The 56,300-nt window shown below is 62.0% G+C and carries 55 protein-coding genes and 1 tRNA gene (2 of these 56 cut by a window edge); 15 read left to right on the top strand and 41 right to left on the bottom strand.

Translation table 11 applies throughout. The features are described 5' to 3' along the window. Window positions 1-1,391: the 3' portion of a bifunctional phosphoribosylaminoimidazolecarboxamide formyltransferase/IMP cyclohydrolase gene (purH, locus tag Q376_RS0103385; RefSeq protein WP_027349108.1), read on the top strand. It extends 196 nt beyond the left edge of the window; only the last 1,391 of its 1,587 coding nucleotides appear in the window; its start codon lies off the left edge, out of view; it ends in the stop codon at window positions 1,389-1,391. 196 nt (window positions 1,392-1,587) lie between these two features. Here the strand turns inward: purH and Q376_RS21295 are convergent, their stop codons facing one another. The 7 genes from Q376_RS21295 to Q376_RS0103350 all read right to left on the bottom strand — a co-directional run bounded on the left by Q376_RS21295 (window position 1,588) and on the right by Q376_RS0103350 (window position 6,178). Further along, a complete protein-coding gene (locus tag Q376_RS21295; protein ID WP_043446013.1) occupies window positions 1,588-1,824 on the bottom strand; it encodes a DUF2061 domain-containing protein in 237 nt (78 codons plus the stop codon). Between the two features lie 178 nt (window positions 1,825-2,002). Then, window positions 2,003-3,475, bottom strand: coding sequence for an NAD-dependent succinate-semialdehyde dehydrogenase (locus Q376_RS0103375; RefSeq protein WP_027349107.1), 1,473 nt, complete (start codon window positions 3,473-3,475; stop codon window positions 2,003-2,005). Window positions 3,476-3,548: 73 nt separating this feature from the next. Continuing rightward, window positions 3,549-4,106, bottom strand: a complete 558-nt coding sequence (gene folE, locus Q376_RS0103370; protein ID WP_027349106.1) for a GTP cyclohydrolase I FolE — start codon at window positions 4,104-4,106, stop codon at window positions 3,549-3,551. Window positions 4,107-4,191: 85 nt separating this feature from the next. Then, complete coding sequence (locus Q376_RS0103365) at window positions 4,192-5,181, bottom strand: serine/threonine protein kinase (protein WP_027349105.1); 990 nt, start codon at window positions 5,179-5,181, stop codon at window positions 4,192-4,194. 46 nt (window positions 5,182-5,227) lie between these two features. Then, window positions 5,228-5,437, bottom strand: coding sequence for a hypothetical protein (locus tag Q376_RS0103360; protein WP_027349104.1), 210 nt, complete (start codon window positions 5,435-5,437; stop codon window positions 5,228-5,230). A gap of 75 nt (window positions 5,438-5,512) precedes the next feature. After that, on the bottom strand, window positions 5,513-5,674 hold the full coding sequence (locus Q376_RS23910; protein WP_027349103.1) for a YqaE/Pmp3 family membrane protein: 162 nt from the start codon (window positions 5,672-5,674) through the stop codon (window positions 5,513-5,515). Between the two features lie 279 nt (window positions 5,675-5,953). After that, window positions 5,954-6,178, bottom strand: coding sequence for a hypothetical protein (locus tag Q376_RS0103350; protein ID WP_155834127.1), 225 nt, complete (start codon window positions 6,176-6,178; stop codon window positions 5,954-5,956). Between the two features lie 15 nt (window positions 6,179-6,193). Between Q376_RS0103350 and Q376_RS0103345 the strand changes: the two genes are divergently transcribed. Continuing rightward, entirely contained in the window at window positions 6,194-6,379 is a 186-nt protein-coding gene (locus Q376_RS0103345) for a hypothetical protein (RefSeq protein ID WP_027349101.1), read from the top strand. 313 nt (window positions 6,380-6,692) lie between these two features. Next, window positions 6,693-6,866, top strand: coding sequence for a hypothetical protein (locus tag Q376_RS24645; protein WP_155834125.1), 174 nt, complete (start codon window positions 6,693-6,695; stop codon window positions 6,864-6,866). Window positions 6,867-6,949: 83 nt separating this feature from the next. On the opposite strand, the gene Q376_RS0103330 is transcribed toward Q376_RS24645, so the two are convergent. Then, a complete protein-coding gene (locus Q376_RS0103330; RefSeq protein ID WP_052364912.1) occupies window positions 6,950-7,465 on the bottom strand; it encodes a ComF family protein in 516 nt (171 codons plus the stop codon). Window positions 7,466-8,653: 1,188 nt separating this feature from the next. On the opposite strand from Q376_RS0103330, the gene Q376_RS0103320 reads away from it, so the two are divergent. Further along, a tRNA-Leu gene (locus Q376_RS0103320) sits at window positions 8,654-8,738 on the top strand. A 172-nt stretch (window positions 8,739-8,910) separates the two neighbouring features. On the opposite strand, the gene Q376_RS0103315 is transcribed toward Q376_RS0103320, so the two are convergent. The 12 genes from Q376_RS0103315 to Q376_RS0103250 all read right to left on the bottom strand — a co-directional run bounded on the left by Q376_RS0103315 (window position 8,911) and on the right by Q376_RS0103250 (window position 24,823). Continuing rightward, window positions 8,911-10,527 (bottom strand): dipeptide ABC transporter ATP-binding protein, encoded by a 1,617-nt coding sequence (locus Q376_RS0103315; RefSeq protein ID WP_027349099.1) that lies wholly within the window; start codon window positions 10,525-10,527, stop codon window positions 8,911-8,913. Further along, the gene (locus Q376_RS0103310) at window positions 10,524-11,912 is read right to left on the bottom strand and encodes a M20 family metallopeptidase (protein ID WP_027349098.1); all 1,389 of its coding nucleotides are present in this window, start codon (window positions 11,910-11,912) and stop codon (window positions 10,524-10,526) included. Before Q376_RS0103310 ends, Q376_RS0103315 begins: the two co-directional genes overlap by 4 nt. A gap of 9 nt (window positions 11,913-11,921) precedes the next feature. Next, the gene (locus tag Q376_RS0103305; protein ID WP_052364911.1) at window positions 11,922-12,806 is read right to left on the bottom strand and encodes an ABC transporter permease; all 885 of its coding nucleotides are present in this window, start codon (window positions 12,804-12,806) and stop codon (window positions 11,922-11,924) included. Then, window positions 12,803-13,720 carry an ABC transporter permease gene (locus tag Q376_RS25310; RefSeq protein ID WP_027349096.1) on the bottom strand — a complete coding sequence of 306 codons (918 nt, stop codon included), beginning with the start codon at window positions 13,718-13,720 and terminating at the stop codon, window positions 12,803-12,805. The genes Q376_RS0103305 and Q376_RS25310 overlap by 4 nt, the downstream gene beginning before the upstream one ends. 59 nt (window positions 13,721-13,779) lie before the next feature. Continuing rightward, complete coding sequence (locus Q376_RS0103295; RefSeq protein ID WP_162177877.1) at window positions 13,780-15,282, bottom strand: ABC transporter substrate-binding protein; 1,503 nt, start codon at window positions 15,280-15,282, stop codon at window positions 13,780-13,782. A 497-nt stretch (window positions 15,283-15,779) separates the two neighbouring features. After that, complete coding sequence (locus Q376_RS21290) at window positions 15,780-16,307, bottom strand: flavin reductase family protein (protein WP_052364909.1); 528 nt, start codon at window positions 16,305-16,307, stop codon at window positions 15,780-15,782. A 34-nt stretch (window positions 16,308-16,341) separates the two neighbouring features. Then, window positions 16,342-17,700 carry an LLM class flavin-dependent oxidoreductase gene (locus Q376_RS0103280; RefSeq protein WP_027349094.1) on the bottom strand — a complete coding sequence of 453 codons (1,359 nt, stop codon included), beginning with the start codon at window positions 17,698-17,700 and terminating at the stop codon, window positions 16,342-16,344. Window positions 17,701-17,828: 128 nt separating this feature from the next. Beyond that, window positions 17,829-19,175 (bottom strand): LLM class flavin-dependent oxidoreductase, encoded by a 1,347-nt coding sequence (locus tag Q376_RS25305; protein WP_245598897.1) that lies wholly within the window; start codon window positions 19,173-19,175, stop codon window positions 17,829-17,831. A gap of 50 nt (window positions 19,176-19,225) precedes the next feature. Next, window positions 19,226-20,347, bottom strand: coding sequence for an oligopeptide/dipeptide ABC transporter ATP-binding protein (locus Q376_RS21280; protein ID WP_052364907.1), 1,122 nt, complete (start codon window positions 20,345-20,347; stop codon window positions 19,226-19,228). Between the two features lies 1 nt (window position 20,348). Further along, a complete protein-coding gene (locus Q376_RS21275; RefSeq protein WP_052364906.1) occupies window positions 20,349-22,319 on the bottom strand; it encodes a dipeptide/oligopeptide/nickel ABC transporter permease/ATP-binding protein in 1,971 nt (656 codons plus the stop codon). Next, window positions 22,316-23,257, bottom strand: coding sequence for an ABC transporter permease (locus tag Q376_RS21270; RefSeq protein WP_043446010.1), 942 nt, complete (start codon window positions 23,255-23,257; stop codon window positions 22,316-22,318). Before Q376_RS21270 ends, Q376_RS21275 begins: the two co-directional genes overlap by 4 nt. A gap of 12 nt (window positions 23,258-23,269) precedes the next feature. Next, on the bottom strand, window positions 23,270-24,823 hold the full coding sequence (locus Q376_RS0103250) for an ABC transporter substrate-binding protein (protein ID WP_162177876.1): 1,554 nt from the start codon (window positions 24,821-24,823) through the stop codon (window positions 23,270-23,272). A 186-nt stretch (window positions 24,824-25,009) separates the two neighbouring features. On the opposite strand from Q376_RS0103250, the gene Q376_RS0103245 reads away from it, so the two are divergent. Further along, window positions 25,010-25,903 carry a LysR family transcriptional regulator gene (locus Q376_RS0103245; RefSeq protein WP_027349092.1) on the top strand — a complete coding sequence of 298 codons (894 nt, stop codon included), beginning with the start codon at window positions 25,010-25,012 and terminating at the stop codon, window positions 25,901-25,903. A gap of 62 nt (window positions 25,904-25,965) precedes the next feature. Here Q376_RS0103245 and Q376_RS21265 read toward each other — a convergent pair whose 3' ends face one another. Beyond that, window positions 25,966-26,856, bottom strand: coding sequence for a LysR substrate-binding domain-containing protein (locus Q376_RS21265; protein ID WP_052364905.1), 891 nt, complete (start codon window positions 26,854-26,856; stop codon window positions 25,966-25,968). A gap of 130 nt (window positions 26,857-26,986) precedes the next feature. On the opposite strand from Q376_RS21265, the gene Q376_RS0103235 reads away from it, so the two are divergent. The 3 genes from Q376_RS0103235 (at window position 26,987) to Q376_RS24640 (ending at window position 29,781) form a co-directional block, all read left to right on the top strand. Beyond that, the gene (locus Q376_RS0103235) at window positions 26,987-27,910 is read left to right on the top strand and encodes a hypothetical protein (RefSeq protein ID WP_052364904.1); all 924 of its coding nucleotides are present in this window, start codon (window positions 26,987-26,989) and stop codon (window positions 27,908-27,910) included. 103 nt (window positions 27,911-28,013) lie between these two features. Next, window positions 28,014-29,456, top strand: a complete 1,443-nt coding sequence (locus Q376_RS0103230; protein ID WP_043446008.1) for an LVIVD repeat-containing protein — start codon at window positions 28,014-28,016, stop codon at window positions 29,454-29,456. A 151-nt stretch (window positions 29,457-29,607) separates the two neighbouring features. After that, entirely contained in the window at window positions 29,608-29,781 is a 174-nt protein-coding gene (locus tag Q376_RS24640; protein ID WP_211266594.1) for an aldo/keto reductase, read from the top strand. Window positions 29,782-29,837: 56 nt separating this feature from the next. Here the strand turns inward: Q376_RS24640 and Q376_RS0103220 are convergent, their stop codons facing one another. The 11 genes from Q376_RS0103220 to Q376_RS0103170 form a co-directional block, all read right to left on the bottom strand. Further along, on the bottom strand, window positions 29,838-30,749 hold the full coding sequence (locus tag Q376_RS0103220) for a helix-turn-helix domain-containing protein (RefSeq protein WP_027349089.1): 912 nt from the start codon (window positions 30,747-30,749) through the stop codon (window positions 29,838-29,840). A gap of 188 nt (window positions 30,750-30,937) precedes the next feature. After that, entirely contained in the window at window positions 30,938-31,714 is a 777-nt protein-coding gene (locus Q376_RS0103215; protein ID WP_027349088.1) for an SDR family NAD(P)-dependent oxidoreductase, read from the bottom strand. 48 nt (window positions 31,715-31,762) lie between these two features. Next, a complete protein-coding gene (locus Q376_RS0103210; RefSeq protein ID WP_027349087.1) occupies window positions 31,763-33,190 on the bottom strand; it encodes an NAD-dependent succinate-semialdehyde dehydrogenase in 1,428 nt (475 codons plus the stop codon). Window positions 33,191-33,266: 76 nt separating this feature from the next. Further along, window positions 33,267-34,892 (bottom strand): flavin-containing monooxygenase, encoded by a 1,626-nt coding sequence (locus Q376_RS0103205; RefSeq protein WP_027349086.1) that lies wholly within the window; start codon window positions 34,890-34,892, stop codon window positions 33,267-33,269. Between the two features lie 520 nt (window positions 34,893-35,412). Beyond that, window positions 35,413-36,615 (bottom strand): 3-oxoadipyl-CoA thiolase, encoded by a 1,203-nt coding sequence (pcaF, locus tag Q376_RS0103200; RefSeq protein ID WP_027349085.1) that lies wholly within the window; start codon window positions 36,613-36,615, stop codon window positions 35,413-35,415. 30 nt (window positions 36,616-36,645) lie between these two features. Then, complete coding sequence (locus tag Q376_RS0103195) at window positions 36,646-38,310, bottom strand: electron transfer flavoprotein-ubiquinone oxidoreductase (protein ID WP_027349084.1); 1,665 nt, start codon at window positions 38,308-38,310, stop codon at window positions 36,646-36,648. A 25-nt stretch (window positions 38,311-38,335) separates the two neighbouring features. Continuing rightward, entirely contained in the window at window positions 38,336-39,271 is a 936-nt protein-coding gene (locus Q376_RS0103190; protein ID WP_027349083.1) for an electron transfer flavoprotein subunit alpha/FixB family protein, read from the bottom strand. Then, window positions 39,268-40,020 carry an electron transfer flavoprotein subunit beta/FixA family protein gene (locus Q376_RS0103185; protein WP_027349082.1) on the bottom strand — a complete coding sequence of 251 codons (753 nt, stop codon included), beginning with the start codon at window positions 40,018-40,020 and terminating at the stop codon, window positions 39,268-39,270. The genes Q376_RS0103190 and Q376_RS0103185 overlap by 4 nt, the downstream gene beginning before the upstream one ends. A 55-nt stretch (window positions 40,021-40,075) precedes the next feature. Beyond that, on the bottom strand, window positions 40,076-41,299 hold the full coding sequence (locus Q376_RS0103180; protein WP_027349081.1) for a CaiB/BaiF CoA transferase family protein: 1,224 nt from the start codon (window positions 41,297-41,299) through the stop codon (window positions 40,076-40,078). Window positions 41,300-41,348: 49 nt separating this feature from the next. Further along, entirely contained in the window at window positions 41,349-42,875 is a 1,527-nt protein-coding gene (locus Q376_RS0103175; RefSeq protein ID WP_027349080.1) for a 3-hydroxyacyl-CoA dehydrogenase, read from the bottom strand. Next, complete coding sequence (locus Q376_RS0103170) at window positions 42,875-43,663, bottom strand: enoyl-CoA hydratase (RefSeq protein WP_027349079.1); 789 nt, start codon at window positions 43,661-43,663, stop codon at window positions 42,875-42,877. The genes Q376_RS0103175 and Q376_RS0103170 overlap by 1 nt, the downstream gene beginning before the upstream one ends. Window positions 43,664-43,956: 293 nt before the next feature. On the opposite strand from Q376_RS0103170, the gene Q376_RS0103165 reads away from it, so the two are divergent. Further along, window positions 43,957-44,778: an IclR family transcriptional regulator gene (locus tag Q376_RS0103165; RefSeq protein ID WP_211266593.1), complete on the top strand. Its 822-nt coding sequence runs from the start codon at window positions 43,957-43,959 to the stop codon at window positions 44,776-44,778. A gap of 47 nt (window positions 44,779-44,825) precedes the next feature. Next, window positions 44,826-45,980 carry an acyl-CoA dehydrogenase family protein gene (locus tag Q376_RS0103160; RefSeq protein WP_027349077.1) on the top strand — a complete coding sequence of 385 codons (1,155 nt, stop codon included), beginning with the start codon at window positions 44,826-44,828 and terminating at the stop codon, window positions 45,978-45,980. Between the two features lie 450 nt (window positions 45,981-46,430). Here Q376_RS0103160 and Q376_RS0103150 read toward each other — a convergent pair whose 3' ends face one another. The 7 genes from Q376_RS0103150 to Q376_RS0103120 form a co-directional block, all read right to left on the bottom strand. Beyond that, a complete protein-coding gene (locus tag Q376_RS0103150; protein WP_027349076.1) occupies window positions 46,431-47,201 on the bottom strand; it encodes a 1,6-dihydroxycyclohexa-2,4-diene-1-carboxylate dehydrogenase in 771 nt (256 codons plus the stop codon). Between the two features lie 88 nt (window positions 47,202-47,289). Further along, window positions 47,290-48,330 carry a benzoate 1,2-dioxygenase electron transfer component BenC gene (gene benC / locus Q376_RS0103145; RefSeq protein WP_027349075.1) on the bottom strand — a complete coding sequence of 347 codons (1,041 nt, stop codon included), beginning with the start codon at window positions 48,328-48,330 and terminating at the stop codon, window positions 47,290-47,292. A 48-nt stretch (window positions 48,331-48,378) separates the two neighbouring features. Next, window positions 48,379-48,867: a benzoate 1,2-dioxygenase small subunit gene (benB, locus tag Q376_RS0103140; protein ID WP_027349074.1), complete on the bottom strand. Its 489-nt coding sequence runs from the start codon at window positions 48,865-48,867 to the stop codon at window positions 48,379-48,381. Next, a complete protein-coding gene (locus Q376_RS0103135; RefSeq protein ID WP_027349073.1) occupies window positions 48,864-50,240 on the bottom strand; it encodes a Rieske 2Fe-2S domain-containing protein in 1,377 nt (458 codons plus the stop codon). Before Q376_RS0103135 ends, benB begins: the two co-directional genes overlap by 4 nt. Before the next feature lie 92 nt (window positions 50,241-50,332). Next, the gene (gene catA, locus Q376_RS0103130; protein WP_081803369.1) at window positions 50,333-51,298 is read right to left on the bottom strand and encodes a catechol 1,2-dioxygenase; all 966 of its coding nucleotides are present in this window, start codon (window positions 51,296-51,298) and stop codon (window positions 50,333-50,335) included. Window positions 51,299-51,352: 54 nt separating this feature from the next. Beyond that, window positions 51,353-51,643 (bottom strand): muconolactone Delta-isomerase, encoded by a 291-nt coding sequence (catC, locus tag Q376_RS0103125; protein WP_027349071.1) that lies wholly within the window; start codon window positions 51,641-51,643, stop codon window positions 51,353-51,355. A 32-nt stretch (window positions 51,644-51,675) separates the two neighbouring features. Beyond that, on the bottom strand, window positions 51,676-52,800 hold the full coding sequence (locus Q376_RS0103120; protein ID WP_245598893.1) for a muconate/chloromuconate family cycloisomerase: 1,125 nt from the start codon (window positions 52,798-52,800) through the stop codon (window positions 51,676-51,678). A 342-nt stretch (window positions 52,801-53,142) separates the two neighbouring features. On the opposite strand from Q376_RS0103120, the gene Q376_RS0103115 reads away from it, so the two are divergent. Continuing rightward, window positions 53,143-54,042, top strand: coding sequence for a LysR family transcriptional regulator (locus Q376_RS0103115; RefSeq protein WP_027349069.1), 900 nt, complete (start codon window positions 53,143-53,145; stop codon window positions 54,040-54,042). 125 nt (window positions 54,043-54,167) lie between these two features. Further along, a complete protein-coding gene (locus tag Q376_RS25490) occupies window positions 54,168-54,290 on the top strand; it encodes a hypothetical protein (protein ID WP_281173339.1) in 123 nt (40 codons plus the stop codon). A 265-nt stretch (window positions 54,291-54,555) separates the two neighbouring features. Here the strand turns inward: Q376_RS25490 and Q376_RS0103110 are convergent, their stop codons facing one another. Then, window positions 54,556-54,753: a hypothetical protein gene (locus Q376_RS0103110; RefSeq protein ID WP_027349068.1), complete on the bottom strand. Its 198-nt coding sequence runs from the start codon at window positions 54,751-54,753 to the stop codon at window positions 54,556-54,558. A gap of 340 nt (window positions 54,754-55,093) precedes the next feature. Here Q376_RS0103110 and Q376_RS24635 point away from each other — a divergent pair, with 340 nt between their 5' ends. Continuing rightward, complete coding sequence (locus Q376_RS24635; RefSeq protein ID WP_043446004.1) at window positions 55,094-55,348, top strand: hypothetical protein; 255 nt, start codon at window positions 55,094-55,096, stop codon at window positions 55,346-55,348. Between the two features lie 205 nt (window positions 55,349-55,553). Here Q376_RS24635 and Q376_RS25300 read toward each other — a convergent pair whose 3' ends face one another. Then, window positions 55,554-55,832 carry a hypothetical protein gene (locus tag Q376_RS25300; RefSeq protein WP_027349066.1) on the bottom strand — a complete coding sequence of 93 codons (279 nt, stop codon included), beginning with the start codon at window positions 55,830-55,832 and terminating at the stop codon, window positions 55,554-55,556. On the opposite strand from Q376_RS25300, the gene Q376_RS24175 reads away from it, so the two are divergent. Next, window positions 55,722-56,045, top strand: a complete 324-nt coding sequence (locus Q376_RS24175; RefSeq protein WP_342665950.1) for an SDR family NAD(P)-dependent oxidoreductase — start codon at window positions 55,722-55,724, stop codon at window positions 56,043-56,045. The genes Q376_RS25300 and Q376_RS24175 overlap by 111 nt on opposite strands. Beyond that, a protein-coding gene (locus Q376_RS0103090) for an amino acid ABC transporter substrate-binding protein (RefSeq protein WP_027349065.1) crosses the window boundary here: on the top strand, window positions 56,027-56,300 show its 5' portion. It continues 755 nt past the right edge of the window; 274 of the gene's 1,029 nt are visible here — the first part of the coding sequence; it begins with the start codon at window positions 56,027-56,029; the stop codon falls past the right edge of the window. The genes Q376_RS24175 and Q376_RS0103090 overlap by 19 nt, the downstream gene beginning before the upstream one ends.

Here is a 56,300-nt window from a genome sequence, read left to right as displayed (position 1 = left end):
ACGGCCGGGTCAAGACCCTGCATCCGAAGATCCATGGCGGCATCCTCGGCCGGCGTGGCCAGGACGATGCAGTGATGGCGGCCCACGACATCGCGGCGATCGACATGGTGGTGGTCAACCTCTATCCGTTCGAGCGCACCGTCGCCAATCCCGACTGCACCCTCGAGGATGCGATCGAGAACATCGACATCGGCGGCCCGACCATGGTCCGCGCCTGCGCCAAGAACCATGCCCATACCACCATCGTGGTCTCGAGCAGCGACTACCCTCGCATCCTCGACGCGCTCGAGCGCAACGACGGCGGCATCGAGCAGGCGCTGCGCTTCGATCTGGCGGTCAAGGCATTCGAGCATACCGCCGCCTACGACGCGGCGATCGCCAACTACCTCGGCCTGCGCGTCGAGGGCGAGCAGGCCAACTTCCCTCGCACCTGGGGTGAGCGCTTCGTCAAGCGCCAGGAGATGCGCTACGGCGAGAACCCCCACCAGCGCGCCGCGTTCTATACCGAACCCGAACCTGCCGAGGCCTCGGTCTCGACCGCAAAGCAGTTGCAGGGCAAGGCGCTGTCGTTCAACAACGTCGCCGATACCGATGCCGCGCTCGAGTGCGTCAAGGCGTTCAGCAAGCCGGCCTGCGTGATCGTCAAGCATGCCAATCCCTGCGGCGTGGCGGTGGTACCGGATGACGAGGGCGGTATCCTCGCGGCCTATGAGCGCGCCTTCGCCACCGATACCGAATCGGCCTTCGGCGGAATCATCGCCTTCAACCGCGAACTCGATGGCGATACCGCCAAGGCGATCGTCGAGCGCCAGTTCGTCGAGGTGATCATCGCCCCGAGGATCAGCCAGGCCGCGCGCGATGCGGTGGCCGCAAAGGCTAACGTGCGCCTGCTCGAGTGCGGAGAATGGGGTGCCGAGCGGCTTCCCGCCTGGGACTACAAGCGAGTCACCGGAGGCCTGCTGGTGCAAAGCCGGGATACCGGGATGATCGATGCCGGGGAGCTCAAGGTGGTGACCCAGCGCGCACCGAGCGAGCGAGAGCTGCATGACCTGATCTTCGCCTGGAAAGTCGCCAAGTTCGTCAAGTCCAATGCGATCGTCTACGCCAAGTCCCGCCAGACTATAGGCGTCGGCGCCGGCCAGATGAGCCGGGTCAACTCGGCGCGGATCGCGGCGATCAAGGCCGAGCACGCCGGTCTCGAAGTGCCTGGCTCGGTGATGGCCAGCGACGCCTTCTTCCCCTTCCGCGATGGCATCGACAACGCCGCCCAGGCGGGGATCACCGCGGTGATCCAGCCAGGCGGCTCGATGCGTGACGCGGAAGTGATCGAGGCCGCTGACGAGGCGGGTATCGCCATGGTCTTCACCGGCATGCGCCACTTCCGCCATTGAGCCAGACGCGGCCCGCTCCGGCAGGGCCGCGCGCGCAACCGTAGAGAACAGAGCCCTGGGGAGCATTCTACTGATCCCCAGGGCTCTTCTTTTCTTCACCGCCCGATTCTTCACCGCCCGATTCTTCACCGCCCGATTCTTCGCCGCCCGATGCGAGCGGCGCGTTCACCGCGAGGTCATTGACCCCGGACAGAGGTCAGTGCGCATGGTCACGCGGGCGGCGCTCTTGATCCCTCGAGCGAATCCGGCAGGGCTTCAGTTCGGGACGGAAAAGCCGCTGGTTCAATGCACCGGCGGCCCCACCCGCGACCAGATTGAGCACTGGGGCGATGAGGGACGCCAGACCGCTGAGCCATGGATCGCGCGTCAGGGCGAAGAACACCGCGAAGGTGACGGCGAAATGCAGCATGCCGAAGTTCATTTGCTTGATCATCGCAGCTACCTCCGGTCGCGTATCGCCTCGCAAGGCGAGTCGATCAAGTTGATCCTATGACGTAAAGATAGCCCAGGATGGCTTTTTTCATCAAGCGACTCTTGATCAACCCAGGTTAATTAACAGGATGAAAAAAACGCCCGGCAGCTTTTTTCGCTCGCCGGGCGCTCCGATGCCGTCAGCTACCGATGTTGATGCACAGGTACTTGGTCTCCTGGTACTCATCGAGGCCGTACTTCGACCCCTCGCGCCCCAGCCCGGAGGCCTTGACGCCGCCGAAAGGAGCGGCTGCGTTGGAGATCAGCCCTTCGTTGATCCCCACCATGCCGTAGTCGAGCGCCTCGGCGACGCGCCAGACCCGGCCCAGGTCGCGGGAATAGAAGTAGGCGGCCAGGCCGAACTCGGTATCGTTGGCCATCGCGATCGCCTGCTCTTCGCTTTCGAAGGAGAACACTGCCGCCAGCGGACCGAAGGTCTCTTCTCTCGCCACCTTCATCTCGGCGGTGGCACCGTTGATCAGGGTCGGGGTGAAGAAACGTCCGCCGAGGCTGTGCGGCTGACCGCCGAGCAGCAGTTCGGCGCCCTTGTCGAGCGCATCCTGGACGTGCTCGCCGACCTTCTCCACCGCGTTCTGGTCGATCATCGGGCCGATACTGATCCCCTCCTGCGTACCGGGCCCTACCTTGAGCTCATGGTGCATCGCCGCGGCGAGCTTTTCGCTGAAGGCGTTGATCACGCCGCTCTGGACCAGGAAGCGATTGGTGCAAACGCAGGTCTGGCCCGCGTTGCGGAACTTCGACGCCATCGCCCCCTGCACCGCGGCATCGAGATCGGCATCGTCGAAGACGATGAAGGGCGCGTTGCCGCCGAGCTCGAGCGAAATCTTCTGCACATGGGCCGCGGCCTGGCTCATCAGCCGACTGCCCACCTCGGTGGAGCCGGTGAAGGTGATCTTGCGCACCAGCGGCGACTCGGTCAGCGCGGCGGCGATCTCCGCGGCCGAGCCGGGCAGTACGTTGAACACCCCGCGTGGCACCCCGGCGCGCTCGGCCAGCGCTGCCAGCGCCGTGGCCGAAAGCGGCGTCTGGCTCGCCGGCTTGATCACGATCGGACATCCCGCGGCCAGCGCCGCCGCAGCCTTGCGGGTGATCATCGAGGAAGGGAAGTTCCATGGCGTGATCGCACCGACCACGCCAACCGGCTGCTTGAGCACCAGGATCCGCTGGCCGGTCTTGGCACCGGGGATGGTGTCGCCGTAGCTACGCCGCGCCTCCTCGGCGAACCAGCGCATGAAGCTCGCCGCGTAGACGATCTCGCCTTCGGCCTCGGCCAGCGGCTTGCCCTGCTCGAGGGTCATGATCATGGCGAGGTCGCGCTTGTGCTCGAGCATCAGCTCGTACCAGCGCATCAGGATGTCCGCGCGCTCGAGCGCGGTCCTGGCCCGCCAGGCGGGGAAAGCTGCATGGGCCGCGGCGATCGCCCGTTCGGCCTCTTCACGGCCTAGCTTCGGCACCTGGGCGATGATCTCGCCGCTCGCTGGATCATCGACATCGATCTGCGCGCCGCTGTCGGCGGCGACCCAGCTGCCATCGATGAACGCATGGGGACGAAAGAGCGCCTCGTCATTCAGCCTTGAACTCAACGCTTGCATGGCCTTGCTCCTCGTATCGGATCCGGCCGCGCGGCACGGTGCAGGCGGACGGACCAGGGCGTGACGACACGCCCTAGCGTGTGCCCACCAGGGTCAGGAACTCCTGGCGGGTATTGAGATTCTCGCGCATCTCCCCGAGCATCACCGAGGTCTTCATGCTCGAGTTCTGCTTCTGCACGCCGCGCATCATCATGCACATGTGGCGCGCTTCGATGATCACCCCCACCCCTGCGGCACCGGTGACTTCGGCCACCGCCGAGGCGATCTGATGGGTCAGCTCCTCCTGGATCTGCAGCCTGCGGGCGTACATGTCGACGATACGGGCGAACTTCGACAGCCCCAGCACCTTGCCGCTGGGAAGGTAGCCAATGTGGCAACGTCCGATGAACGGCAGCATGTGGTGCTCGCAGAGCGAATAGAGTTCGATGTCCTTGATCAGCACCAGCTCATCGGTCGATGAGCTGAACACTGCGCCATTGACGATCTCCTCCAGCGTCTGCTGGTAGCCATAGGTGAGAAACTGCATGGCCTTGGCGGCGCGCTCGGGCGTATCGCGCAGGCCCTCGCGGGTGGGATCTTCGCCGAGCTCACTGATAACGGCGCGATAGTGGCGAGCGAGTTGGTCTGTCATCGTTGGGGGTCCGGAAGGTACGTGAAGCGGCGGCCCGCGCCGCTCGAAGAGGGCTCATTCTAGCCATTCCGCGCTGGCATCGCACTCATGCCAGCCAAGGTTTGCGCGCGATGGCCACCCGCTGGAGCTCGAGCGCGCGCAGCTGGTCATGCCAGAAACCATCGCCCTCGACCCAAGGGAAAGCGCGGGGGAATGCAGGATCGTCCCAGCGCGCCAGCAGCCAGGCAGCGTGGCGCATCAGCCTGACGCTGCGCAGCAGTTCGATCCACTGGATCTCGGCGCGATCGAACGAGCGGTACTGCTCGTAGCCCTCCACCAGCTCTTCGAGCTGCGAACGCCAGCCCTGCTCGTGATCGTCACCGAGCAGCATCCATAGGTCCTGCACCGCCGGTGCGTACATGCAGTCGTCGAAATCGACCAGGGCGAAGTGCTCACCGTCACCGAGCAGATTGCCGACATGGCAGTCGCCATGCACCAGGATCGAGGCGGCATCGGGCAGGCGCAGGGATTCGATCGACTCGATCAGCCGTGCGGAGATATCGGCGTAGTCGGCGGCGAGCCGCCCACGCAGTCGACCACTGGCCAGCACCGTTTCGCGACTGGCGCTGCAGCTGGACACCGCATCGAAATGCGGACGGTGGAGAAGCTCCAGCGACTGCGCGCTGGCGTGCATCCTGCCGATCACCTCCCCCAGCGCGAACAGCTGGGCGGGGTCGTCCAGCGACGGTGCCCGCCCGGGGACCTGGGCGAAGATCGCCAGGCGCTGATCGGCAAACTCGAACAGGCTTCTGCCACCGGCATCGCGCCATAGCGGCCCAACCGGCACCCCGTCGGTCTCGAGGTGCCCTAACAGCGCGTGCTCATCGAGGATCGCGGCATTCGACCAGCGCGCGGGGCGATAGAACTTCGCCACCCAGCGTCCGCCATCGTCGTCGCGAAACGAGACCACTCGGTTTTCGTAGCTGTTGAGCGCGAACGGCTCCGAGCCGAGCGAAAAACCCAGCGACTCGATCGCGTCGGCGATCGTCATCGGATCGAGATTCGAAAATGGTGGGGAGCGGGTATCGGGTGGCATCGGGTCTCCGAAGCTAGGAGGGAATCTCGCCGCCGGGCGAACGGTCTCAGCGGTAATGGAGCATCAGCATGGCAAGCACGGCAAGGCTCAGCGAGGCGAACAGCGGCCCTTTCACCTCGCGCGCGAACGCGCGCCGCTGTGGCTCATCGTCGCGCCGCGGCCACCAGGCGCCTCCCCGCCGGCGCCACTGCCACCAGCGCCACAGCACCGGCAGCGAGGCCAGCGCCAGTATCGACAGATTCAGTAGTGTGGGCATCGACATCTTCGAACTCAGCGGCGCATCGGGAGCCCGACAGTATAAAAGCTCGAGCGCCCCGCGGCGACGCCTTGCTCAACACAGCTCGCCAGTGACCATCAGCGCGTGGATGATTCCCGGCACCCAGCCCAGCAGGGTCAGCGCCAGATTGAGCAGCAGCGTGCCGCTCAGGCCAGTCTGAAAATAGACGCTCAGCGGAGGCAGGATCACATCGAGCACGTAGAAGAAAAAACACATGGAGCATCCATCCAGCGGCGCGGGGGCGTGAAACTCAAGCGACGACCAACACCGCCATAGAATGCCCCATATCCGGGGCGATGGACGAAAAAAACCCACCTCAACGAACGAAGTGGGTCGGAAGAAGAGTAAAAACGTCAGGAACCTCGATCTTCGACTCGCATCCTGCGCTTGCAGCGCTCCTTGCTCTTGCTTAGCCTCTCACCTGCCATCGACGCTGTCAGTGCACCTAGGTACACTCGCGCGACCTGGAACCGACCAATCGACCGGCCACCACGATCACAGCGTGAACACTTGCAATACGGCGCGAGTGATCTCTGCGGTGCCCTGGATCGCTTCGTTGGTCTGCTGGGAGGCGCATCCGGAAAGCAGCAGTACGGCGCCGGATGCCATCGCGAGCAGCGCATGGCGCGCACCTGCGTTTGTGATCATGAAATCAGGCCCTTCGTCATCGCTGCCACCGCCTGTAATCATCGGCAGCGGCGTCCATTCGGCTTTCGTCATCAAGGAGTCCATGCAATGCAAACCGCTGATTCGGAAGCGCCGCTCCTATGGCTGGCCGGCATTCTTCCCTATCTCGGTCTAGCCCTGGCGATCCTCATACTGCTCGTCTTCATCATCGCCAAGGTCTGGGTCTTCCCTTCGCCCGAGGTACGCCTGTCTCGCAACCGCCGTCGCGCCAAACGCAAGCGCGGACGCGGCTGACCCCCGCTCGAGGATTCAATACATCCTGACGTAGAGGGTCAGGCCAAGCGCCAGGATGAACATCAGCGCCACTAGCCAGGTAAATTTGTCCATCGTCACCTGCCTGGAGGAAATGTCCTACAAGCATGAACGCACCACCCGCCTGGCGGAATTAACCCTATCTGAGCGCAGGTAGCACCCTGGCATTCGGGCACCAAGACGTCATCACGCCAATCTGGGACGTACCACCCCACCTGCACGTTGGCCTGAGCGGTCCAGCACGACTAAGGTAGTAAGGTGTGTCGCCGATAACGAATAACTAGAGGGCTCCGCCATGCACCACGCCGTCATTCCCTATTATCTCCAAGACGCAGATCCCGCCCCGGCCTACTGGCTGGTGGTTCGCCGTACGCCTCGTGACGACGCCGCGCTCAGCCGCCACGAATCCCGGGAGAGCGCCATTGCCGTCGCCGAATCGCTCAACCGTGCGGTCACCACTGCCGCCTGAGCCGGTCGGCTTCCCGGCGACGGCCCGCCATCGCCGGGAAGCACAGTTCCCGTATCGACTTCCTGCTGCGTTTTCTCTGCCACTCATCGTCTGATCGGCAGACTCCGGGGCGTGCGTGCCAGTGCTAAGGCCGCTACCTCGAGACACCCCGCATCGAAACAGCACAGCGCCAGCGCCTCGAACGTTGCGCCGGTGGTCATCACATCGTCGAACAGCAGCACACGAGCCGGTGGTGGGGTGGACAAGCTAAAGACATCGGTGAGATTGCGCTGCCTCGCCCGGCGCCCGAGCCCACGCTGACTGCCGGCTGCCCGCAGGCGTCGTGCGCGCAGCAGCGGCATGCCGACCCGCCTGGCAAAGCGTCGGGCCAGCCAGTCGGCATGGTCGAATCCGCGCTCACGGACGCGCACCGCGTCCGAAGGCACCGCCAGCAGTCCGTCGAATCGCAGGCTCCAATCACGCTCATCGGACTCGATCAGCACCGCCAGCGCCAGCTCCACCAGCAGACGTCCGGCACGCAAATCACCCTCGAACTTGAAGCGCCTCACCAGCCACGCGATCTCATCGCAAAACACCAGCGGCGCGCTACTCGAGCTCATCAACAGCGGCGCGCTCGAACAGCGTGAGCAGTGCAAGCCACGCGCACCGTCCGGGAGCGGCTCGGCGCAACCAAGACACGCCGCCCGGTTTCGCGGCAGCGCCGCGAAACACGCAGCGCACCATGGCATCCCGTACCGTGGCCGCCCCAGACACAAGGGGCAATGTCCGGGAAGCAGGTGCAACAGCGCCCTCTCCCACCAAGGAAATACCCCCATCCCACCTCTCCATTCGCGCCGACTCAATCGTTCTATCGCCGCGCGAATGGCTCGCTTGAGGACCATCCAGCCGGCGTTCCCGACTCGCAGCGAAAGGCTTGGCGAACAGGCCGTATCTATTGCGGCATCTTCGGCCACGCAAGTTCAGGTTGCCACGCCGACTGGATGCGCTCGCCCCTCGAACCCCGGCTTTTCAATAGGCGACTTGCCGCAAGGCAATATTTTAATTTCCGTGAAGATGATGACAGCGTTGGACAAAACATCATTTCTCCGACTATCGACCGTACGATTATTTCACCCGACAGCGCCAATGTTAACCCACCTTATTCACTCATTTTGTTCCATCAACCATCATTTCATCCATCGCCAATTCATTTTACATAAATACCCAAAAAACATAATTTAAATGACCTATCCAGCTGAAAATCCTGTGATATACCGTATGGCTCTCAATCAGAAAAGAGAGATAATCGTGTACGATCAAACGTCGCCTTTCCATATTGGACAGAAAAAAACCATAGGAGAACTGCGCAAAGCTCTGGATTCTTATGGGTCACGGTGCAAAGGATCCATCTATGTGCACACTTACCTATATGACCGAACCACCTTGAGGAAAAAACTTCAGTCCAAACCGGGAATATTCATCATCAATCAACTGGCCGACTGCGTGGAGATCACGGTCAAAACGGACAGGAAAAGCGTAAAAGAACTCTTCGAATCCTTGAACAGCGCATGAAAACGTATTCTGTCATTAGATCGAAGCCTATCAGCGTATCACCAGGCCTTTTTCACATACCTCGCTCCCAGGATATCGGGTGCGCTATCCGCTCTGTCTCTGTGCAGAGGCGGCGCGCATCTCTCTGACTTGCGATGTAAACACCAAGAGAGCGTCCGAAGCACACAGCCCCTGTGCGCCGGGCGTTGGCGGCTCTTTACTCGCCGAGCCTCGGCAGGCATAATGTCGCCCGCCGTGCCGGCTTGGTGGAATTGGTAGACACGCAGGATTTAGGTTCCTGTGCCGAAAGGTGTGTGGGTTCGAGTCCCATGGCCGGCACCACTTCTAAATGATCGTTCTTTCCGCTATTCGCCTTCCCTCCAGCAAATCTCCAAGCGCTCAGGTTTTGCCTGTGAATGGAACGTGAATCGAGCTTCTCGACCGCATTCCGGAGATGAGCAGGCGCAAGGTCGATGTACGGCGTCGCCCTCTGTTCCGTTCCGTCAGGTCATCGTCACGCCACATCCGGCGCCTCCCACTTGCGTCCCGGCATGGCCGACAGAAGCTGGCGGGTATAGGGCTGCTGCGGATTGCCGAAAACCTCGGCCACGGTTCCACGCTCCACGATGCGGCCCTTGCTCATCACGATCAGGTTGTCGCAGATCTGCGCGGCGACACGCAGGTCGTGGGTGATGAATAGAATCGTCAGCCCCATGTTGCGCTTGATGTCGGCCAGGAGCAGCAGCACCTCTTTTTGCACCGACACGTCCAGTGCGGACACCGCTTCGTCCGCGATCAGGATCTTGGGCTCGACCATCAACGCGCGTGCGATACAGATACGTTGACGCTGCCCACCCGAGAACTGTGACGGATAACGGTAGAGCGCCTCCTCCTCCAGCCTCACGATCTTCATCAGCCGCTTTGCGCGCCCCCAGGCAACGCTGCGCGAGACGCCGAAGTTCATCGGTGCGCCGATCAGCTGCTCGCCGATCGAGCGCCGGGGGTTGAGCGATCCATAGGGGTCCTGAAAGACGATTTGGATGTCCTTCCTCGCAGCGCGCAGGCTCGCACGCGAACCTTGGGCGAAGTTGCGGCTGCCGATCCAGATCGCACCGTCGTCCGGGTCCAGCAGGCGGATCAGGCAGCGCACCAGCGTGGTCTTACCCGAGCCGCTCTCGCCGACGATGCCCAGCGTCTCGCCCTTGCGGACGGTGAAATCCGTCGGGTGCAGCGCGTGAACCGTGCGTGCCTTCCGCGTCAGCGTGCCGGCGACGTGATAGGTCTTCTTCAGCCCTTGCACACGCAGCGCGACCTCGTCACTCAGCGGTTCGGGCGCATCCTCGCGCTTACGAGGGACGGCGGCGATCAGCTGGCGGGTGTAAGGGTGCTGGGGATCGTTCAGCACCTCGTCCGCAGTGCCCTGCTCGACGACGAGACCCTTTTGCATCACCACGACACGATCGGCGATTTCCGCCACCACATCGAAATCGTGGGTGACGAACAGGATTCCGGCACTGTGCGAGGATTTCAAAGTCTTGAACATCGACAAAATCTGCGCCTGCGTGGTCACGTCCAGCGCGGTCGTCGGTTCGTCCGCGATCAGCAACGTCGGGTCCATCGCAAGCGCGATGGCGATCACGATACGCTGGCGCTGCCCGCCCGAAAGCTGATGCGGAAAGCTTGAATAGACGCGAGGCGGATCAGGCAGGCGAACCTCCTCCAGCAGGGCCATCGTCCGGGCCTTGCGTTCGGACCTGGCCAGCCTGGTATGGGCCTTGAAGATCTCTTCGATCTGGTCGCCCACGGTAAAGCAAGGGTTCAGGGCGGTCATCGGCTCTTGAAACACCATTGCCATACGCTTGCCGCGCAGGCGGGTATGTTCACGGCGCGACATCTTCAGCAGGTCCTGCCCCTCGAACAGCATCTGCCCGCCCGAGGGCTTCAGCGCCTTGGGCAGCAGCCCCATCGCGGTGAAGGCCGTGACCGACTTGCCCGAGCCGCTTTCGCCGACGACGCAGACGATCTCGTTCGGATGGATATCGAAGGAGATCCCGCTGACCGCGTGGGGACGATCACCATTCTTGGGCAGATCGACCGTCAGGCCACGCACCGACAGGACGGGCTGCGTCATGGCCGCGACTTTCCTTCACCGATGTCCCAGAACAGACCGGCCATCATCTGCGCGGCCTCTTTCGCGACGCTGACCATCATGTGTTCGTCCGGCGCATGCTGCGAACAGGACGGGTGCGAATGCGGGATCCAGATGGTCGGCATGCCAAGCGTTTCGGCGAACACCTCGTTGGGCAGCGAGCCACCGAAGTTCGGCTGGACCGCGGGCTCCTTGCCGGTGGTACGCTTGATCGAGGCCACTACCAGGCGGGTCCAGGGATTGTCGGGATCGGTGCGGGTGGCGCGGAAGAAGCCCCGGTCCATAGGCTCGATACGGATATCATCGAAGCCGTTCGCATCCAGGTGTTCGCGCAGGGCAGGCAGAATGCGATCGCGGTCCACGCCGACGACGTAGCGGAGCTGGCAGGTGGCCTTCGCCGTGCCGGGAATGGCGTTCACCGGAGCTTCGGGGCGACCGCAGTGGAAGGCGAGCACCTCGAAGTTGCACCAGCCATAGACCTGCTCGGGCCCGGTCAGGTTAGGCTCGCCCCATGAGGGGTCGGTCTCGGGATCGTCGGGGCCGACTTCCATCTCGATCTTGTTCAGCGCCGCATGAACGTTCGCGGGGATCGTACCCGGTGTCCATTCGCGGATGTTGATCCGCCCCTTGGCGTCGGTGATCGTGGCCAGCGCGTGGGCCAGACGGATGCCTGCGTTGGGCAGCAGTCCTCCCCAATTGCCGGAGTGGTACGCACCCTCACGCAGCTCGCAGATCAGATGGAACCCGTGCCCGCCGCGCGCGCCAAGGAATACCGTCGGCATATGGGTCGAAACGCGCGGTCCGTCTGACGCGATCAGCACGTCAGCCGCCAGTAGGTCCCTGTGGTCCTGCGCCATCTCGGCGAGACCCGGCGACCCGGACTCCTCGCCCATCTCGATCAGCACCTTGACGTTGAAGCCAAGACGGCCACGCGCCTCGAGCACCAGGCGCAGCGCGGCGAGGTTGATCGTGTGCTGGCCCTTGTTGTCGACGGCACCCCGGCCGTAGATGCGCCCGCCCGCAAGCGTTGCCTCCCACGGGCTGCGGTCCTCCTTCCAATCGCCTGCCATGCCCCACAGCACGTCGCCATGGCCATAGGTCAGAATGGTGGGCAGGGAGGAATCTTCGATTCGCTCGGCGAACATCGCAGGAAGACGCTCGAGCCGCGGGTTCGGCAGAATCCGGCAGGTGAAGCCCATGCCTTCGAGCATTGGGCACATCTGTTCGTTCAGGTAGCGCAGGTGGTCAGGGGCACTGTCCTCGCGAGGGCTCTCGGACGGGATCGCCAGGCGCGCCCGCATCTCGTTGAGGAAGGCGCCGCCCTCCACATAGGCTCCAGCATCGGCGACAACGGTGGAACGGGTCATGTCGGTTTCTCAGTTCCTGTTTTCGGGGGCCAGCACATCGCGCAAGGCATCGCCCATCATGTTGATCGCCAGCACCAGAACGCAGATCGCGGCGCCGGGAATCAGGATCAGCCAGCTGTCGAACAGCAGGTATTGGCGCCCCTCGGCCACCATCAGGCCCCACGAGGGGGTCGGCGGTTGAACGCCAAGCCCGAGGAAGGAGAGCGACGCCTCGAGCAGGATCGCGTGGGCCATCTCGAAAGTAGCGATGACGGCGAAGCGGTCGAAGATGTTGGGCAATAGCTCCCTGAACAGCAGCTTCGGCGTGGAATAGCCCATCGACTGCGCGGCCTGGATGTACTCCTGATTGCGGATCTGCATCACGGCGGAGCGTATGACGACCGCGAAACGGTCCCACAGCAGTAATCCCAGCACCAGCACGACGACGGTGAGCGAGCCGCCGAAGATCGCGACCACCGCCAGCGCCACCATGATCACCGGCAGCGTCAGCCGTGTCATGATCAGGAAGTTGATCACCAGATCGACCTTGCCGCCGAAATAGCCCGCGACCACCCCCATCACGGTGCCGATGATCCCTGAGGTGATCACGGTGAATATCCCGATCAGCAACGAGATGCGCGCGCCATAGATGATCCGGCTCAGATAATCACGGCCCAGGCCGTCGGTGCCGAAGGGATGTGCCCAGTCCGCCCCTGCCAGCCAGAAAGGCGAAGCAGTGCGGTTCGTCATGTCCTGTGCCAGCGGATCGTAAGGCGCGATCAGCGGCGCGAAGACCGCCATGGCGAAGATCAGACCCAGCGTGACGGCACCGCAGACGAAGGCCGGATTGGCGAAGGCGCGGGCGGCGAACCCCTTGCGACGCGCTTTAGGAACGATGAGCTCCGGACCGTTCATTGGGTACGGATCCTCGGGTCGAGCCAGGCGTTGATGAAGTCGGCCAGCAGGACCATGACGACGTAGAACACCGCAACGATCAGCAGTACCGCCTGCACCACTGGCAGATCCATGCGCGAGATGGATTCCCATGCCAGGAAGCCAAGGCCTTGAATGCCGAACACCGTCTCGATCACCACCGATCCACCCAGCATGTTGCCGAACTGCACCGCAGTGAGCGAAACCACCGGAATGACCGCGTTACGCAGCGCGTGCTTGAACACGACCTTCCAGCCGCTGATGCCCTTGGCCCGCGCGGTGCGGATGTAGTCGGAGGACAGCGCCTCGATCATGCCCTGCCGGATCAGCCGCATCATCGGCGGAGTGGAGTAATATCCGAGCGCAATGGCGGGCAGCACGAAATGCCCGAGCGTAGCCGAGCCCGACGGCGGCGCGATGCCGAGCGTCAGCGAAAACACCACGATCAGGATCAGCGCGAACCAGAAGTTCGGCATCGCCTGCCCCAGTACCGCGATCAGCATCGCGGCGCGGTCGATGATGCTATTGGGCCTCAGCGCGGCCGCGACGCCCAAGGGAACCGACAGCGCGAGCATGACGCCAAGCGCCATCACCGCCAGCGTCATGGTATTGGGCAGCCGGTATGCGATCAGCTCGGCCACCGGCTGTCGGAAAAACAGCGAGTTGCCGAAATCCCCTTGCACTGCGTTAGCCAACCATTCGCCATAGCGCACCGCCAGCGGTCGGTTGAGGCCGAGATCTTCGCGGATCGCCTCGATCTGGGCGGCGGTGGCTTCCTCGCCCGCCACCGCGATCGCGACGTCGCCCGAAGCGTTCAGAAGGGTGAAGGCCAAAAGCGAAACGGCAACGCAGACGAGCAGCGCCAGGCCGATCCGCTGCATCAGATATCGAGCCATGTCTCACCGATCATCGATAATTGGAAGTTCCCGCGCCGGTATTGGCGCGGGACAAGGGATCACTGGTTCCAGCTCGCTTCGAAGAAGCGCGGCGTCTCGTCGGGCACAGGGGTGAAATTCAGCCTGCCATCGTAAACGTAGTTCAGCGCATAGGTGAAAATCGGCACCTGGAAGGCCTGATCCGAGATGCGCCCAAGCGCCTTGGCATAGGCCGCCTTGCGGGCTTCGGGATCGATGGTGGTGTTGCCTTCGTTCAGCAGCGCCGTCGTTTCGGCATCGCGGGCGTAGTCGACGGAGGAGCCGTCAAACCAATAGCCCGGTCCCGCGCTGACATCGAGGATCGAGGACGATCCCCATGCCTGGAACCACATCGGCGTACGCCCCTCCGTCCGCGCCTGCGCGATGGCCGAGGCCTGCAGCATGGTCAGGTTCGCCCGGATACCCACAGCAGCCAGATCGCCGATTATCGCCTCGACCACGGGACGGTCGCGATACCCATAGAAGTCGAGCGAAAATCCGTCGGGATAGCCCGCTTCGGCCAGCATCTCCTTGGCCTTCGCGGGGTCGTAGTCATAGTGGGTCACCTCGGTCGCGATGCAGCCGAACTGCGCCGGCGCGCAGGCCGTGTCGATGGTCTGCGAACCAGGGCCAATCATCGCCTCGCGGATGCCGTCGCGGTTGATGGCGTGGTTGATCGCACGGCGCACCTCGAGATTCTTCAGCGCAGTGTCCCCGGTGCGGCCTGCGGCATCCATGCCGATGAAGCCGATGCGCAGCGTGTCGCCGGATTCGACCTTGAGCTGGGACTGGCCCTCGAACTGCTGCACCGCGTCCGGCGGGACGCGCCAGATCCAGTCCAGGTTGCCGGTCATCAGTTCGATCGCTTGGGTGTTGAACTCTGCGATGCGCCGGAATTCCAGTTTCTCGATCGAGGGTCTGCCCTTCACACCGCCGAAGTAATCAGGGAAGGCCTCCATCTTCACCCGCTCGCCGGCGACGACTTCGGTCACGCGATAGGGCCCGGTGCCGATGGGCTGGCGCGACATGCCCTCAGGCCCGACCTCGGCATAGTAATCCGACGGATAGATCGGCAGGACGTTGGCCAGATATTCCAGCACCGCGGGGAATACGCCCTTGGTCTTCAGCCGCACGGTATAGTCGTCGATCTTCTCGGCCCCTTCGAGAAAGAAGATCGACTGGACGGTCGGGTGGGTAGTGACATATTCGACCGTGCCGACCACATCATCCGCAGTGAAGTCGCTGCCATCATGGAACTTGATCCCATGTCGCAGCTTGAATTCAAGCGTAGTGTCGTCGATCCACTCGAAAGATTCGGCCAGATGAGGTTCGATCTGGTTAGTGTCGTTATTACGGTAGATCAGCGTATCCCAAATGTGGTGTCCCAGCACGATTCCCTCGCGAATCGTATGGGTATAGAAGTCGATGCTGGAAGGCATGCTGTCAGAAGCCCAGACCAGCGAATTGTCCGATGGACCGGCCATTGCAGGCATCGCGCCCAGGCCAAGAACAATCGCGGCGGTATAAGCAAGCGTTCGTTTCATATCCATTCCCATTGAAGGATCGTGACGCCTTTATTGTTTTTAGAAACGTTACCCTAAGGAACGTAATTTTTTATCTATAGTTCTTTAAAGCCTGGGGACTGTCAACATAGACGATGCCTGAAGCCGTTACTTTTTCATGCAGCGTCCTTCGGCATCGACTCCCGCTTGGCATCCAGCCCACCAACTCTCCGACACACTTGGACGGCGGTTGCGGGCTGCATGTGCAACACATCCATTGAATTAATGCCAAAGGCGCATGCCGCATAGCCGTGATCTCTTGCATGGCTTCTCGCATGGTTTTTTGCACGGCTTCTTACATGGCTTCTTGGATCATTTCTTCGCCATCTCGATCGAGCATGCCATCAAGCGAGGGTGGTATGCCTGCATGACCCGATGAAGCTCCAGCTGTCGGGCCCGATCTCCCCTTTATCCACGCACGCATCGCCATTGGCATTACCGGCCTTCGGTATATCCATGCTGGGGGATGTGCGCCGGGATCACATCCCTGCGGAAAACCGCCCGTAAGTGCCTTGGCAATAGATCAGTGGATCGTCGCCCGAGGTTCCGATCGCGCGGTCGATGCGGGCGATCAGGCCGGTATGCGTGCCATAGTCGAAGCGATGATCGGTCAAGCAAAACAGCGTTGCCTGCGCCTGGCCAAGCCACGGCAGACCATCGGTCCGCCGTCCGGCGGCCGCCAGCTCGTGCCAATCCCCATGTGCGAACCGATCAGGCCCAGATGCGCGGCCAATCGCCGCCGCCACGTCGCGCGCGCCATGGCCCAGGATACCGAGCGAGAACGCTGCCCTTCGCGTCAAGGCATCGTGAGCCGAAGCCGAACGATTCACGCAGATCAGTAGCGAAGGCGGCTCCATCGATACCGAGGTAACCGCAGTAGCCAGCATGGCATGACGCTGCCCCTCCCACTCGGTAGCGATCAACGCCACGGTCGAACCAAAGCCGCGCCACAGTCCGCGAAAGGTGGCGGCGTCCCCTTCCAGAACGTTTTCAGTCACCATCGTCATTCGGCCCACTCCGGTCATTACCCGTGCGATGTGATCATAGCGATGCGACCTTGCTGCGATGACGCGCGGCGATATCGCCCAGTTCCGGCAATGCCAAGCCTAAGTTCTCGCGCAGCGTCGGGCCTTCGTATTCGGTGCGGAACATGCCGCGCGCGCGTAGCTCCGGCAGGATGAATCCAGCGACGTCTTCCATGCCGTTGGGCAGCGTCGCGGGGCAGATATTGAATCCATCCGCGGCATTGTTTTCCGCCCATTTCTGCAGTTCGTCGACGATCGATTCAGGCGTCCCCACGATGGTCCATCCAGAGTTTCCCGCTGCTACCGTCAGGTAGACGTCCCGGATCGTCAGATCGTTCTGCTGCGCCATCTGGTAGAGACTGTCGGCCAGCGACTTGACCTTGGCATGCTTGGGCTCCGGCAGCGGACCGTCGATATCGTAACCGCGCAGATCACCGAAATGGTGATAAAGAATCGACAGGCCCACTTCCGGCTCGATCAATCGCTGCAAAAGGTCCTGCTTGGCTTTGGCCTTCTCCATCGTCTCATCGACGTAGAAAGTCACGCCAGGCATGACCAGGAGCTCGGAAGGATCGCGACCGTAGGCAGCCACGCGGGCCTTCATATCGGCGTAATAGGCCTGCGCTTTTTCGATCGAATGGGAGGAGGAGTAGATGACATCCGCCGCCCGAGCGCCAAGATCGCGCCCCGGCTCGGAGCCTCCGGCCTGCACGATGATGGGTCTGCCTTGCGGCGTGCGCGCCGAGTTCAGCGGCCCTCTGACCTTGTAGAAACGCCCCTGGTGATTGAGGATGTGCAGCTTCTCCGGGTCATAGAACAGCCCGCTTTGCTTGTCCCGCAAGAAGGCGTCCGGTTCCCAGCTGTCCCACAGTCCGGCCACGACATCGACGAACTCATCCGCCATCGCATAGCGCGTGTCGTAGTCGAAATGCTGGTCACGGCCGAAATTCCAGGCCTCCTGCTCGGACCAAGAGGTGACGACGTTCCAACCGGCGCGGCCGCCGGAGATGTGATCGAGCGAGGCGTAGCGGCGAGCGACGTTGAACGGCTCGTTGTAGCTCGTCGATGCGGTCGCCACCAGGCCGATGTTTTGCGTGCACGCAGCGATAGCCGACAACAGCGTGGTCGGCTCCAGCTCTGCATTCTTCATGCTGCGGGCGGCTGAACCGGGTGGCAGATCGTCCTCACGCACGCCTACGCTGTCGGCGAAGAAGATCATGTCGATCTTTTCCGCTTCGGCCTTTTTCGCGACCTTGAGAAAGTGCTGCAGGCTGAGCGCACCATCGGACGGAACGTCCGGATGACGCCAGGCGGCGACGTGATAACCCAGAAATCGACAGGAGAGTCCGAGCTTTATTTGGCGAGCCTGGGCCATGATTTTTCCTTTGCTGGCAGCAATGAGAGCGAGCACCGCGGTTTCAGTCCGAAACGCTCTTGTGATATTGAATCGAAGGCATCGAATGCTGTGACGACTTCCCCTGGACGAGCAGGGATAAAGTGGGCTCAGTTCGAGATCGAAATGCGATCATCGCTTTTCGAGCGCCCATCGTTCGATTTGTTTTTCAGGTCGGGAACCGGGTTTAGACCGAGATTAGCGCGCAAAGTCTCTCCTTCATATTCGCGATGGAATATGCCACGCCGCTTCAGTTCCGGGATGAGCTTGGTGATGAAGTCCTCGGCGCCACTCGGGAAATAGGGAGCCATCAGGTTCCAGCCGTCGCAGGCACCGCTTTCGAACCAGCGCTGCATGTGATCAGCGATGGTTTCGACGGTTCCACAAACCACGCAGTGCCCTGAGGAGAGGGATATCTCTTCATAGACCTGACGCACCGTCATCGGTTTTTCCCGCAGGCGGCGCTCCCATTGATCGCGCGCGCTCTTGACCCCATTCGATTCCGGCAGCGGCAAAGGCACCGGGTCGTCCGGATCAAGATGGCTCAGATCGCCGAAGGTCTTGGAAATGAGCTGCATCCCCACCTCGGGGTGGACGAGGGACTTGAGCTCCGCCATCCTAGCCTGCGCTTCGGCCTCGGTCGCCCCGATGATCGGCATCAGGCCCGGCATCACCAGCACCTGGGACGGATCGCGGCCCGCCGCCGCTACTCTTGCCTTCATATCCGCGTAGAATTCCTGCGCCAGTTGCAGGTCCTTCTGTCCCGTATAGATGATGTCCGCGACCCGCGCTCCGAGGTCGCGCCCGGGCACCGAACTGCCAGCCTGCGCGATCACCGGATGCCCCTGTGGCGAGCGACGCAGGTTCAGCGGGCCGCGCACTTTGTAGAACTCACCCTGGTGGTTCAGCACATGCATGCCTTCGGGGCGAAAATACTGCCCGCTGGCCTTGTTCGCGATGAAGGCGTCATCGTCGAAGCTGTCCCAAAGGCCGGTGACCACATCGACGAATTCGTTCGCTCTCGCGTAGCGTTGCGCATGTTCCATCAGCGTATCGCGATTGAAGTTCAGCGACTCGTCCTCGCTCCAGCCGGTCACCAGATTCCAGCCCGCCCGGCCGTGGCTGATGTGATCGAGCGAAGCGTACTTCCTGGCCAGCGTATAGGGCTCGTTATAGGTGGTCGATGCCGTGCAGACCAGCCCGATCTTCGACGTGATCGCAGCCAGCGCCGCCAATAGCGTCAGCGGCTCGAACCTGTCGATATGGCCATGATAGCTGAGCTCCTCGGCATTGCTGTGCGGGATGCGCACCGCCGCGCCATCGGCGAGGAAAACGAAATGGATCTTGGCCTCCTCGGCCATCTTGATGATCCGGGCATAGCCTTCGAAATCGTTGGCGATGTCGGGGTCGGCATCGGGATGGCGCCAGCCCGAACTATGGCCGCCGTTTTGCACCATGTTGATGCCGATCTTCATCATCGCTCTCGGTTGCGTCATTTGGGTCTCCATTACCGGCCTGCCACCGGCATTTGCGGTTCGGATGTCTGCGCCGGCGCGCGGCGAAGAGGAAAATGGCAAAGACAGTCTTCGGGCGTAGCGCGGATGCCGCCGCGCGGCCCGGCCTGTGGGCGCATCTCGACGCAAAGACGAGGCAAACGATGCCCGTCCGCGGTCACCAGCCTGTGCGGTTGCGTATGCGTCGCCAACGTTCGGGCATGGAGGCAACGGGTGTGGAAAGCACAGCCCGTAGGAAGCGCGAGCGGACTGGGCACCTGGCCTTCGAGCAAGCGCACGGGGTTGGCCCTTGCCGCTTCCGGGTCGTCTTGCGCCACGATCGAGAGCAGGCTGTCGGTATAGGGATGGGCAGGCGCGTCGCACACCCGTCGGGTCGGACCATGCTCGACGAAGCGGCCCAGATACATCACCCCGACCGCATCGGCGAACCGGCTGACCAGTGCCAGATCATGGGTGATGAACAGATAGGTCAACCCGAGCGTTTCCTGCAGATCGACCAGAAGGTTGATGATCTGCGCCTGTACGGATACGTCCAGCGCGCTGACCGGCTCGTCCAGGACCACGATTTCCGGCTCGCAGATGATCGCCCGCGCGATGGCGACGCGCTGTCGTTGCCCGCCTGAAAGTTCGTTCGAGTAGCGCCCTAGATGCGCGACATTCAGCCCGACCTGACGAATAGCCTGTGCGATCCGCCGCCGCTGGCCTTCGCGACTGCGCTCGATACCGTGGACGATCAGCGCCTCGCGCAGAACCTCATAGACCGTCTGGCGTGGGTCGAGCGAGGCCCGGGGGTCCTGCAGCACCATCTGTATTCGCCGCCGAAGCCTGCGCTTTTCACGCGGCTTCAGCGACTGGATCGGCTGCTCATCCAGCAGTATCTCGCCCGCCGAAACCTGCACCAGCCCAGTGATCGCCCGTGCCAGCGTGCTTTTACCCGAGCCGGATTCCCCCACGATGCCGAAGCACGATCCGCGCGGCACGTCGAAACTGACGTCGTCGACGGCCTGCACGCGGCGGCTGGGCGCCTTGCTGAACAGCGGGCGCGGCAGGGTAAACCCGACCGACAGGTTGCGTATGCTCAGGATCACGTCGCTCGAGGCATCGACACAGGGCATCTCAGCGCTCCTCGGCGAAATGGCAGGCGACCAATTGGCCGCCGACGGCGCGCGCCGCGGGGGCCTGGGCCTGGCATCGAGCGCGCCCCTGGGCACGGCTGCAACGCAAAGCGAAGCTGCATCCCGGCGGGAACTGCCCGAGCATCGGCGGGTCCCCGGTGATCGCCATGAGCCGTTTGCCCTCGCCTGCACTATTGAGCGTCGGTGCCGCCGCCCGCAACGCCTGGGTATAGGGATGCAACGGATGGCGGAACACATCCTCGACCGAACCGGTCTCGACGATCCGGCCGCCGTAGATCACCGCTACATCATCGGCGTAGCGCGACACCAGCCCGAGATCGTGGGTCACCAGCATCATCGCCATCCGATTTTCCAGCTGCATTCGACGCAGCAGCACGAGGATCTGCTGTTGGATCGTTACGTCCAGCGCCGAGGTCGGCTCATCCGCCAGCAGAATATCGGGATCCTGGGCCAGCGCGATGGCGATGACGATCCGCTGCTTCATCCCACCCGAAAACTGATGTGGATACTGGTCGAGCCGCTGCTTCGGATCCGCGATCTGCACCGCGGTAAGAAGCTCCACCGCCCGGCTGCGGGCCTGCGCTTTGGGCATCGGATTGCCCGACAGGATCGCTTCGATCAACTGCGCCCCCACGGTCATGACCGGATTCAGCGCGCTCGATGCATCCTGGAACACCACGCCGATATGGCTGCGGCGCAGCTGCTGCAGCCGAGTGGCCGACATGGCATCGACATCTTCGCCTTCGATCGCAAGGACACCAGCGGTGATCCGGGCCTGTCCGCGCGGCAAGATGGTGCCGACCGCCCGCAGCAGCGTGCTCTTGCCCGAGCCCGATTCGCCGACGACCGCCAGCGTCCGCCCACGCCTCAGCGTGAAGCTGACTCCACGCACGGCGGGCAGCGCACCGGAATCGGTCAGATAGGACACCTCCAGATCACGAGCGCAAACCAGAACGTCCGTTTGCCTCGCCCCCGAGGCCCGCGCGGGCGCGGCAACGCTGCCAGCTGATCGTTCACGGCCAGGTTTCGCCCGGAGCCTTCGCCACCAATGCACACGCCGCGTCTTCGAGGCGCTAGGGTCGTAGATGTTGCGCAGCTCCTCGCCGAGCAGATTGAAGCCAAGCGCCGAGAACGCGAGAAACAAGCCGGGGAAAGTCGCCATGTAGGGGTGGCTGCGGATATAGGAGCGGCTTTCGCCCAGCATCGCGCCCCATTCGGGTTCGGGTGGCTGGGTGCCGAGCCCGAGGAAGCTCAGCCCGGAAGCGGTCAGCAGCGTCGAGGCGAACAGCAGGCTGGAGAGCGTCACCAGAATCCCCGCGATGTTGGGCAGCACATGCCGCGCCATCACCCGCAATGGAGAACAGCCAAGCGCTACGCTGCCCTCGACGAAAGGTTCAGCCAGGGTGCTGAGCGCGACGGCGCGCGCGGTGCGGATGAATACCGGGATCGAGACCACGCCGACGGCGACGATCACGTTCGTCGTGCTCGGTCCCAGGAGGGCGACGAGCGCCAGCGCGAAGACGATATCGGGAAAACTGAGCATGATGTCGACGCAGCGCATCACCCACTGGTCGAGCCAGCCGCGAAACCATGCCGCCGCGAGCCCGAGCGGAACCCCGAACAGGAAGGCCACGGCAACGCCACCGATGCCGATCCCGAGCGAGGCGTGCGCCCCATGCAGGATCCGGCTGAACTGGTCACGGCCGAGCTGATCCGTTCCGAACCAATGCGCGGCCGAGGGCCCTTGCAAGGTGGCGAGGAAATCCTGCTGGTAGGGATCGAGCGGCGCAAGGAACGGGCCGAACAGCGCAATGAAGACCATGACGGTGACGATACCGAGGCCGATCGCGCCCTTGGGCGAGGATAGCAGCCGCCGCAGCAGCCGGAAGGAAGGTTTGCGACGCCCCGGCACATGCGTTGCACAAAGATCTTCGGAGATGGAAACGGTCATGGGCGTCCATACCCCGTGGCTGACGAATTTTCCTGCGTACGGGGATCGAGCCATTGGCCGATCAAATCGACGGCGAGATTGATGACGATGAACACGGCGGCGAACATCAGCACGCAATACTGGATCACCGGATAGTCGGAGCTGCCGACCGCCTCCACCAACAAGCGTCCGAGTCCCGGGATGCCAAAGACGGTCTCGGTCACCACGGATCCGCCGAGCATCCCACCGAACTGCACGCCTGCGACGCTGACCGCGGCCACCAGCGAATTACGCAACGCATGGCACACGATGACGCGGGTTTCACTCAGCCCCTTGGAGCGTGCGGTATCGAGATAATCCTTGCCCATCACTTCCAGCAGATTGGCGGTCACCAGGCGGCTGAACAGCGCAGCCGGGCGCGTCGCCACCACCACCACCGGCAACACGAAGTGCCAGGGCGTGGTCGCTCCTGCCGCTGGCAACCAGCGCAGTTCCACCGCGAAAAGCCAGATGCACAGCAAACCGAGCCAGTAGATCGGCATCGAAATCCCGGCCAGGGTGAAGATCGTGACGATGGCGTCGAACCAGCCTCCCTGGCGCAGGGCGCAGATCACACCGGTGACGACGCCGAACACTATCCCTAGAACCAGTCCGCCCACCGCGACGATGAGCGTTTTCGGCAAACGCTCGCCGATTTCCTGGACGACAGGGCGGCTAGTGCGATACGAAACCGCGATCTCCGGATCGACGATGCCTTTCAAGAACAGGCCATAGCGCGCGATGGGCGAGCGATCGAGACCGAGATGGCTACGGATGGCTGCGATTTCCTCGTTCGACGCCATGTTCCCCGCCAGCTGGGCGGCGGGATCGCCAGGGATCATGTCGACGAACCAGAATGCCAGGATACTGACGGCGAAGAGCGTGGGGACCGCGACGAGAAGGCGCCTGAGGACGTACATTCATCGCTCCTCTTAGCTATCCGATACCGACACATTGTCGAACACCATGGTTTCATCGGGACGGATGACGAAGTTCTTCACCCGGTCCGCGACTCCCAGCGCCTGTTTCTGATACCAGAGGAAGACGTAAGGATTCGCATCCCAGATGATCTTCTGGATCTCGCCGTAGATCCGCTTTTGCGCATCGGCATCGCTGGATGCCCGCCCTTCGGCCAGCAGCCTGTCGACTCCGGGGTCGCTGAAGCCCGAGATATTGGTACTTACGCCAGTCTTGAACAGCCGATACAAGGTGAAATCGATCCCCGCCGTGGCGCGGCCGACCATGGTCATATCGTCTTTGCGTTCGGCCAAAGGCAAACGACTATTGGCCGACCAATTGGACAGATCCATCACCTGTGGCTTGGCGTCGATGCCGATCGCTTGCCATTGCGCCGCCAGCGCCTGGCAGACCTGGGAATCCTTGATGTAACGGCCATTCGGACAGGTCACCACCAAGGGCAGCGGTTTGCCGGGGCCATAGCCCGCCTCGGCCAATAGCTCCCTGGCCCTGGTCGGATCGAAGGGTTTGGACGCAAAGGTCGCGCGCAGCTCATCCTCCGTACCGGGCCCGACCATGCCGACGGAAGGCGTCGCCAGGCCACCGAGAATGCCCTGGATCATGCCCTCACGATCGATCGATATGTTCAACGCCTCGCGCACCCTCGGGTCCGCCAGCGCCCCGGAATTGATCAGTTCCATACTGATCGAGAACATGCTGTCCGGCAGAATGACCTTGGCCAAGCCGGAGTCGTTTATCGCCTCGATCGAATCCGCGGGTACGCGATCGACGATATCCACCTCACCAGTTTCGATCAGCGCCATGCGCGCGCCGTCTTCGGGCACCGACATGAAAGTGATCTTCTCCAGGGTGGCGGGGACATCGCCTTTGTACAGAGGATTGGGGACGAGGCTGAAACGCTCGCCACCGATGAACTCATCGACGATGTAAGGGCCGGATCCAATCGGTTTTCGGCCATAACCCGCGCCCATCTCGGCATTCGCCTTGACGTCGATGATCCCGGCCGCACTGTTGGCCAGTAGCATCAGAATATGGCCGTTCTTTTCGTTCAGATGGAAAACGACCGTATCTTCGCCCTGTGCCTCGGCTCGGCCTAGCGAGGCATAAAGTCCCGCATAGATCGACCCGCTATTGGGATCGAGCAGCTGATTGAAGGAGGCGGCAATGGCTTGGGCATCGAGTGGATTACCGTTGGAAAAGACATGCCCGGTCTCGAACTGGACGCTGAAGGTCATCCCATCCTCGGACCAGCCCCAGCTGTCGGCCAGTTGCGCAACGACGCTGTTGTCTTCGCCCATGCGAAAGAGCTGTTCGAACACCAACATGTCGACGGCGTTGCCGACCGGGAGCGAATTGACATGGGGGTGGAAGGTCGTGGCGTCTGCCCCCACTGCGATGGTAAGACTGCCGTCAGGAGCAGCCTGTGCGGCAAGCGGAAAGGCCGCCGCGACAAGCAGCGCCAAGATCATTTTTCTGGCTAAAAATCCAAAAAAAAGAAGCGGTTGCATAGAAGATCCTGTTGTTATAGTTGTAGATATTCTGTCGCTTGCAGGGCCATTCGGCCTTGCTCCACGGCTTGTTGTTTTCTGGATGCGGCGCCCACCTCGGCGCATCGATCTGAAGGAACGTTATCGCCGGCCAAACTTTACGTCAACTCATAAAATCATGACGTTCATATCCTGGAGTTATGCATTATGAACTACCGGCAGTTCGAGGTTTTCGTCGCTGTGATCGAATGCGGCTCCGTGACCGCCGCTGCGGAAAAGCTGGACCTCTCCCAGCCTGCCGTGAGCAAGTCATTGAAAATATTGGAAAATGAGTTAGGTGTTCAGCTATTCCTGCGAGGCATCAAAGGATTGCAGGCAACCGATGAAGGCCGGGCGCTCTATCTGGAAGCCTCGCGGATGACGGACGGCTACGCGCATCTCGAAGCCTTCGCCCGCAACCTGCAGCAGATGGAACACGCCCGGCTCGAAATCAGCTGCATTCCCGCACTGTCGATTTCCTGGCTACCGCAGGCGACGGCCAAATTCATGCGTCACTACCCGGATGCCACCCTCGCCTTCCGCAGCCGGAGTTCACCAGAAACGGTTCAGCTCGTCGCACGAGGAGAACTCGACCTGGGCATTTCCCAAGCGCGGTCGGAGGATGCGAATCTCGAAAAAACCAAGCTCTTCGATCTCAACGCCGTATGTATCCTGCCCATCGGGCACCCTCTGGCGGAAAAGCGCGAAATCGATTTTTCCGACCTGGACGAATGCCGCATCATCACGCTCAGTGCCCCAGATGAACTGCAGCGTAATTTCGAGGCGATGATGCTGATGCGCGGCTATGGATTTTCCAGCAAGATCGAGATCTCGCTCGGTGCGATGATGTGCAAGGTGGTCGAAGCCGGCGGCGGGATAGGCCTCCTCGATGAGCAGTCGGCACAGCTGCACGATCCCAGCAAATCCCGCATCCTGCGCTTTTCGACCCCCATCTCCACGCCGGTCTATCTGCTGCGCAATGTCCATAAGCCCAAGACATTGATGGCGAACCTTCTCTCCGAACACATCATCTCCATGGCGAATTCATATCCCACCGGCTGAGCTGACCGTCGGCGCGGTGGCTTGCATGAATAGAAGTGATACGGCATCGCCCATGGCCGATCTCAGCAGGGCTCGAATTCGCCCATGGCGACCTCCAGCAGCCGCGTGGCCACCGGCTCGCGCACACCGGACAGCACCACCAGCGATACGTCCATGTCCGCCTTCACCGATGCGAGCGGCCGCAGCACCGCGCCGGCATGCGCCGCCACCGTCTCCATCGATGCCGGCAGCAGGCCCAACCCGAGTCCGGCGCCGACCAGCGCGGTGACCATTACCGCCGTGCCGACGCGATGGGCCACCACCGGATCGAAGCCGGCCACCTGGCGCAGCACCGAGGTCCCATCGTCGTCGCCGTGCGTGGCGTAGACCACGAAGGGCTGATGCACCACGTCGGCGATGCGGATCTGCCGCCGCTGCGCCAGCGGATGATCGTCGGGCAGCGCCAGCCGCAGCGGCCACGCACCCAGCCGCTGCACCATCAGCTGCGGTGGCAGCGTGCGTGCAAGCGTGGTGGTCAGCGCCGCGTGCACGCGGCCGGACAGCAGCGCCTCCTGCTGGGAAGCAGGATCCATCTCCATCGCCTGGATCTCCACATCGGCGTGGCGACGACGGAAGGCGCGCAGGCACCGCGCCAGCATGCCGGACTCGGCGGCATTGCCCGAGTAGGTCAGGCGCAGCACGCCGGCCTCCCCGCGCAGCGCCCGGCGGGTGAGCCCGGCGGCAGCATCGACCTGGGCCAGGATCTGCCGCGACTGCTCCAGCAGCAGGCGCCCGGCCTCGGTCAGTTCGACCCGGCGATTGCTGCGCACGATCAGGCAGCCGCCCAGCTCCTCTTCCAGCGCCTTGATCTGGACGCTCAGCGCCGGCTGGGCGATATGGACGCGTTCGGCCGCGCGCCGGAAGTGCAATTCCTCGGCGACGGCGACGAAGTAGCGCAGACGGCGCAGGTCCATTGATACCTCTACGTTATCAATTGATCAAAAATAATATATTCGCACAGATCAAGGACCAAGCCGATCATGGGCATTGCTCCACGACGAAGCCTTGTCGGCATCGCCGTCCCGCAATGCGATGGAGACCCTGATGGACCTGAAAATCCGCGCCTCCCTGTCGGCGCTCATACTGGCCACGGCGCTGCTGGCGACGGGCGCCCAGGCGGCCGATTCGGCCACCGCGCCGGCGTCCGAATCGTTCCAGCCGATGCGCAGCTTCATCATGGTGAGCGTGCGCGACGACAGCGACCTGCCGGCCGCCTATCGCTGGCTCTACAAGTACCACGTGCCGGACAGCATCTCGCAATTCGCGCCCTACGTGACCAAGTACGCCACCTACCGCGCGCTGCCGCTGCCCAAGGACGCCGAGGACTTCGGCACCTACAACTGGATCATGACCGAGCACTACTGGCTCCTCAATCCGTTCCACACCAGTGCGACCGCCGCGCCCAACGGCCTGGCGTTCAAGGAATACAGCACCGACGACTACATGCGTATCACTCGCCAGCCAACCGGCGGCGACCTTCGCCCTAGCCAGTGGGTCGGCACGCGCGAGGGCTACCACCCGACCGTGTTCGCCTTCGCGCCGGTGTTCTGGGAGGACGACTTCAAGGGCAGCGATCGCACCATCGAGGACGGCCCGAACTATCGCTGGCTGACCCTCTTCAAGTATCCCGAGGGCGTCACCCAGGAGGAAGGAGACAAGTGGTTCAGGGAGCAGCTCGCTCCACAGATCGCCGGGCTGCCGGAGGTGACCCGCTTCCTGTCCAGCCGCGTGCTCGCCGAACCCAAGACCGGTCCGTTCCAGCGCGTGGCCGAGATCTGGTTCTCCGACAGCAAGCAATGGGAGCAGGCCATGGCCGAGCTGGGCGGGCGGGTCGCCAAGCCGGCCTGGGCCAAGTGGGACAAGTTCCCCTACATGGAACCCTACAAGGACTTCGTCGGCGAGTTCCTGCTGGACCGGCCCGAGTCCGATCACCTCCAGCAGTACAAGGGCTACGTCTCGACACGCTGACCGGCGCGAGAAGCCCCTTCTCGGAAGGGGTGCGGGCACTGCCCGCTCGGCCGCGACAGCATCAAGCATGACCCGATCACCGGACATATCGATGGAGTACGCGATGTTGAGCAGAAGGCAGGTCCTATTGGGAACGGCCGGCACGATCGCGGCCGCCGGCATGGTGACGGCACAGGGCCTGTCGCCACGTGCTGCCGCAGCCGGCGGCAGCGCCGCGCCAGCCGGTGCGGCAGGCGGCGAGTGGAAGAAAGATGCCCTGGGCGCGATGACCCGCAACGTCGAATTGCTCGCCTACCACGACCTTGGCGGTCCAGGCTGCGCCGGCTACCAAATGTCGATGCAGGAGGTCGGAGGCCGCATGTACCTGTACTGCATGCACTGGGCCAAGGTCGGCATGTCGATCCTGGAGGTCACCGATCCCTCCCGTCCGCGTTTCGTCAGGTTCGTGCCCGAGCCCAGCGGCAAGACTGGCATTTCCTCGGTCAAGCTGCAGATCGCCGACGGCATCGGCATCAGCAACATGCAGACGCGCCAGTTCGAGCAGTTCTTCGGTCCGCAGCCGGCGGGCACGCAGTACGACGAGGGGCTGCTGGTCTGGAACATGCGCGATCCGGAAGACCCGAAGCTGCTCGCGCGCTGGCATACCGGCACGCCCAAGGGCACCCACCGCAACTTCTACAACGGCGGACGCTACGTCCATCTGGCGGCGGGCGCCGAGGGCTACGACGGATTCATCTACCAGATACTCGACATCAGCGACCCGGCCAACCCGCGCGTCGCCGGCCAGTGGGCTCACCCCGAGCAGGCCGTGGACGCTTCCCGGCACGTCGAGCTGCACATGCCCTACATCGAGGGCGATCGTGCCTACCTGGCCTACTGGGGCATAGGCCTGGTCATCCTCGACATCTCCAACGTCGCCAACCCCAAGCACATCGGCACCCTGCGTACCCACCCGCCGTTCGGAGGCGGTTCCGGCGGCGCCAGCATGCATACCACCGTGCCCTACCTCGACCGTGAGCTCGTGGTCGTCACCACCGAGGGCGAGCGGCCCTTTTCCCTCGATCCCGACAGCACCGAGGAGATCGTCGGCCTGAAGGGCAAGCAGCAGCCGATGAACATGGTCGGCGTCGTCTCGATCCAGGACCCGGCCAACCCGGTACTCGTCTCGACCCTGCCCAAGCCGGTGCCGCCGCCGGGATCGATCTGGGGCACCGACTACTCGACCCTGAACGGAGCGCACTACCCGTTCGGCAACCACAACATCCACCAGCCCTCCGGGCTACCCGTGCTGGACCAAGGCAACAGCCGCATCTACTGCGCCTACTTCACCGCGGGCTTTCGCTGCTTCGACTTCAGCGAACCCTACAGCCCGCGCGAAATCGCCGCGTACTGCCCGCCCGATCCCAAGCAGTTCAACTGGCAGAAGTACGGCGGCTTCAAGGGGCCGCTGACGATGTGCGCCGAAGACATCATCGTCGACCGCCGCGGCATCGTGTACATGACCAACAGCCAGGACGGGCTGCACATCCTCAAGGTGACCGCCTAGCGGAACCGGCCCCTCGCACCAACCTGGAGGGGCCATCCCATCGGCGATGGACCGGCATGCCCGATGCGCCAGAGCGGGTCCTCGCTCGAGAGTCGAGCATAGCGCCGCGGCATCGTCGCTCGGCGCCAGGCTGAACAGGCGACGATAGTTGTTGAAACAGCCGGTCGTATCCACGGTCATCATCGGTGCGAAACGAGTCGAGCAGCTGCTTGAGAACGTTCAGGCCGCCGCGGTCGTACTGGACGATGAAAACGTGTCGGCGCTCGACGCCGCAAGCCAATTGCCGATCGAATACCCGGGATGGCTGCTGGGAAATGCAGGATGAGGATCAATTCAACGCGGTAGCTGGGACGGACGATGAGCGAAAGCGATTGATTTGATTCACCTCGTCATCTTGCTGAAGCACTGGTCTCTATATTGCTTGGGCGTCAAGGACAGTTTGCTCTTGATCACCCTGGTCATATGACTTTGATCGGAAAAACCACATTCGAGCGCGATGGCCTTGATAGGCAAGGATGAAGAAGAGGACAGCAATTGTTTCGCGCGATGAAGACGTCGCGCTTGCACATAATGGTGCGGGGAACACCCATAGTCCGATGCAAATACGCGGACGAAATGCGACTGGCTGAGCCCCGCCACATCTGCAAGCGCTTGAACCGACAGCGCTGTAGACAGGTTCTCTTCGATATACTCTTCCAACAGTTTCTTCTTGCTGTCGGAAAGTTTTGACGTGCGAAAAACGTCCTTCAGCGAGCACTGTGCGTAATTTCTTATCAAATGTATGCACATTTGCACTTCGAGGGTTTGAAGATAGATGCTACTCCCGGCGGCGGTGCTTAAACACTCATCCTCATACGTCGACATCAACCTGGACAGTATCTCATCATTGACCAAGGGATGGTGATTGATGGAAAGATCATCCACGTCCCGATCAAACGTTTCATTGGCTATTTTATTGATCAGGTCATGGGATATATAAATATGGGTCACCTCGATATCATTCATCCAATACCAACTCGAGTCGCTTCCTCTGGAGAGCAGAGTGATATTCCCATCAGCGGACGAAGACTTCTTCCAGCGACCATTCTCAAAGAATCCCAAATTTTGAGAACCTTTCTTCCATCTGACCAATTTATAATCGCGCAGACTCGGGATAATGACTTCGGTTTTGTCGAACTGATACCCTCTGAACGAAACAGGCAGATGACGACCGCCACCGACGGTGCCGGGACAAGTCACCTTACCAGGAATGACATCCAACATTTTGTCGGGTGTCAAGAGAGTAGCGTTCATGTAAGAACCTCTCGCCCTACCATATAAGAAAAACTGTTGGATAAGACTAATAGACACTTATACAACAAACCGCATATCTCTTCAAATAAACTATAGTACAATGCGTCCGGGCCAACTCGTGGCCCAGACAGGCGATGAATCCCCTCTCCATTCATTTCATATGAATATAGACTATTGAAATGGATCACTTAAATTGAAAAACCACCATCTACCGCAATGGCTTGACCGGTCACATGCGGCGCACTGGCCAAGTACACCGCAAGTTGCCCCATGTCTTCCGGGGTCTGTGCAACCCCCTGCGGGAGAAAGGTTTTCTGGTGGCGTTCCCAAGACGCTTCTTCAGTTTCACCCTCCAAGGCCCATCTTGCGGAAAGACCCGCTTCTCCGCGCCACATTCCCGTCCCCACGATCCCGGGGCAAAGTGCATTCACTGTAATTCCCTCTGTCGCCACCTCCTTGGCAACGGCATTGGTAAAGCCGATGACAGCGAACTTCGATGCCGAATAATGAGAGAGTTCAGGGAAACCGCTTTTCCCAGCAATCGAAGATATATTGATGATCCGCCCATGTCCCTGCTTTCTCATCGAAGTGATCTCCGCCTGGGTGCAGAGAAAAACCCCTTTCGCATTGACCGCGAGGACTTTATCCCACTCCTCGGGCGCAAGATCACCGATCGGATACAGGCTGACGATACCGGCGTTATTGACTGCGATATCGACCTTTCCGTAATGCTGCTCGACATCCGCTATCATCTTCGAAACCGAGTTCTTGTCGGTCACATCGACCTGGAGCGCCAGGCTGTCCCAGCCGCTATTCTTCAACCGGTCCGAGGTCTGTTGGGAAATGGCGATATCGATGTCGGCAACCGCGACTGACGCCCCCGCCTGGGCCAGCGCCGTCGCGATGCCTTCGCCTATCCCTCTGCCGGCACCCGTAACCAATGCCACTTTCCCTTCAAGGCGCATACTCTGGTACTCCCCATTCGAAAAGCATTGGTGTCGAGAACAAGATGACTATTTTTGGGTGATGAATTTGCTCGTCAAATAACCATCGAAAGTTTCGGCCCCCCCCTCACGCCCGTAGCCGCTGTCTTTCACTCCGCCGAATGGCGTTTCCGCCAGCGCTAAGCCGATATGGTTGATCGATACCATGCCTGCTTCCAATGACCTCGAGATAAAATGCGAGTTTTCTATCGATGTCGTGAAGGCATAGGAGGCCAGCCCATACGGCAAGCTATTGGCCGACGCGACGGCATCCTCGACACGCTGAAATGGCGCGATGCCTGCGACAGGGCCGAAAGGTTCATTGGTCATCAGTTTGGCGTGTTCGGGAACATCAGCGATGACCGTCGGATCGAAGTAATTTCCCGAGGAGCCTCGTCTCGTTCCCCCTAAGGCGATTCTCGCGCCAAAGCGCCTCGCGTCGTCTACGAATTCTTCCATCTCCTGAACTCGTCTGGCATGAACCAAAGGCCCTATCGTGGAACTCGTCTCCAATCCCGGCCCCACTTTGATCCCGCTGGCAAGCTTGGCAAACTTGTCCAAGAACTGCTCATAAACATTGGCTTGGACATAGAATCTCGACGGGGATATGCACACCTGCCCGGCATTCCTGAATTTGAAAGGGACCAATAGCTTTACCGCATTATCGATATCGGCGTCATCGCATACGATGACGGGCGCATGCCCACCCAGTTCCATGGAACACTTCTTCATATGAGCACCAGCCAGGGAGGCCAGTCGCTTACCGATAGGCGTCGATCCTGTAAAGGAGATTTTTTTTACTATTGGTGAGGCGATCAGGTATTCAGAAATCATCGATGAATCACCAGAGACGACATTCAAGACGCCATTCGGTAATCCTGCATCATGAAACAGCTTCGCTATCTCCAGCACCGAGGCGGGTGTATCGCTGGAGCCTTTCAGTATCAAGGTGCATCCCGCACCGATCGCCGCCACGACTTTCCTGAATGCCTGGCTGAAGGGAAAGTTCCAAGGCGAAAAAGCCACACATACGCCGACCGGCTCACGAATGACTATTTGCTGTACGGATACATCTCGCGCGGGGATGACGCGACCATAGATCCTTCTGCACTCCTCTGCATGCCAATCGGCATGCTCGGCACACGACAGCACCTCCGCTACGGCCTCTGTATAAGGCTTGCCCTGCTCCAGGGTCAGCTTTCTGGCGATGGGTTCGTAGCCTTCCCTGATTTTCCTTGCCACCTGGTGGAGTACGGCATTGCGATCCAGAGGCGAGCTGTTCTTCCAGGTGGAGAAAGCCCGTTCGGCAGACGCCAAAGCATCATCGAGATCGCTCACTGTGGCGTTGGGAAAGCTCCCGATGACCTCATCATTGGCGGGGTTATGGACCGGTGACCTGTCCCCACCTTCAATGTCGATGAGCCTTCCATTGATGAACAAACCAAGATCCGCATACATACCGAACTCCTTTGATGAACGATCATCCGAATGTGGACTTCAGTCCCGACCGATCCACGACGTCGATAGGATATAGTTATGCGGTCCCGGCTTTTTCTACGTTCGCATAGGTCAGCATCAACCCTTCATAACCATTGAGCTTGGTTCGCTCCAGCGCCTCTTTGAAAGCCTTGATGCCTCCCATGTAAAAATATACCTGATTCTTCTTACCCGGAATGTTGGCGCCGAATATCCATGACTCCGCTTTGGGGAAAAGCGTCATGTGCGCGATCTCGTCGCAGGCAGCGGACCACGTCGAGACCGCCTCGTCGGTCGCCTCCACCGTGGAGAACCCTTTCTCTTCGGCATGCTTGATCAGATCGCTGATGAACCTGACCTCGAGCTCGATGGCGGGCGGCAGGTTGGAGAAAGGTCCGTTAGGGCCAAGCACCATGTACATATTGGGATATCCGTTATTGAACATCCCCAGATAGCTGGAAGGACCTTCTTTCCAGTGCTCTTTCAGTTCCTTCCCGCCGCGCCCGCGAACCTCGAATTTCGTATAGTTACCATCCACGGCATCAAAACCGGTGGCAAAGATGATCACATCCAGCGCATGCTCGACGCCATCTTCGGTCAGAATCCCGTTCGGGGTGATCCTCTTGATCGGATTCGCCTTGACGTCGACGAGATTCACATTATCTTGATTATATACTGAATAATAACCGCTATCGCATATCGGACGCTTGGCATACAAATCCTTCGGACACAGTTTTTCAGCCGTTACCGGATCCTTGACGATTTCTCTGATTTTTCGACGAATGAAGTCTTGCGCATATTTATTCGCGACTTCATCGGTTGCAATATCACCGAAGGTCTCGAACATGAAGCGGAAGCCGCCACCTTTCGCCCATGCCTGTTGAAAGATGGCATCACGTTCTTCATCGGACACATCATGTATCGATCGAGAGGTCTCATTCAGTCCAAAGCCCAGGCTTGAATTCCAAACGCCTTCCCATATTTCATCATAGTTTTTCTTGATTCTCTTTTCGTACTCTTCCGTAACGGGACCATTACCTGCGGGAACCGTGTATTGCGCACTACGCTGGAACACGGTCAACGCGCCGACCACCGGCGCAATGGCGGTAATGATCTGGGTGCCGGTCGAACCAGTGCCGATAACCCCCACTTTTTTACCTTCGAGGCTGACGCCGTCAGGCCACTGTGCGGAATGATAGCTTTTCCCTTTGAAGGTCTCCCGCCCTGCTATATTGGGAATGTTGGAAGCGGACAGCAGCCCCAGTGCCGTGACGAAATGGCGGCAGGTATACTCATCGTGTTTGTCCGTCGTAATGTGCCAGAGGCCACTTTCTTCATCATAGATGGCCGACGAAATACCCGTATTGAATACGATGCTTCTTCTCAGATCATGTCGATCGGCGACGTTTTTCAAATAGCCGATGATCGTCGGTTGGTTCGCATAGTGATGGGTGATGGGATGTTCTTGAAGAAGTGCCTTGTCCCAAGAATAGACATACAAATAGGCTTCGGTATCCGACAGTGCGCCAGGATAGCGATTCCAGTACCAAGTGCCTCCCACATCGCCGGCCTTGTCGAACAGCACGACATCGAGCCCCAGCTCGTCACGCAGTTTCTTGAGCATGTACAGACCGCTGAACCCGGCTCCGACGACAATTGCATCAACATGCTTCTCATCACTCACGTCACACCTCCTTCACAATATCGGTCCATATGAAATTTCATGAAATTCATTGTCACTGGAGGGTATCTCCATGAACCGAGATCGCCTTTTCCCATTTTCCAAAGGCGAGTCGATCCCTCCTGACCTTTTTTCTGCACGGGCCAGCGTACGAATGAAATGATCTATCAAGCCGCCGTCCTCGAGGACGATCAAATAAGATGATTTTCTAGGATGAATAGTGATGGCTGCCCGTACTTCGATATTGAAGATATTCACCTTTGGATTGAACCAGCCTACTTCTCTAGACTTATGTCTATGAGTCAGCCATTGCCGAAAAACGATGAATTCTTCATAGGTCTTTAGTCTTATATATTATTGTTCAGAGGAAATAGCCCCCTATTATTCAGACGCCTTACGCGCAGCCAGCGGGATCGAGCATTTCTTTCAACCCACGGACGAAGCGATGACGAACTGCCGGCGTACGCTGCTCATCATCGCCCCTGCTCCGGTCAAGCACTCGGGCATCGAACCAAACTCCGAGTCAGACCCGCTCGATCAAGCTCGCGATCCCCTGGCCAACGCCTACGCACATGGTGCAAAGCGCATAGCGTTTGCCGTGCAGCCGAAGTTCATGGGCGGCGGTCAGCAGCAAACGGGCGCCGGACATACCCAATGGATGGCCCAGGGCGATAGCGCCGCCGTTGGGATTGACCCGCGGGTCGTCGTCCGCGAGGCCCAGGTCGCGCATACAGGCCAGCGCCTGGGCGGCGAAGGCCTCGTTGAGCTCGATCAGGTCGATCTCATTGAGAGAAACTCCGGTACGCGCGAGCAATCGATTGACTGCGGGCACCGGGCCATAGCCCATGATGCGCGGCTCGACGCCGGCGGTGGCCATGCCGAGGATCCGCGCCATGGGCTCGAGGCCGTACCTGGTCACCATCTCCTGGTTCGCCACCAGCATGGCGGCGGCGCCGTCATTGGCCCCGGATGCGTTGCCGGCGGTGACGCTGCCGCCTTCGCGGAAAGGTGCCCTGAGGCCTTGGAGCATCTCGAGGCTGGTCTCGCGCGGGTGCTCGTCGGTATCGAAGATCAACGGCTCCTGCTTGCGCCGCGGGATCTCGATGGCGGTGATCTCCTCGGCAAAGCGCCCGCTCTTGCGCGCAGCCGCCGCCTTTTGCTGGGAGCGCAGGGCGAAGGCGTCCTGGTCCTCCCTGGATATCCGAAACTGCTCGGCGACGTTCTCGGCGGTCTCCGGCATGGAGTCGACGCCGTGGCTCTTCTTCATCCGAGGGTTGATGAAACGCCAGCCGATGGTGGTGTCCTCGATCTGCTGGCCGCGGGCGAAGGCGCTGTCGGCCTTGCCCAACACATAGGGCGCACGCGACATGGACTCCACGCCGCCAGCCAGGGCCAGCCCCATCTCGCCGCTCTTGATCGCGCGGTAGGCGGTGCCTACCGCGTCCATGCCTGAGCCGCACAGGCGGTTCAAGGTAGTGCCGGGCACCGAAGTCGGCAGCCCGGCCAACAGCGCGGACATTCGCGCCACGTTGCGGTTGTCCTCACCGGCCTGGTTGGCGCAGCCCATGAACACCTCTTCTATCGCCGCCGGATCCAGCGCTGGCGCCTCGGCCAGCACCGCCTTGATGATCGAAGCCGCCATATCGTCGGGACGCACGCTGGACAGGGATCCCCCGAAGCGGCCGATGGCAGTGCGCCGTGGATGGCAGAGATAAACGTCGCTCATGATTTCGTCCTATGGAAGTGAGGAGGCTTTTCACATGTTCGGATAGTTCGGGCCACCGCCGCCCTCCGGCGCTATCCAGGTGATGTTCTGGGCCGGGTCCTTGATGTCGCAGGTCTTGCAGTGCACGCAGTTCTGGAAGTTGATCTGGAATCGCGGCTTGCCATGGTCGTCCTCAACCACTTCGTAGACCCCCGCCGGGCAGTAGCGCTGGGCGGGTTCGGCGTACCTGGGCAGGTTCTCGCGGATCGGCAGTTCAGGGTCGGTCAGCCTCAGGTGGCAAGGCTGGTTCTCCTCGTGGTTGGTGTTGGACAGGAACACCGAGGAGAGCTTGTCGAAGGAGAGCTTGCCGTCGGGCTTGGGATAGACGATCTGCTCGCACTCGGCGGCAGGCTCGAGCGAAGCATGATCCGCAGTGGTGTCGTGGAGATTGGGCAGACGCCCACCGAGCAGCTGGTTGGTGAAGTTGTAGGCGCCGCCCAGCACGGTACCGTACCGATGGATGGCCGAGCCGAAGCTGGCGCTAGCCTCGAGCTCGGCATGGGCCCAGCTTCGCTCCCACTTCGCGGTGAAGGCGCTCAGCTCCTGGCCGCCCTCATCACCCGACATGATCGCCTCGAAGACCGTCTCCCCCGCCACCAGGCCCGACTTCATCGCGGTGTGCAGCCCCTTGATCTTGGCGAAGTTCAGCGTGCCGGCGTCGCAGCCGATCAGCAGGCCGCCGGGAAAGGTCATCTTCGGCAGGCAGTTCAGCCCGCCCTTGGTGATCGCCCGGGCGCCGTAGGCGACCCGCTCGCCGCCCTCGAGATGGTGCTTGAGCACCGGATGATGCTTCAGCCGCTGGAACTCATCGAAAGGCGACAGCCAGGGATTGCGGTAGGAGAGATCCACGATCAAGCCAACCACGGCCTGCCGGTTCTCGGCGTGATAGAGGAACCACCCGCCCTGGGCCTGCTTGTCCAGGGGCCAGCCGGAGCCATGGAGGATCAAGCCGGGCTGGTGCTTTTCGGCAGGAATGTCCCAAAGCTCCTTCAAGCCGATGCCATAGTGCTGGGGATCGCGGCCCTCATCGAGCTCGAAGCGTTCGATCAACCGCTTGCCCAGGTGGCCACGCGAACCCTCGGCGAAAAGAGTGTACTTGGCGCGCAGCTCCATGCCCGGCGTATAGCCATCCTGCGGGGTGCCATCCGCAGCCACGCCCATGTCGCCGATGACGATGCCGCGTACCGCGCCGTCCTCGACGATCACCTCCTGGGCGGCGAAACCGGGGAATATCTCCACCCCGAGTCCTTCGGCCTGCTCCGCCAGCCAGCGACACAGGTTGCCGGCGCTGATCACGTAGCGGGTGATCTCACCACCGGTGTTGTGCATGCTCGGCGGCACCAGGGCATTGGGCAGCTTCCAGGCCTTGGTGTCGTCCTTGAGCAGATAGACCTCGTCGCGAACGGCCGGGGTGGTGAGCGGTGCGCCGCGCTCCTGCCAGTCGGGGAACAGCTCCTGCAAGGCACGAGGTTCGAAGATCGCCCCCGAGAGGATATGGGCGCCCACCTCGGAGCCTTTCTCCACCATGCAGACCGTCAGCTCTCGCCCCGCCTCGCCGGCCTGCTGCATCAGTCGGCAGGCCGCCGAGAGGCCAGCAGGCCCGGCGCCGACGATCATCACATCGAACTCCATTGCGTCGCGTTCTACCTGCTCCACCGCAAGCTCCTTCATCAGCCGGGAGTTAGAGTTGCCGTTCCAGCGCGGGCAAGGCCTCGAACAGATCAGCGACCAGGCCATAGTCCGCCACCTGGAAAATCGGTGCGTCCTCGTCTTTGTTGATCGCCACGATCACCTTGGCGTCCTTCATCCCGGCCAGGTGCTGGATGGCACCGCTGATGCCCACGGCGATGTAGAGCTCCGGGGCGACGATCTTGCCGGTCTGGCCCACCTGCATGTCGTTGGGCGCGAAGCCGGCATCCACCGCGGCCCGAGAGGCACCGATGGCGGCGCCGAGCTTGTCGGCGATACGCTCGAGCAGCTGGAAGTTCTCGCGGCTGCCCATGCCGCGTCCGCCGGAAATCACCACCTTGGCCGAGCCCAGTTCGGGTCGATCGCTCTCGGCCAGCTGCTCCTCGATGAAAGTGGACTGATCGTTGTCCGCCACGAAATCGATCGCCTCGATGGCCGCACCGTCGTCACTTTGCGTTGCAGCCACGGCGTCGAAGGCAGTGGCACGCACGGTGATCACCTTGAGGGTGTCCTCGCTCTGCACGGTAGCGATGGCATTGCCGGCGTAGATCGGCCGTTTGAAGGTATCGACACCCTGCACGGCGATGATCTCGGAGATCTGGCCGACGCCCTTGAGCGCGGCCAGCCGCGGCAACACGTTCTTGCCGGTGGTGGAGGCGGCCGCCAGCACATGGCCATAGTCGTCGGCGAGCTGCGCCATCAGCGCAGCGGTCGGCTCCGCCAGCAGGTGGGCATAGTTGGCGTGATCGGCCACCAGTACCCTGCCCACCCCGTCGAGCTTGCTCGCGGCCTCGGCGATGGCGGCGACGCCCTCGCCGACCACCAGCACGTGGAGCTCACCGCCGATCTGTCGAGCCGCGGCGACGACGTGGGCGGTGGCGTCGGCCAGGACGCCGTTATGATGTTCGGCCAGAACCAGAATGCTCATGAGATCACCTTCGCTTCGTTCTTCAGCTTGTCGATCAGCTCGTCGACCGACCCCACCTTGATGCCTGCTTGACGCTCGGCCGGCGGCTCGACCTTGAGCAGCTTGATCCTGCTCGCCAGCTCGACACCGAGATCGGCAGGCGTCCTGACCTCCAGCGGCTTCTTCTTGGCCTTCATGATGTCGGGGAGCTTCGCGTAGCGCGGCTCGTTCAAGCGCAGGTCGGTGGTGACGATCGCCGGCAGGGTCAGCTCCAGGGTCTCCAGGCCGCCGTCGATCTCACGGGTCACACGCAGCCTTCCATCCTCCACCGCCACTTCGGAGGCGAACGTACCCTGGGGCAGCCCGGTCAGCGCAGCGAGCATCTGCCCGGTCTGGTTGTTGTCGGTATCGATCGCCTGCTTGCCAAGGATCACCAGCCCCGGCTGCTGCTCCTCCACTATCTTGGCCAACGCCCTGGCGGCGCCCAGCGACTCGACGCGCAGGTCGGTCTCGACATGGATGGCGCGATCGGCACCTAGTGCCAGTGCGGTGCGTAATTGCTCCTGGGCGGCCTTCGGCCCGATGGTCACCACGACCACCTCGGTGGCCACCCCCTTCTCCTTCAAACGCACCGCCTCTTCCACGGCGATCTCGCAGAAGGGATTCATCGCCATCTTGACATTGGTCAGGTCGACGTCGGAGTGGTCCGACTTGACCCGAATCTTGACGTTGTAGTCGATGACGCGTTTGATCGCGACGAGTACTTTCATACCTGACTCCTCCAGAACTTGAGCTTCGAAATCGTCGAAGACATGTCTTCGATACCTAACCGATGACCCGCCTGCTTTTCAGGATGGAAAGTCGTTCCGAGGTAATGCCTATATATTCACTGAGAACGACGTCCGTATCTTCACCCAGCAAAGGAGCAGGCCTGGTATATTCCACCGGGGTGGCTGAAAGTTTGATCGGACTGCCGACCATCTTGAAATCAGGATTCAGGGAATGAGGGATATCGACCACCATACCGCGCGCTTGCACTTGGGGTTCCGCGAGTGCCCCAGCGATATCGTTGATCAGCCCCACGGGGACGCCAACGCTGAATATCTTGTCCACCCATACCTTCGCATTGTCCTTCTTGAAGTGATCACTCAGGATTCTGGTGACCTCCGCACGGTTCCTGACCCGATCCTCGTTCTTGGCAAATCGGGGATCCAGCGGAAACTCAGGCAGGCCGATGGCGTTGCATAGCGCGATGAACTGTTGGTCATTGCCACAGGCAATGATGAAGTCCTGGTCAACGGCACGAAATACGTTATAAGGAACGATGTTGGCATGGGCGTTCCCGTAACGACCCGGGGAAACACCCGTGCTCAGATAGTTTTGGCTTTGGTTGCCCAAAGCAGCTACCTGGACATCCAGCAACGCCATGTCGCAGTACTGTCCCTTGCCGATTTTCTCGCGCGCCAGGAGCGCCGCTTGAATGGCGATGACCGAGTAGAGCCCCGTCATCACGTCGGCCACCGCGACCCCGACCTTCTGCGGGCCGCCGCCAGGCAGGTCGTCACGCTCACCGGTAATGCTCATCAGCCCCCCCGTCCCCTGGACGATGAAGTCGTAGCCGGGCTCGCGCGCCCGCGGGCCGGTTTGGCCGAAGCCGGTGATGGAGCAGTAGACCAGCCGGGGATTCACCTCTGACAGGGCTTCATAATCCAACCCATATTTCTTCAACGAGCCCGCTTTGAAATTTTCGATGAAGACATCGCTCTCAGCGGCCAGGGCTCGCACGATCTCTTGGCCTTCAGCGCAAGAGATATCGACGGCGACGGAGCGCTTATTTCGATTGGAAGACTGATAATAAGATGCCTCGGAGGTTTCCTCTCCGCTTGGCGACTTCATATACGGAGGTCCCCAGGCACGGGTATCGTCACCCGCACCGACTCGCTCGATCTTGATCACGTCGGCGCCGAGATCGGCGAGGATCTGGCTGCACCAGGGACCTGCCAGCACCCGACTCAAGTCAAGAACACGAATACCAGTAAGTGCACCCATCGACTCACCTATCGATAATTATTGAAACCATTGATAAAACCGTACGATGTCAGCAAACGGAGGGTTCTTGGGACGAGAGAGAGAGGCCTAATACGGCGCGACGACGCAGCCATGCACTGGGGCGATAACGGGCATCGCCGGTCACTTCGACCATGCGCTCCAGAATGGCCAGTATTCGTTTCGGACCTAATGCATCGCCCCACTGCAGCGGGCCCTGGGGATAGTTCAACCCCAGCCGCACAGCCTTATCGATGTCCTCTGGACTGGCGATCTGTCGCTGAGCGATCTCGCAAGCCAGATTGACCACGCTTGCGAGCACTCGCTGGGCGACGAAACCAACGCTGTCTCGAATGACCGTGACGCCAACGCCATCGGCCGACATCATCGCGTGAGCGGCATCGAGCATGTCCCTGCGGGTGACCTGGGTCGCCATCAAGGTCCGGTGGCGGGCGAGATCGATCGAGGCGTCGAGACATACGGTGCGAGTCGGATCGCTCGAAAAGCGAACGCTCGCGCTCACCGCATCGTCACCGAAGGGTATCAACAGACAAAGCGCCTCCTTGCTCGGATGCGCGCCACCTTCCACTTCGCCGCCCAGCGCATCGAGCAGCGATACCACTTCCCGGTGCACGGCGCCGTCGCTGCAACCCACCCAGACGGGTGGCAGGCCGTCGACCCGTGGCACCGGCTGGGGCGGTGAAGCCTCCTTCTTTCCCGCTTCGTACCGATAGAAGCCAGTGCCCGTCTTGCGCCCGAGCCGCCCCCCTTTCAGCATCTGCCGAGAAATGTAGGATGGGCGATAGCGAGGGTCGTGATAGAACTGCTCGTAAATGGACTCCATCGCCGGATGCGACACATCGAGCCCGGTCAGGTCGAAGAGCTCCAGCGGTCCCATCCGAAACCCTGCCCCTTCCCTGAGGATACGGTCGATGTCCTCGGGTCGCGCGACGCCCTCCTCGAGGATCTTCAGGCCTTCGGTGCTGTAGGCGCGCCCGGCATGGTTGACGATGAAACCCGGGGTATCCTTGGCCCGCACCCCGGTGTGACCGAGGCGCTGCGCCAGCTCGAGCAGCGCGTCGACGGTGGCGGCATCGGTATCGATGCCGCCGATGACCTCCACGACCTTCATCAGCGGCACGGGGTTGAAGAAGTGAAAACCGGCCACTCGGCGGGGAATTCGCAAACCCGAAGCGATGGAGGTCACGGATAACGAAGAGGTATTGGTGGCGAGGAGGCAGTCGGTGGCGACGACCTGTTCCAGAGCGGCGAATAGCTCCCGCTTGATCTCCAGGTTCTCGATGATCGCCTCGACCACCACCTCGCAATCCGCAAGTCCTGCCATCGACTCGACGATTTTCAATCGAGACAGCGCGGCTCGCGCCGAGTCGGCGGATATCTTTCCCTTGCTCGCAAGCTTCTCCAGCGTCTTGCCGAGTCCGTCGCGGGCGGCACTCGCCATGCCCTCACGACCGTCGAACAAATACACCTCGAGGCCCGCCTGCGCGGCGATTTGCGCGATACCCGCTCCCATCACGCCGGTACCAACGATGCCCATCCGGGTCAGTGAGCGCGACATTACGCCTCTCCCTGGTAGTTGGGCTTACGTTTTTCCAGAAACGCAGCGGCACCTTCTTTCTGGTCGGCGGTATCGAAAAGCAGCTGGAAGGCTTTACGCTCGAGCGCCAGCGCACTCTCCAACGGCAGGTCGGCACCTGACAGCACGACTTCCTTGATCTGCTCGAGCGCAAGCGCAGGCATCCCCGCCACCTCGTGGGCAAGCGCCTTCGCACGCGCAAGCGTCTGGTCATCAGCGACCACTTCACTGACCAAGCCCATGCGCAGCGCATCGAACGCGCCGACCATGCAACCAGTCATCAGCATGCGCATCGCCTGGAATTTGCCCACCGCCCGAACTAGACGCTGGGTACCGCCTGCACCGGGCATCAGGCCGAGCTTCACCTCGGGCTGGCCGAACCGCGCGGACTCACCGGCCACGATCATGTCGCAATGCATGGCCAGCTCGCATCCTCCCCCCAGGGCGAAGCCATTGACCGCCGCGATCACCGGTTTGGGGCAGCGACCGACAGGCTCCCAAAGCCTTTCATTGTGGCGCTGGTACATCTGCGTCGGGGAGGATGAGGCGAACTCCCTGACATCGGCACCGGCGACGAAGAAGTCATCTCCCCCCGTCAGCACGATGGCACGAACGTCCTGGCGCTGCGGTAACACCGTGAACTGCTCGGCCAATTGATGCCGCACGGCTGCATTCAGCGCGTTCCTGGCTTCGGGGCGATGGATGCGCACTACCGCCACCCCACCCTCCAGCGATTCCAGGTACACGGCCGAATCTCGGTGATCGCTCATCTTGACTCTCCTGATGCACAGCGCCACAATGATCGCCATGCGGACATTAATTTCGACAAATTCAAAAAAATGCTAGGTCGAGCTATCCCCCCTGTCAACGCGACTGAAGTATATATTGATGATATTTTATAATTATCAAATAGTTACATAACAAAATAGCTGGACATCCATTGCAGTAGAGCGCCAAAACATAAAGTCCGCTATGCGGTCATACGTTTTGCTAAATTGACATTACGAATTCGAGGAGTACAAGATGAGCCGCACACCAGTCAGAGCAGCCGAGGGTGGTCAAGGTGGGTAAAGCCGACATTCAGAGCGATTTAAATGTCTTGATAGACCCGATGAACGCCTCGGACGAGCAGGAAAAAGACCGCCAGTTCGTCACCGCCCTGGCGCGAGGATTGGAGCTCCTGCGCTGCTTCTCCCCGCGTGACAGCGTGCTGAGCAACCTGGATCTGGCCCGGAAGACGGGGTTGCCGCGTCCGACCATCAGTCGCCTCACCTACACACTGGCTCGATTGGGCTACCTGCGACAGCTACCCCGGGGTAAGTACCAGCTCGACGTCGGTGTGATGTCGTTCGGCTATGCGATGATCTCCAACCTCCCGATCCGCGCCATCGCCCAACCGATGATGGTGGCGCTCGCCAATGAGGTCGAAGCTACCGTGGCGATGTCGGCGCAGGACCGGCTGGACATGGTCTATCTCGATGTCGTCCAGAGTGCCTCCGGCTCCACCATGCGCCGCCAGATCGGCACGCGTCTACCGATTCATCAAAGCGCCGCGGGTCGTGCGTGCCTGGCGGCCATGCCCAGTGCAGAGGCCGAGCTGCTGATGGACCATATCAAGGAGCGCTTCCCCACCGAGTGGCCCGGGATTCGAAAAGCGTTGGAGCGCTCTTTCAGAGACTACGCGGACTACGGCTATTGCCTGTCGATCGGCGAATGGCAGAAAAAGGTCAACGCCGCTGCGGTTCCATTCCATCATCCGCAGCTCGGCATTCTCTCGTTCAACTGCGGCGGTCCCGAGTTCCAGGTATCACGCGAGAAACTCGAAGACGTCATTGGCCCCAGACTGGTCCAGATAGTCAATAACATCGAAACAGAAACGCGATGAATCACCCAATCTTTTAAAATCGTCTCATTCGCCAGGGAGAAGGACAGATGATTCGTGATCAAGAAACGATGCAGATTCTTCTTGATTCAATTCGTAGTTTCGTCAATGAGGCGCTCATTCCCAGAGAGGAAGAGGTCGCTGAAACCGACGAAATCCCTGAAGACATCGTATCGCAGATGCGTGACATGGGGCTGTTCGGCCTCACCATTCCCGAAGAATTCGGCGGTCTCGGTGTCACCATGGAAGAGGAGGTCAATATCGCCTTCGAGCTGGGACGTACTTCCCCGGCATTTCGTTCTTTCATCGGCACCAACAACGGTATCGGCTCGATCGGCATCCTGCTGGACGGCACCGAGGAGCAGAAAGCCACCTATCTGCCGAAGCTGGCCAGCGGCGAGATCCTCAGCTCCTTCTGCCTGACCGAGCCGGACTCCGGCTCCGATGCCGCTTCGCTGAGAACCACCGCTGTTAGAGATGGCGACCATTACCTGATCAACGGCACCAAACGCTACATCACCAATGCTCCCCATGCCGGTATATTCACCGTCATGGCCCGAACCGATCCCGAGATCAAGGGAGCCAAGGGCATCAGTGCGTTCATCGTCGAGGCCACCACACCGGGCATCACGATCGGCAAATGCGATAAGAAAATGGGACAGAAAGGCGCCCATACCGCCGATGTCATTTTCGACAACGTCCGGGTGCCGTCCAGCGCTTTGATCGGCGAGAACGAAGGGGTTGGCTTCAAGACCGCCATGAAGGTACTGGACAAGGGGCGCTTGCACATCGCGGCCATTGCGGTCGGCGCGGCGGAGAGGGTCCTCGAGGACTCGCTCAGGTATGCGATGGAGAGAAAGCAGTTCGGCCGCCCGATCTCGGACTTCCAGCTGATTCAGGCAATGCTGGCAGACAGCAAGGCCGAAATCTATGCCGCCAGATGCATGGTGCTGGATGCGGCCCGCCGGCGTGACGATGGCCTCAGCGTCAGTACCGAAGCGTCCTGCGCCAAGATGTTCGCCACTGAAATGTGCAGTCGAGTGGCGGATCGCGGCGTCCAGATCCACGGTGGCGCGGGCTACGTCAGCGACTACGCGGTAGAGCGTTTCTACCGTGACGTCAGGCTTTTCCGCCTGTATGAAGGCACCACCCAGATCCAGCAGGTGATCATCTCCCGCAACATGATCCGGGAAGCCCAGCAGTAGAGGCCCTGCGCTTTAAGCGCGCAGCGCCTCAGATTAATGACAAACCCCTTTTGACCCAGCGACGCTTTCGATCCTGGCGAGTCGAGAACCGTTTGGGTCCTAACGCGCCTCTTGCTCGCTTAGATGCGAGGGGCGGCCCCCTCGCGCTCCCCCTGAAAGGGGACGCGCCGCCACGAGATCGCGAAACCCTGGCCGATCAATCGCTTACCCTCGGGTCGGCGCGCATGGACGTCCCTGTCCGGGCGCGCCTTTTGCGACATCCATGTCGCAAACCCCGGTGCAATCGATTGCCGGCCAGCGCGCTCTCGGAGGCGGCTGGAAACCATCGTGGCATCTTCAAATACTTTGTCAGCAGTCTGAGGCCCTGCGCTTTAAGCGCGCAGCGCCTCGAGCGAGCGGGCGCCCGGCGCAGGCCGGGCCTCGACCCGGTCGCCGCTCTGACGGCCCGACTCAGCCACCGTCGCCGCCGCCGACCGGCAGCACCGTGCCGGTGATGTAGGAGGCCTCGTCGGAGGCGAGGAACAGGATCGCCGCGGCCTGTTCGTCGAGGGTGCCGTAGCGATGCATGAAGCTGGTCTCTTTGGTCTGCTCGACGATGCGCGAGTACCACGCCCGCTCTTGCTCGCTCGGCTCGGCGGCGTTGCGCGGGACCCGCCTGGGCGGCGCCTCGGTGCCGCCGGGCGCAACGGCGTTGATCCTCACGCCACGCTCGCCGTTTTCGAACGCAAGGCACACCGTCAGCGCGTTGACGCCCCCCTTGGCCGCGCCATAGGGCACCCGGTGGACGCTGCGGGTGGCGATCGACGAGACGTTGACGATCGCCCCGCTGCCCTGGGCCTGCATCCGCGGCAGCGCCGCGCGGCAGCACCACAGGGTGGGAAACAGCGAACGCCGCACCTCGGCCTCGATCTCCTCGGCGGCGTAGTGCTCGTACGGCTTGGCCCAGATCGTGCCGCCGACGTTGTTGACCAGCACGTCGATCCGCGCGAAGCGCTCGACCGTCGCCGCGATCATCCGCTCGCACTCATCGAAGCGCTCGAGATCGGCGGTCAGGCTCAGCACCTGCGCGCCAGGATGCTCGAACTCGTGGACCAGCTCGGAGCGATCGACCAGCACCAGCCGCGCTCCCTCTTCGGCCAGCCGCTGCGCGACGCGCAGGCCGATCCCCTGCGCCGCGCCGGTGACCACCGCGACCTTGGCATCGAAGCGTCCCGTCGACATGGATGTTTCTCCTGGTTCTAGTGGAATGGCGTGTCTCAGCGCACCGTCGGCGAGGCTTCGCCGGCGGTGCCGTTGGCGCTGGCGTGGCTCATGCGCTCACCTCCTCGCCGGCGGTGATCACCAGGTTGGGAGTGAACTTCTCGTAGTAGAACCCGGCGGGAACCACGCCCAGGCCGTCGAGGTGACGGCGCACCGCGTCGACCATCGGCGGCGGCCCGCAGAGGTAGACGTCCACCTCTCCACCATGCAGCACGCCAGGATCGAGGTGGTCGGTGACGAAGCCCTTGCGTGGGTGGCTCGAGCCCTGCTCGGCGACGCAGGTGAGGAACTCGAAGTCGGCGAGCCGATCGGTATACGCCTGGAGCCGCTCTACCAGCACCAGATCCTGGTCGCGGGTGACGCCATAGAGCATCCTGATCGGCAGGCCCACATCGCGGCTGGCGAGCACTTCGAGCATCGAAAGAAACGGTGCCAGCCCGGTGCCGCCCGCCAGCAATAGCAATGGCCGGCAGGGCTCACGCAGGTAGAAAGCACCGAGCGGGCCGTCGAGGCTCAGCCGCTCACCCATCCTTGCGCCATCGAGATAAGCGCTCATCCTCCCGCCGGGCACGCGCTTGATCAGAAACGACAGCCGTCGCGCCCCGGGGGGCGAGCTGAACGAATAGGAGCGGGTCTCCGCGCCGCCGGGGATCCCGATGTTGACGTACTGCCCGGGCAGGAAGGCGGGGGCCGCGGTGCTCTCGTCGAGTTCGAACTCGACCTCGAGCGCGGCATCCTGGTGCGCGGTGATCGCGCTCAGGGTCGCCTCGAAACGCGCCGGGCCGGTCTTGCACGCGCTCGACGGCACCGGCACGGCGATCACGCAGTCGGCGCGGGGCACCATCTGGCAGGTCAGCACCAGCCCGCGGGCGAGCTCCTGCTCGTCGAGGGCCTCCTCGAGATAGTCGTCGCCGAGCTCGTAGTCGCCCTCCTCGCAGCGGCACTTGCAGGTACCGCAGACGCCGTCGGAGCAGTCCATCGGCAGGTTGATCCGCTGCCGGTAGGCCGCGTCGAGCACTTTCTCGTCGTCTCGGCACTCGATGAAGCGGGTGACGCCGTCTTCGAAACTCAAAGCGATGGTATGGGTCATCGCACTCTCCCTTTGGCCGCCCCGCCCTAGCGGCGGGGCCGGCCTGAGCTAGATGTGGTAGATGTCGATCACCTGATGGATGTAATCGTTCTTCAGCACCACTTTCTTTTTCCGTATCAAAGGCTTGCCACCGCTCAAGTCGAGCGTGTAGAAGGAGCAGCCGAAGTGGCTGTAGCTGGTCTTGTAGCGATGGCTGAGGGTATGCCAGTTGAAACGCAGCTCGGCGCGTTCTTCGTCCTGGCCTAGCAGTTCGAGATTGCTGATGTTGTGCGAGGTGCGCGGCTCCGGCGTGGTCGCGCCGGAGCGCTCGGTCTTGATCCGGAACACCCGGTCCTCGAGGCCCTCGCGGCTCGGATAGTAGATCAGTGACAGTTCGCGGCTCGGGTCCTCGGTGAGCTGATCGTCGTCATCCCACGCCGGCATCCAGAACTCGACCTTGGGCGAGTAGCACTCGAGCCACTCGTCCCATTGCCGGTCATCGAGCAGCCGCGCCTCGCGATAGACGAACGCAGCCAGCGCTGCCTGACTAAGGTTCATGCCACCGCCCCCTCGAGCGGGATGAGTCGCGCCCGCTCGCGCTCGATCGCGCGCTCCATCGCCTCGACCCAGCAGCTGTGCTGGCGCACGTAGAGACCCTCGTCCTCGGGCTTGATCCCGCTCGATAGCGGGGTGAAGCCCTGCTTCCTGGCGTTGTCGTCAGGCCCCTCGATCCAGTGCACCGCGCCACGGCTGAGATCGTTCCATTCGGCGGCGCGCCCCTCGAAGCCGCACTGGCTGGCGCGGAACTCCTCGAGGTCGTCCGGAGTGCCCATGCCGCTGACGTTGAAGAAATCCTCGTACTGGCGAATCCGCAGGTTGCGCTCGGCGGCGGACTCGCCCTTGGGTGCGAAGCAGTAGATGGTCACCTCGGTCCGATCGACCGCGATCGGTCGGATCACGCGGATCTGGGTCGAGAACTGATCCATCAGGTAGACGTTGGGATAAAGGCACAGGTTGCGGGTCTGGCCGACGATCGCATCGGCCTGCACCTCGCCGAGCCGCTCGACGAGCTCGGCGCGATGGGCATGGACCGGTCGCACCTCAGGGTTGAGCAGCTGGGTCCAAAGCAGCACATGGCCGTGCTCGAAGGCGTAGTAGCCACCGATGCTCTTCGACCAGCCGTTGGCGTCGACCGCCTGGGTGCTGCCCTCGGCATCGTAGTTGCGGTGCTGCATCGTCGCCGAGTAGTTCCAGTGCACCGAGCTCACGTGGTAGCCGTCGGCGCCGTTCTCGGTCTGCAGCTTCCAGTTGCCGTCGTAGATGTAGGAGGAGTTGCCGCGCAGCACTTCGATGCCCTCGGGGGCCTGGTCGACGATCTGGTCGATGATCACCCTGGTCTCGCCGAGGAACTCCTCGAGCGGCACCACGTCGGGCTCGAGGCTGCCGAACAGGAAGCCTCTGTAGCTCTCGAAGCGCGCCACCCGCTTGAGATCGTGGGACCCTTCGCAGTTGAACTGCTGCGGATAGCCGCCGCTCTTGGCGTCCTTCACCTTGAGCAACTTGCCCGAATTGCTGAAGGTCCAACCGTGGAACTGGCAGGTGAAGCTCTGCTTGTTGCCGTGCTTGCGGCGGCAGATCATCGCCCCACGGTGCGCGCAGGCGTTGACCAGGGCGTGCAGCTGGGACTGCTTGTCGCGGGTGATCATCACCGGCTGGCGGCCGATGTAGGTGGTGAAGTAGTCGTTGGGTTCGGGAATCTGGCTCTCATGGGCGAGGTAGACCCAGTTGGCCTCGAACAGGTGCTTCATCTCGAGCTCGAAGAACTCGGGATCGGTGAAGGCGTCGCGGCGGCAGCGATAGCGGCCGCTCGCCGGATCCTCCTCCACGGCGCTGCGTACGCGCCGGGCGAGCTGGTCCAGATGCTGGGACATGGTGGTCTCCTCCATCGAACGGATCGTCACGGGACACCGCCTGTGCCGGAGGCGGCGCAATGATTGGAATCGGCGGCTTCGAGGCGGCTCGCCTATCCGGCCACCTGCGCGCGGCTGCGCATCACCGGGCGCTGCTCTTCAGCGTCACGCGCGCGATGGAGCACGAAGTCGAACTCGATCTCGGCGAACGCACCCTCGATGCCGAGGCGCGCAGCGCCCTCGATGTCGGCGGTGGGGTGGCGAACCACCGGTGGGATCAGGCCGTCTCGGGTGGCGAAAGCGAAGTCGTCGTTGACCAGCGGATCGTCCTCGATGTTGATCTGGGTGGTGAGGTGGCGATGCCGCTCGGCGTGGACGAAGAAGTGGATGTGCGCAGGCCGGTTGCCGTGTCGGCCGAGCCGGTCGAGCAGCGCCTGGGTCGGGCCCTGCGGCGGGCAGCCGTAGCCGTTGGGCAGGATGCTGCGAAACGCGTAGCGCCCCTGGGCGTCGGTGACGATGGTACGGCGCATGTTGTAGTCGCTCTGGGTGCTATCGAAAAACGAGTAGTTGCCTTTGGTGTTGGCATGCCACACCTCGACCTGCGCCCCCGCCAGCGGCCTGCCCTGCTCGTCGCGCACCTGGCCATGCATGTAGAGCGCCTCACCGGGGTCGCTGCCATCGTCGAGGCGCCCCTCGCCCTCGAGCAGCGGGGCGCCGGCGACGTAGAGCGGGCCCTCGATGGTGCGCGGCGTTCCTCCTTCGATGCCCGCCTGCGCATCCTCCAGATCGGCACGCAGGTCGAAGAAGTGTTCGAGCCCAAGGCCCGCGGTGAGCAGCGCCCCTTCGCGCTGTTCGCCCAGCCAACCGACGTAGTCGACCGCGTGCCAGAACTCCTCCATCGAGATGTCCAGGTCGTCGATCGCCACGCACAGGTCGCTGAGCAGCCGATGGACGACCTGCTTGGTCCTTGGGTCGCCTTTGGGTTCGTCGAAGCCGCTGGCTTTGGCCAGGAAGCCGTCGATGAATGCCTTGTCGGCAGCCTTGATCCTGCTTTTACGTTCGATGGTCTCGCTACTCATCACCCACTCCTCCTCTTGGTCCTTTGGTCTTTCCTGCGCCGCCTCTGCGGGCGTTCAGCGGTCGTCCTCGTGGATCGAAGACGGATGGCGGCATACCGCGCGCACGTTGATGTCCATATAGGGGAACAGCGGCAGCGAACTGATCGCCTCCTGCAGCTGCTCTGGGCTTTCGACGTCGAACACGCTGACGTTGGCGTAGCTGCCGGCGACCCGCCAGAGATGGCGCCAGCGCCCTTCGCGCTGCAGCCGCTGGGCCATCTCCCGCTCGTCCGCCTTGAGCTTGACGGCCCGCTCCGGGGCCATGTCGGGCGGCAGGTTGACCTTCATGTCGACGATGAACAGCATCGCTATGCTCCTTTTTTGATCACGGTGGGCATTCAGCGCCGGCGATAGCGCGCCAGCTGGGTTTCGTCGAGTTCGACGCCGAGCCCGGGGCCGGTGGGCACGCCGACGCCGAATTCGGCGTAGTCGAGCCCGCAGCTGACGATGTCTTCGACCAGCAAACGGGGGCCGAACAGCTCGGTGCCCCATTCGAGCCGCTCGAGGGTGGAGAAGACGTGCAGCGACGCCGCGGTGCCGATGGTGCCCTCGAGCATGGTGCCGCCGTAGAGTCCGATCCCCGCCGCCTCGGCGATCGCGGCGAGCTCCAGGGTGGCGAGTGGACCGCCCGCCTTGGGCAGCTTGAGCGCGAAGACATCGGCGGCGTGCGCGGCAGCCAGGCCGAACCCGTCGCGGGCGTCGCAGACCGACTCGTCGGCCATCACCGCAACGTCGAAGCGAGCGCTCAAACGGGCGAGTGCATCGCGCAGGCGAGCGTCGACCGGCTGCTCGATCAGCGTCACCCCGGCGGCCTCGAGCGCTCTGATGCCCTGGACCGCCTGCGCTTCGCTCCAGGCCTGGTTGACATCCACGCGCACCTCGGCCCGCTCGCCGAGCGCCTGCTTGATCGCGCTCACGTGGCGTACGTCGTCGGCCACGTCGTGGCTGCCGATCTTGAGCTTGAACAGCCGATGGCGGTGCTGTTCGAGGCATTGCTCCGCCTCGGCGATGTCGCGCTCGGTATCGCCGCTGGCCAGTGTCCAGGCCACCGGTAGCCGCTGGTGCAGCGCGCCGCCCAACAGCGTGCTGAGCGGAAGTCCGAGGCGCTTGCCCTGGGCGTCGAGCCAAGCGGTCTCCAGCGCCGAGCGCGCGAAGCCGTTGCCACGCACTGCGTTACGCATCAGCGCGCGAAGCGCGCGCACCGAGTCGACCGGATGCTCGATCAAAAGCGGCGCGAGATAGTCATCGATCGCAGACTTGATCGCCTCGGGGCTCTCGGCCCCGTAGCTGAGCCCACCGATGGTGGTCGCCTCGCCGAGCCCCTCGACCCCGTCCAGGCAGCGCAGCCTGACGATCACCAGCGTCTGTATCCGCATGGTGGTCATCGAGAGCCGATGCGGACGGATGGTGGGCAGGTCGACGAGAATCGCCTCGATCGCCTCGATGCGGATGGGCATGGCCATCTTGTTGGCTCCTGGACACAAGGACATTGGATGCATCGACTATCACGCCCACGCCCGGCCTCGAACCAATATCGTTGTCGTCGCCGCCCATACCCTGCGGGTATCGCTCGAGCGTCGCTGCGTCCGTTGGTCGTATCCTGCGGACCGCCGGGCGGGCGATGACGATCTTCGAACGCATCGAAGCGGCCAGAGGGGAGAGGAATTACGACCATCGATCTACGCCGAATGGATCGCCCGGGCGACTCAGGCAGGATGACCATGCGCTATGCGCGGTTTGGCCAATTGCCGGGAATGCGCAGCCGAGAGAGGCTGCAGGCTTCACCGCTATACCAGGGAGGTATCGTGGAACTCAGGCACCTGCGTTACTTCAAGGTCGCTGCCGAAGAGCTCAACATCAGCCGAGCCGCTGCGCGGCTGCACATCGCCCAGCCGCCGCTGAGCAGGCAGATCAAGGAGTTGGAAGCAGAGCTCGGCGTGAAGCTGTTCGAGCGGCTGCCCCGAGGACTCGCACTGACCACCGCAGGCGAAGCCTTCGAGGGCTACTGCACCCAGTTGCTGGAGAGACTCAGCTTCAGCATCGAGGCGACGCAGCGCCTCGCGCGCAAGGGCAAACGCAGATTCGGCATCGGCTTCGTACCTTCCTCCTTCTATGGCCAACTGCCCACCCTGGTACGCAGGCTACGCCAGATCGATGCACTGGAGATCGTGCTGCAGGAGATGACCTCGGTGCAGCAGGTCGCGGCGCTGCACAGTGGTCAGATCGATATCGGCTTCGGCCGGATATGGCTCGATGGCCCCGGCGTGCGCCAGGAGGTGCTGTTCGAAGAACCGGTACTCGCCGCCCTACCCGCCCGCCACCCATTGGTCGGCACCCGCCCTTCGATCGAACGCCTCGCCGAGGAGCCGCTGATCGTCTACCCAGCCCGGCCGAGACCGAGCTACGCCGACGTCGTTCTAGGCATGTTCCATCAGCGGGGCCTGCACATCGAGGTGCTGCAAGAGACCAACGAGCTGCAGACCGCGATCGGCCTGGTCGCCTGCGAGATGGGTATCACACTGGTGCCGCGCACCGTACGGCGGCTAGTGCGCGAGGATGTGGTCTATGAAGGGATCAGCACCGCGGGATTGAGCTCTCCGCTGATCATGTGCCTGCGCCACGAGGAGAAGCATGATCCACTCATGGCGAGCGTGCTCGAGCACGTCTATGCGCTGATCGAGCTGCGAAAGCGGGGCAAGTTCTAGCACCACGGCCGCCCACGGCGTGGGTATGCGCCTGCCGGTCGCCCATCCGGCGAGGGGCAGATAAGTACGGGCCATCGTTCAGAACACTGCTACGCTTTGAATGAGCCCGCCAAACGGAGAGCGCCATGAGTGATCCATACCCGATTCCACCGGACGATCAGCCTCCTCCCGCGCCGCCGTCCGAGCCGCCGCTCAATCCACCACCGCACGAGCCGCCGGAAGTACCGAACGAGCCGGTATGGACCTAGCGAAGAGAGCGGCAGGCACCTCCCATTATCGCGCGACGACGCAGAACCTGGGACGAGGTGGAGGGCACCCCCCACGGTGCCTGCCTGGCAACAGGGTACAAGAGTGGCAGAGGGCTAGGCGTTCATTGAATCCCCGATACTTGACGATGGGTACCAATCACCGATGCCGGCCCCTGCTCCGGCGCCGCTGCAGGCCGTCCACTCGATAGGGCGTGCGGCCTGCACCAACGCCCGGATGACCCGACGCGCCTCACGGGGCCCGCAGTCAGTACCCGCCGTTCATCTCATTCGCCCGTGCCTGCGCCTCGGAAAGCGATGAGAACGGCCCTTTGATTTCACGCCCTCCCCGGCGCTCGACGATCACCCAGCCGGGATACCTGTCGCTTTTCATGCTTTCCACCGCCGGATTGGTCAAGCCCACCGCTGCGGACAAGCGGTTCTCCACGATGTAGCGCGCTTTCATTCGGCACCTCCTGGAATCGATGGATATCTCCAGTCAGCCACAAGGTGGAATAGCGCCATGACCGATGCAAGCTTCGTCCGATCGATGCGACCAAAGCACGACCAAAGATAGACACGCAGCGTCGATGGGATTCGACCAACGACGACGCCGGCGATAAGAACATCGAAGACCATTTGGACCTCGAGCGATTGCACGAGCCCTGCTCGGCTGAGCCACTTTGTAGCATTTTGGTATATAAATGCGTCTCCTTAGTGAGTGTTAATGACGCGATCATCTTTGGTCGAATATCCTAAAGCCGTAGGTCCGTATTCCATTTCTTTTCGGCCAGGAGATTAATGCGATGAAAATCCGATCCATGCTCGCGGGCGCGGCATTCGCTTCGCTCTTCGCTCTTCCCACCTGGGCGCAGGAAGCCGGCTCGGAGGCCGGAGGCGCAGCCGCATCGTCCTCACCCGCGCCGGTTGCACAGGGCACACCGTCCACCGCCTCGACGATGGTCGGCACCGCGGTCTCAGCCACCGGCACTTCGGGCACGGGTGGGACGACCGGCACGACAGGAACCACCGGCACTACCGGTACCTCCGGCACCAACTGAGCGCGGGCTCGGTCTAGCCGCCGAGTCTTCGCCCCCGCGGTAGCGCGGTTCGCGGCAACCGAATACCCAGCTAACCCGCTCCGGCGGGTTCTGTTGTTTGAAGCCGAAAAATGGCGCATTCCCCAGCTCGATCATCGCGGCAATGCCTACGTCGGTGAGCGGATCATCGGTGAAGGGACCTGACGGCGACAGCCACCGCGGGTATTCAGTGACGAAATACGATCGCTCCCGGCATCTCGGTGATGGTCGGTACTTCGATCACCGTCAGCAGCAGTCGTGACGCGCCATAGGTGTACGACATAGCGACAGCGTGGTCGCTGCCGTGCGCAGTACGCAGGGCCTGGATCGCAGCGCGCCATTCGACGACGATCGCGTGCTGGTGACGACGCTTGACGTCACCGATGAGGCCGAGGCGCAGCTGGCCGTGGAGGCCGCTCTGGCGCGCTTCGGCCGCATCGACGCCGTCATCAACAATGCCGGCCATGGGCGACCTCAGCCTTTCCACCGGTTTCGCTCAGCAGCCGTGACTGGGGCAAATCCACGCTCCCACTGCCGGCCTGCGCCGACGCGGCCGGCTCACGGTGATCGTGGTCCGCAAGGTCGGCACATGATTTGCATTCATCATTGGGTGCTTTGCCCTGGCCGATCGCCAGTGGTCCATAACCAGAGGAAAGATGAATGCGTGTTGCCAAGTTGACGGTATACGGTTTCACCGGCGCCGCTCTATTGGGATGGTCACAGCTCAGCGCCGCCGCCACGCTCGACCAGGTCAAGCAGCGTGACAGCGTAGCTTGCGGCGTCAGTCCGGGGATCAGCGGTTTCTCCGCCCCGGACCAGCAGGGCCGCTGGACAGGTATCGACGTGGAACTCTGCCGAGGGATCGCTGCCGCGGTGCTGGGTGACCCGGACAAGGTCATCTACCGCGCACTGACCTCCACCGAACGTTTCACCG

This window comes from Halotalea alkalilenta DSM 17697, assembly GCF_000621205.1.
In the GTDB taxonomy this organism is placed as follows: domain Bacteria; phylum Pseudomonadota; class Gammaproteobacteria; order Pseudomonadales; family Halomonadaceae; genus Halotalea; species Halotalea alkalilenta.
Note: the sequence above shows the minus strand (reverse complement) of the source record. Positions and strands in the feature narration are given on the sequence as shown.

What these genes read in the sequence shown, in the direction of transcription:
- Q376_RS21295 (WP_043446013.1), bottom strand. Translation starts at nt 1,824, where the DNA reads ATGATCAAGCAAATGAACTTCGGCATGCTGCATTTCGCCGTCACCTTC.
- Q376_RS0103375 (WP_027349107.1), bottom strand. Translation starts at nt 3,475, where the DNA reads ATGCAAGCGTTGAGTTCAAGGCTGAATGACGAGGCGCTCTTTCGTCCC.
- folE (WP_027349106.1), bottom strand. Translation starts at nt 4,106, where the DNA reads ATGACAGACCAACTCGCTCGCCACTATCGCGCCGTTATCAGTGAGCTC.
- Q376_RS0103365 (WP_027349105.1), bottom strand. Translation starts at nt 5,181, where the DNA reads ATGCCACCCGATACCCGCTCCCCACCATTTTCGAATCTCGATCCGATG.
- Q376_RS0103360 (WP_027349104.1), bottom strand. Translation starts at nt 5,437, where the DNA reads ATGCCCACACTACTGAATCTGTCGATACTGGCGCTGGCCTCGCTGCCG.
- Q376_RS23910 (WP_027349103.1), bottom strand. Translation starts at nt 5,674, where the DNA reads ATGTGTTTTTTCTTCTACGTGCTCGATGTGATCCTGCCTCCGCTGAGC.
- Q376_RS0103350 (WP_155834127.1), bottom strand. Translation starts at nt 6,178, where the DNA reads ATGACGAAAGCCGAATGGACGCCGCTGCCGATGATTACAGGCGGTGGC.
- Q376_RS0103345 (WP_027349101.1), top strand. Translation starts at nt 6,194, where the DNA reads ATGCAAACCGCTGATTCGGAAGCGCCGCTCCTATGGCTGGCCGGCATT.
- Q376_RS24645 (WP_155834125.1), top strand. Translation starts at nt 6,693, where the DNA reads ATGCACCACGCCGTCATTCCCTATTATCTCCAAGACGCAGATCCCGCC.
- Q376_RS0103330 (WP_052364912.1), bottom strand. Translation starts at nt 7,465, where the DNA reads ATGAGCTCGAGTAGCGCGCCGCTGGTGTTTTGCGATGAGATCGCGTGG.
- Q376_RS0103315 (WP_027349099.1), bottom strand. Translation starts at nt 10,527, where the DNA reads ATGACGCAGCCCGTCCTGTCGGTGCGTGGCCTGACGGTCGATCTGCCC.
- Q376_RS0103310 (WP_027349098.1), bottom strand. Translation starts at nt 11,912, where the DNA reads ATGACCCGTTCCACCGTTGTCGCCGATGCTGGAGCCTATGTGGAGGGC.
- Q376_RS0103305 (WP_052364911.1), bottom strand. Translation starts at nt 12,806, where the DNA reads ATGAACGGTCCGGAGCTCATCGTTCCTAAAGCGCGTCGCAAGGGGTTC.
- Q376_RS25310 (WP_027349096.1), bottom strand. Translation starts at nt 13,720, where the DNA reads ATGGCTCGATATCTGATGCAGCGGATCGGCCTGGCGCTGCTCGTCTGC.
- Q376_RS0103295 (WP_162177877.1), bottom strand. Translation starts at nt 15,282, where the DNA reads ATGAAACGAACGCTTGCTTATACCGCCGCGATTGTTCTTGGCCTGGGC.
- Q376_RS21290 (WP_052364909.1), bottom strand. Translation starts at nt 16,307, where the DNA reads ATGACGATGGTGACTGAAAACGTTCTGGAAGGGGACGCCGCCACCTTT.
- Q376_RS0103280 (WP_027349094.1), bottom strand. Translation starts at nt 17,700, where the DNA reads ATGGCCCAGGCTCGCCAAATAAAGCTCGGACTCTCCTGTCGATTTCTG.
- Q376_RS25305 (WP_245598897.1), bottom strand. Translation starts at nt 19,175, where the DNA reads ATGGTGCAAAACGGCGGCCATAGTTCGGGCTGGCGCCATCCCGATGCC.
- Q376_RS21280 (WP_052364907.1), bottom strand. Translation starts at nt 20,347, where the DNA reads ATGCCCTGTGTCGATGCCTCGAGCGACGTGATCCTGAGCATACGCAAC.
- Q376_RS21275 (WP_052364906.1), bottom strand. Translation starts at nt 22,319, where the DNA reads ATGACCGTTTCCATCTCCGAAGATCTTTGTGCAACGCATGTGCCGGGG.
- Q376_RS21270 (WP_043446010.1), bottom strand. Translation starts at nt 23,257, where the DNA reads ATGTACGTCCTCAGGCGCCTTCTCGTCGCGGTCCCCACGCTCTTCGCC.
- Q376_RS0103250 (WP_162177876.1), bottom strand. Translation starts at nt 24,823, where the DNA reads ATGCAACCGCTTCTTTTTTTTGGATTTTTAGCCAGAAAAATGATCTTG.
- Q376_RS0103245 (WP_027349092.1), top strand. Translation starts at nt 25,010, where the DNA reads ATGAACTACCGGCAGTTCGAGGTTTTCGTCGCTGTGATCGAATGCGGC.
- Q376_RS21265 (WP_052364905.1), bottom strand. Translation starts at nt 26,856, where the DNA reads ATGGACCTGCGCCGTCTGCGCTACTTCGTCGCCGTCGCCGAGGAATTG.
- Q376_RS0103235 (WP_052364904.1), top strand. Translation starts at nt 26,987, where the DNA reads ATGGACCTGAAAATCCGCGCCTCCCTGTCGGCGCTCATACTGGCCACG.
- Q376_RS0103230 (WP_043446008.1), top strand. Translation starts at nt 28,014, where the DNA reads ATGTTGAGCAGAAGGCAGGTCCTATTGGGAACGGCCGGCACGATCGCG.
- Q376_RS0103220 (WP_027349089.1), bottom strand. Translation starts at nt 30,749, where the DNA reads ATGAACGCTACTCTCTTGACACCCGACAAAATGTTGGATGTCATTCCT.
- Q376_RS0103215 (WP_027349088.1), bottom strand. Translation starts at nt 31,714, where the DNA reads ATGCGCCTTGAAGGGAAAGTGGCATTGGTTACGGGTGCCGGCAGAGGG.
- Q376_RS0103210 (WP_027349087.1), bottom strand. Translation starts at nt 33,190, where the DNA reads ATGTATGCGGATCTTGGTTTGTTCATCAATGGAAGGCTCATCGACATT.
- pcaF (WP_027349085.1), bottom strand. Translation starts at nt 36,615, where the DNA reads ATGAGCGACGTTTATCTCTGCCATCCACGGCGCACTGCCATCGGCCGC.
- Q376_RS0103190 (WP_027349083.1), bottom strand. Translation starts at nt 39,271, where the DNA reads ATGAGCATTCTGGTTCTGGCCGAACATCATAACGGCGTCCTGGCCGAC.
- Q376_RS0103185 (WP_027349082.1), bottom strand. Translation starts at nt 40,020, where the DNA reads ATGAAAGTACTCGTCGCGATCAAACGCGTCATCGACTACAACGTCAAG.
- Q376_RS0103180 (WP_027349081.1), bottom strand. Translation starts at nt 41,299, where the DNA reads ATGGGTGCACTTACTGGTATTCGTGTTCTTGACTTGAGTCGGGTGCTG.
- Q376_RS0103175 (WP_027349080.1), bottom strand. Translation starts at nt 42,875, where the DNA reads ATGTCGCGCTCACTGACCCGGATGGGCATCGTTGGTACCGGCGTGATG.
- Q376_RS0103170 (WP_027349079.1), bottom strand. Translation starts at nt 43,663, where the DNA reads ATGAGCGATCACCGAGATTCGGCCGTGTACCTGGAATCGCTGGAGGGT.
- Q376_RS0103160 (WP_027349077.1), top strand. Translation starts at nt 44,826, where the DNA reads ATGATTCGTGATCAAGAAACGATGCAGATTCTTCTTGATTCAATTCGT.
- Q376_RS0103150 (WP_027349076.1), bottom strand. Translation starts at nt 47,201, where the DNA reads ATGTCGACGGGACGCTTCGATGCCAAGGTCGCGGTGGTCACCGGCGCG.
- benC (WP_027349075.1), bottom strand. Translation starts at nt 48,330, where the DNA reads ATGACCCATACCATCGCTTTGAGTTTCGAAGACGGCGTCACCCGCTTC.
- benB (WP_027349074.1), bottom strand. Translation starts at nt 48,867, where the DNA reads ATGAACCTTAGTCAGGCAGCGCTGGCTGCGTTCGTCTATCGCGAGGCG.
- Q376_RS0103135 (WP_027349073.1), bottom strand. Translation starts at nt 50,240, where the DNA reads ATGTCCCAGCATCTGGACCAGCTCGCCCGGCGCGTACGCAGCGCCGTG.
- catA (WP_081803369.1), bottom strand. Translation starts at nt 51,298, where the DNA reads ATGAGTAGCGAGACCATCGAACGTAAAAGCAGGATCAAGGCTGCCGAC.
- catC (WP_027349071.1), bottom strand. Translation starts at nt 51,643, where the DNA reads ATGCTGTTCATCGTCGACATGAAGGTCAACCTGCCGCCCGACATGGCC.
- Q376_RS0103120 (WP_245598893.1), bottom strand. Translation starts at nt 52,800, where the DNA reads ATGGCCATGCCCATCCGCATCGAGGCGATCGAGGCGATTCTCGTCGAC.
- Q376_RS25490 (WP_281173339.1), top strand. Translation starts at nt 54,168, where the DNA reads ATGAGTGATCCATACCCGATTCCACCGGACGATCAGCCTCCTCCCGCG.
- Q376_RS0103110 (WP_027349068.1), bottom strand. Translation starts at nt 54,753, where the DNA reads ATGAAAGCGCGCTACATCGTGGAGAACCGCTTGTCCGCAGCGGTGGGC.
- Q376_RS24635 (WP_043446004.1), top strand. Translation starts at nt 55,094, where the DNA reads ATGAAAATCCGATCCATGCTCGCGGGCGCGGCATTCGCTTCGCTCTTC.
- Q376_RS25300 (WP_027349066.1), bottom strand. Translation starts at nt 55,832, where the DNA reads ATGGCCGGCATTGTTGATGACGGCGTCGATGCGGCCGAAGCGCGCCAG.